This is a genomic window from Moorella naiadis (nom. illeg.), from assembly GCF_051020825.1.
GTDB classification, from domain to species: domain Bacteria; phylum Bacillota; class DSM-521; order Neomoorellales; family Neomoorellaceae; genus Neomoorella; species Neomoorella naiadis.
The window spans coordinates 1-57671 of the sequence record NZ_JAXGFQ010000013.1; the positions used below are offsets into that span (position 1 = coordinate 1).

At 57.4% G+C, this 57671-nt stretch carries 50 protein-coding genes, 1 pseudogene and 2 riboswitches (1 of these 53 running past the window's edge); of the genes and pseudogenes, 18 read left to right on the forward strand and 33 right to left on the reverse strand.

All coding sequences use genetic code 11. The features are described 5' to 3' along the window. On the forward strand, positions 1 to 444 hold a 444-nt coding region (locus SDD30_RS09700), incomplete at its 5' end, for a zinc ribbon domain-containing protein (RefSeq protein ID WP_434074719.1). A 482-nt stretch (positions 445 to 926) separates the two neighbouring features. On the opposite strand, the gene SDD30_RS09705 is transcribed toward SDD30_RS09700, so the two are convergent. After that, a complete protein-coding gene (locus SDD30_RS09705; protein WP_434074720.1) occupies positions 927 to 2132 on the reverse strand; it encodes a helix-turn-helix transcriptional regulator in 1206 nt (401 codons plus the stop codon). Positions 2133 to 2286: 154 nt separating this feature from the next. On the opposite strand from SDD30_RS09705, the gene SDD30_RS09710 reads away from it, so the two are divergent. Further along, on the forward strand, positions 2287 to 3183 hold the full coding sequence (locus tag SDD30_RS09710; protein WP_434074721.1) for a LexA family protein: 897 nt from the start codon (positions 2287 to 2289) through the stop codon (positions 3181 to 3183). Further along, positions 3170 to 3865 carry an ImmA/IrrE family metallo-endopeptidase gene (locus SDD30_RS09715; protein ID WP_434074722.1) on the forward strand — a complete coding sequence of 232 codons (696 nt, stop codon included), beginning with the start codon at positions 3170 to 3172 and terminating at the stop codon, positions 3863 to 3865. The genes SDD30_RS09710 and SDD30_RS09715 overlap by 14 nt, the downstream gene beginning before the upstream one ends. Positions 3866 to 3899: 34 nt before the next feature. On the opposite strand, the pseudogene SDD30_RS09720 reads toward SDD30_RS09715, so the two are convergent. The 18 genes and pseudogenes from SDD30_RS09720 to SDD30_RS09805 form a co-directional block, all read right to left on the reverse strand. Next, positions 3900 to 4562 (reverse strand): annotated as a pseudogene (locus SDD30_RS09720) (nucleotidyltransferase family protein); the annotation flags it as partial. A gap of 266 nt (positions 4563 to 4828) precedes the next feature. Continuing rightward, on the reverse strand, positions 4829 to 6667 hold the full coding sequence (locus SDD30_RS09725; protein ID WP_434074723.1) for an aldehyde ferredoxin oxidoreductase family protein: 1839 nt from the start codon (positions 6665 to 6667) through the stop codon (positions 4829 to 4831). Between the two features lies 1 nt (position 6668). Beyond that, positions 6669 to 7076 (reverse strand): 4Fe-4S dicluster domain-containing protein, encoded by a 408-nt coding sequence (locus SDD30_RS09730; RefSeq protein WP_434074724.1) that lies wholly within the window; start codon positions 7074 to 7076, stop codon positions 6669 to 6671. 23 nt (positions 7077 to 7099) lie between these two features. Then, positions 7100 to 8263: a choline dehydrogenase gene (gene gbsB / locus SDD30_RS09735; RefSeq protein WP_434074725.1), complete on the reverse strand. Its 1164-nt coding sequence runs from the start codon at positions 8261 to 8263 to the stop codon at positions 7100 to 7102. A 24-nt stretch (positions 8264 to 8287) separates the two neighbouring features. Further along, positions 8288 to 9226, reverse strand: coding sequence for a metallophosphoesterase family protein (locus SDD30_RS09740; RefSeq protein ID WP_434074726.1), 939 nt, complete (start codon positions 9224 to 9226; stop codon positions 8288 to 8290). 25 nt (positions 9227 to 9251) lie between these two features. After that, complete coding sequence (locus tag SDD30_RS09745) at positions 9252 to 10874, reverse strand: amino acid permease (protein WP_434074727.1); 1623 nt, start codon at positions 10872 to 10874, stop codon at positions 9252 to 9254. A gap of 39 nt (positions 10875 to 10913) precedes the next feature. Then, positions 10914 to 11672, reverse strand: a complete 759-nt coding sequence (locus SDD30_RS09750) for a hypothetical protein (protein WP_434074728.1) — start codon at positions 11670 to 11672, stop codon at positions 10914 to 10916. Positions 11673 to 11679: 7 nt separating this feature from the next. After that, complete coding sequence (locus SDD30_RS09755; RefSeq protein WP_434074729.1) at positions 11680 to 12357, reverse strand: corrinoid protein; 678 nt, start codon at positions 12355 to 12357, stop codon at positions 11680 to 11682. A 13-nt stretch (positions 12358 to 12370) separates the two neighbouring features. Then, positions 12371 to 13687: a PocR ligand-binding domain-containing protein gene (locus tag SDD30_RS09760; protein WP_434074730.1), complete on the reverse strand. Its 1317-nt coding sequence runs from the start codon at positions 13685 to 13687 to the stop codon at positions 12371 to 12373. Positions 13688 to 14012: 325 nt separating this feature from the next. Next, entirely contained in the window at positions 14013 to 15989 is a 1977-nt protein-coding gene (locus SDD30_RS09765) for a hydantoinase/oxoprolinase family protein (protein WP_434074731.1), read from the reverse strand. Positions 15990 to 16020: 31 nt separating this feature from the next. Continuing rightward, positions 16021 to 17433, reverse strand: a complete 1413-nt coding sequence (locus SDD30_RS09770) for a trimethylamine methyltransferase family protein (RefSeq protein WP_434074732.1) — start codon at positions 17431 to 17433, stop codon at positions 16021 to 16023. A 49-nt stretch (positions 17434 to 17482) separates the two neighbouring features. Then, complete coding sequence (locus SDD30_RS09775; RefSeq protein ID WP_434074733.1) at positions 17483 to 18280, reverse strand: methyltetrahydrofolate cobalamin methyltransferase; 798 nt, start codon at positions 18278 to 18280, stop codon at positions 17483 to 17485. 26 nt (positions 18281 to 18306) lie between these two features. Further along, positions 18307 to 19770, reverse strand: coding sequence for a trimethylamine methyltransferase family protein (locus SDD30_RS09780; RefSeq protein WP_434074734.1), 1464 nt, complete (start codon positions 19768 to 19770; stop codon positions 18307 to 18309). Positions 19771 to 19806: 36 nt separating this feature from the next. Further along, positions 19807 to 20439: a cobalamin B12-binding domain-containing protein gene (locus SDD30_RS09785; protein ID WP_434074735.1), complete on the reverse strand. Its 633-nt coding sequence runs from the start codon at positions 20437 to 20439 to the stop codon at positions 19807 to 19809. 33 nt (positions 20440 to 20472) lie between these two features. Continuing rightward, entirely contained in the window at positions 20473 to 21963 is a 1491-nt protein-coding gene (locus SDD30_RS09790; protein ID WP_434074736.1) for a trimethylamine methyltransferase family protein, read from the reverse strand. Between the two features lie 304 nt (positions 21964 to 22267). Beyond that, the gene (locus tag SDD30_RS09795) at positions 22268 to 22411 is read right to left on the reverse strand and encodes a hypothetical protein (RefSeq protein WP_434074737.1); all 144 of its coding nucleotides are present in this window, start codon (positions 22409 to 22411) and stop codon (positions 22268 to 22270) included. 60 nt (positions 22412 to 22471) lie between these two features. After that, the gene (locus SDD30_RS09800) at positions 22472 to 22651 is read right to left on the reverse strand and encodes a hypothetical protein (RefSeq protein ID WP_434074738.1); all 180 of its coding nucleotides are present in this window, start codon (positions 22649 to 22651) and stop codon (positions 22472 to 22474) included. Next, on the reverse strand, positions 22617 to 24689 hold the full coding sequence (locus SDD30_RS09805) for a hypothetical protein (protein WP_434074739.1): 2073 nt from the start codon (positions 24687 to 24689) through the stop codon (positions 22617 to 22619). Before SDD30_RS09805 ends, SDD30_RS09800 begins: the two co-directional genes overlap by 35 nt. Before the next feature lie 434 nt (positions 24690 to 25123). Here SDD30_RS09805 and SDD30_RS09810 point away from each other — a divergent pair, with 434 nt between their 5' ends. The 12 genes from SDD30_RS09810 to hypE all read left to right on the forward strand — a co-directional run bounded on the left by SDD30_RS09810 (position 25124) and on the right by hypE (position 36444). After that, entirely contained in the window at positions 25124 to 25765 is a 642-nt protein-coding gene (locus tag SDD30_RS09810; RefSeq protein WP_434074740.1) for a response regulator, read from the forward strand. Positions 25766 to 26170: 405 nt separating this feature from the next. After that, positions 26171 to 27223, forward strand: coding sequence for a 4Fe-4S dicluster domain-containing protein (locus tag SDD30_RS09815; protein ID WP_434074741.1), 1053 nt, complete (start codon positions 26171 to 26173; stop codon positions 27221 to 27223). Positions 27224 to 27225: 2 nt separating this feature from the next. Beyond that, the gene (locus SDD30_RS09820) at positions 27226 to 28071 is read left to right on the forward strand and encodes an FAD/NAD(P)-binding protein (RefSeq protein ID WP_434074742.1); all 846 of its coding nucleotides are present in this window, start codon (positions 27226 to 27228) and stop codon (positions 28069 to 28071) included. After that, the gene (locus SDD30_RS09825) at positions 28068 to 28829 is read left to right on the forward strand and encodes an NADH-quinone oxidoreductase subunit B family protein (protein ID WP_434074743.1); all 762 of its coding nucleotides are present in this window, start codon (positions 28068 to 28070) and stop codon (positions 28827 to 28829) included. Before SDD30_RS09820 ends, SDD30_RS09825 begins: the two co-directional genes overlap by 4 nt. After that, positions 28826 to 30109: a Ni/Fe hydrogenase subunit alpha gene (locus SDD30_RS09830; RefSeq protein ID WP_434074744.1), complete on the forward strand. Its 1284-nt coding sequence runs from the start codon at positions 28826 to 28828 to the stop codon at positions 30107 to 30109. The genes SDD30_RS09825 and SDD30_RS09830 overlap by 4 nt, the downstream gene beginning before the upstream one ends. Positions 30110 to 30112: 3 nt before the next feature. Next, positions 30113 to 30583: a hydrogenase maturation protease gene (locus tag SDD30_RS09835; RefSeq protein WP_434074745.1), complete on the forward strand. Its 471-nt coding sequence runs from the start codon at positions 30113 to 30115 to the stop codon at positions 30581 to 30583. Continuing rightward, positions 30576 to 30917 (forward strand): hydrogenase maturation nickel metallochaperone HypA, encoded by a 342-nt coding sequence (gene hypA, locus SDD30_RS09840; protein ID WP_434074746.1) that lies wholly within the window; start codon positions 30576 to 30578, stop codon positions 30915 to 30917. The genes SDD30_RS09835 and hypA overlap by 8 nt, the downstream gene beginning before the upstream one ends. A gap of 68 nt (positions 30918 to 30985) precedes the next feature. Next, positions 30986 to 31678, forward strand: coding sequence for a hydrogenase nickel incorporation protein HypB (gene hypB / locus SDD30_RS09845; RefSeq protein ID WP_434074747.1), 693 nt, complete (start codon positions 30986 to 30988; stop codon positions 31676 to 31678). Then, the gene (gene hypF, locus SDD30_RS09850; protein ID WP_434074748.1) at positions 31615 to 33945 is read left to right on the forward strand and encodes a carbamoyltransferase HypF; all 2331 of its coding nucleotides are present in this window, start codon (positions 31615 to 31617) and stop codon (positions 33943 to 33945) included. Before hypB ends, hypF begins: the two co-directional genes overlap by 64 nt. A 53-nt stretch (positions 33946 to 33998) precedes the next feature. Further along, positions 33999 to 34265, forward strand: coding sequence for a HypC/HybG/HupF family hydrogenase formation chaperone (locus SDD30_RS09855; RefSeq protein ID WP_434074749.1), 267 nt, complete (start codon positions 33999 to 34001; stop codon positions 34263 to 34265). Next, entirely contained in the window at positions 34237 to 35361 is a 1125-nt protein-coding gene (gene hypD, locus SDD30_RS09860; RefSeq protein WP_434074750.1) for a hydrogenase formation protein HypD, read from the forward strand. Before SDD30_RS09855 ends, hypD begins: the two co-directional genes overlap by 29 nt. Before the next feature lie 60 nt (positions 35362 to 35421). Continuing rightward, entirely contained in the window at positions 35422 to 36444 is a 1023-nt protein-coding gene (hypE, locus tag SDD30_RS09865; RefSeq protein ID WP_434074751.1) for a hydrogenase expression/formation protein HypE, read from the forward strand. 110 nt (positions 36445 to 36554) lie between these two features. Here the strand turns inward: hypE and SDD30_RS09870 are convergent, their stop codons facing one another. Next, on the reverse strand, positions 36555 to 38747 hold the full coding sequence (locus SDD30_RS09870; protein WP_434074752.1) for a YcdB/YcdC domain-containing protein: 2193 nt from the start codon (positions 38745 to 38747) through the stop codon (positions 36555 to 36557). 745 nt (positions 38748 to 39492) lie between these two features. Between SDD30_RS09870 and SDD30_RS09875 the strand changes: the two genes are divergently transcribed. Then, on the forward strand, positions 39493 to 40137 hold the full coding sequence (locus SDD30_RS09875) for a MarC family protein (RefSeq protein WP_434074753.1): 645 nt from the start codon (positions 39493 to 39495) through the stop codon (positions 40135 to 40137). A 159-nt stretch (positions 40138 to 40296) separates the two neighbouring features. On the opposite strand, the gene SDD30_RS09880 is transcribed toward SDD30_RS09875, so the two are convergent. Then, the gene (locus SDD30_RS09880; protein ID WP_434074754.1) at positions 40297 to 41646 is read right to left on the reverse strand and encodes a glycosyltransferase family 4 protein; all 1350 of its coding nucleotides are present in this window, start codon (positions 41644 to 41646) and stop codon (positions 40297 to 40299) included. Between the two features lie 266 nt (positions 41647 to 41912). Here SDD30_RS09880 and galT point away from each other — a divergent pair, with 266 nt between their 5' ends. Further along, positions 41913 to 42947, forward strand: coding sequence for a galactose-1-phosphate uridylyltransferase (gene galT, locus SDD30_RS09885; RefSeq protein ID WP_434074755.1), 1035 nt, complete (start codon positions 41913 to 41915; stop codon positions 42945 to 42947). 267 nt (positions 42948 to 43214) lie between these two features. Then, the gene (gene glgA / locus SDD30_RS09890) at positions 43215 to 44678 is read left to right on the forward strand and encodes a glycogen synthase GlgA (protein ID WP_434074756.1); all 1464 of its coding nucleotides are present in this window, start codon (positions 43215 to 43217) and stop codon (positions 44676 to 44678) included. 179 nt (positions 44679 to 44857) lie between these two features. Here glgA and SDD30_RS09895 read toward each other — a convergent pair whose 3' ends face one another. From SDD30_RS09895 to ygfK, 12 genes are all read right to left on the reverse strand, one after another. Then, positions 44858 to 45247, reverse strand: a complete 390-nt coding sequence (locus tag SDD30_RS09895; RefSeq protein WP_434074757.1) for a carbohydrate-binding protein — start codon at positions 45245 to 45247, stop codon at positions 44858 to 44860. A gap of 196 nt (positions 45248 to 45443) precedes the next feature. Further along, positions 45444 to 46586: a homocitrate synthase gene (gene nifV / locus SDD30_RS09900; protein ID WP_434074758.1), complete on the reverse strand. Its 1143-nt coding sequence runs from the start codon at positions 46584 to 46586 to the stop codon at positions 45444 to 45446. A gap of 109 nt (positions 46587 to 46695) precedes the next feature. Further along, on the reverse strand, positions 46696 to 47517 hold the full coding sequence (locus tag SDD30_RS09905) for a lipoate--protein ligase family protein (protein WP_434074759.1): 822 nt from the start codon (positions 47515 to 47517) through the stop codon (positions 46696 to 46698). Positions 47518 to 47656: 139 nt separating this feature from the next. After that, positions 47657 to 49114: an aminomethyl-transferring glycine dehydrogenase subunit GcvPB gene (gene gcvPB / locus SDD30_RS09910; RefSeq protein ID WP_434074760.1), complete on the reverse strand. Its 1458-nt coding sequence runs from the start codon at positions 49112 to 49114 to the stop codon at positions 47657 to 47659. Further along, positions 49111 to 50454, reverse strand: coding sequence for an aminomethyl-transferring glycine dehydrogenase subunit GcvPA (gene gcvPA / locus SDD30_RS09915; protein ID WP_434074761.1), 1344 nt, complete (start codon positions 50452 to 50454; stop codon positions 49111 to 49113). The genes gcvPB and gcvPA overlap by 4 nt, the downstream gene beginning before the upstream one ends. A gap of 4 nt (positions 50455 to 50458) precedes the next feature. Continuing rightward, positions 50459 to 50851, reverse strand: coding sequence for a glycine cleavage system protein GcvH (gene gcvH, locus SDD30_RS09920; protein ID WP_434074762.1), 393 nt, complete (start codon positions 50849 to 50851; stop codon positions 50459 to 50461). Positions 50852 to 51073: 222 nt separating this feature from the next. Next, positions 51074 to 52186 (reverse strand): glycine cleavage system aminomethyltransferase GcvT, encoded by a 1113-nt coding sequence (gcvT, locus tag SDD30_RS09925; protein ID WP_434074763.1) that lies wholly within the window; start codon positions 52184 to 52186, stop codon positions 51074 to 51076. 68 nt (positions 52187 to 52254) lie between these two features. Then, positions 52255 to 52400, reverse strand: a riboswitch (glycine riboswitch). Positions 52401 to 52403: 3 nt separating this feature from the next. Continuing rightward, positions 52404 to 52508, reverse strand: a riboswitch (glycine riboswitch). 154 nt (positions 52509 to 52662) lie between these two features. After that, on the reverse strand, positions 52663 to 53817 hold the full coding sequence (locus tag SDD30_RS09930; protein ID WP_434074764.1) for an iron-containing alcohol dehydrogenase: 1155 nt from the start codon (positions 53815 to 53817) through the stop codon (positions 52663 to 52665). Between the two features lie 310 nt (positions 53818 to 54127). Beyond that, positions 54128 to 55036: an L-serine ammonia-lyase, iron-sulfur-dependent, subunit alpha gene (gene sdaAA / locus SDD30_RS09935; RefSeq protein WP_434074765.1), complete on the reverse strand. Its 909-nt coding sequence runs from the start codon at positions 55034 to 55036 to the stop codon at positions 54128 to 54130. Then, the gene (gene sdaAB / locus SDD30_RS09940) at positions 55023 to 55679 is read right to left on the reverse strand and encodes an L-serine ammonia-lyase, iron-sulfur-dependent subunit beta (RefSeq protein WP_434074766.1); all 657 of its coding nucleotides are present in this window, start codon (positions 55677 to 55679) and stop codon (positions 55023 to 55025) included. The genes sdaAA and sdaAB overlap by 14 nt, the downstream gene beginning before the upstream one ends. Positions 55680 to 55719: 40 nt before the next feature. Continuing rightward, positions 55720 to 56664, reverse strand: coding sequence for a carbamate kinase (gene arcC / locus SDD30_RS09945; RefSeq protein ID WP_434074767.1), 945 nt, complete (start codon positions 56662 to 56664; stop codon positions 55720 to 55722). Between the two features lie 199 nt (positions 56665 to 56863). Next, a protein-coding gene (ygfK, locus tag SDD30_RS09950; protein ID WP_434074768.1) for a putative selenate reductase subunit YgfK crosses the window boundary here: on the reverse strand, positions 56864 to 57671 show its 3' end. It continues 2234 nt past the right edge of the window; the window shows 808 of its 3042 coding nt (coding positions 2235–3042); its start codon lies off the right edge, out of view; its stop codon occupies positions 56864 to 56866.

Consider the following 57671-nt stretch of genomic DNA (forward strand, 5'->3'; position numbering starts at 1 on the left):
AATAAAGTGACTGTTCTCTACCTGGAAGACCTGACGGGGATACGCGCCGACATGGACTTTGGCCCCGGAAACCTCCTGGTACACAACTTCTGGGCCTTCCGCATGCTGCGGAAGGCGATAGAAGCTGCCTGCTTTAAGGCCGGGGTCCAGGTTGTCCCGGTTGAACCCAGGGGCACGTCCTCTTATTGCGCCGTCTGCGGGGCCAGGCTGGACAGGTTTATGCGCAACAAAGCTTATTGCCTGCGTTGCGGGCTCGTCTGGCACGCCGACGCCAATGCGGCGTTAAACATACTCCTTAAGGGCTCCTCGAAGGGGCACGGGGTGAAGGCTGCACCCCAGAGGCCGCAAGTACTCCGGTGGAACCGCCACCGGTGGGAAAGCCGCCTCGAATTCGCTGTCAGTACGCCTTTCAAGGCGGCGAACAGCGTTCCTCAAGCGGCGTAAGCCGCTTCAGGAACCCCCTGGCTTTAGCCATGGGGAGGAAGTCAGGTCTGTAGATTTTTTGACCAGTATTAATTCTTGCATGTAACTACTCTCTCTAAAGCCAATTTCTTGGGTTAATTTTTAACCCTACACAGTAACGCGGGCTCGTTTTTTAAAGCCCACGTTACCTTATTTAAGCCTGCCTTACTCCATGTAAAATAAAAACGCAGGTCGTTTTCTAACAACCTACGTTTTCAGGCAATACTTAACCCCGGGAGTTAACTTGTTAAGATTTTTGTTACCCCCCTGGGGCTAATTCTTTGTTGTCGCTTCGATTATACCCCATATGACTAATTAAGTCAAGCAAAATGTTTTTAGGCCCACGGGTTTATCGCCCGCGCATAGAATGCCCCCAGAGCCCCACATTCGGCCCCTGAACGGCCTTTCTCCCCCAGGGTAATAAGTTTTATACCTGCCGGTTAAAATAGAGCCAGGTTAACATATTAAGCCGCGGTCCCTTTGTTTGAACGCAGCCGCCGGAAATCATAGAGTTTGTGGTTTGTCAATATCCAGCAGGGCTTCTTCAACACAAACGCCGCTACCGCCCAGGCTGTTTCCATGTCGTCGAATTTTATAATTTTAACTTGTGGCAAACACTCGTTCCACCTCATCACCTCAACTATCGCTTCCCCTCGGAGCCGCGCCATGTCGTCTTTCCGCAGGAGCCCGGCGCCCAGCGTCACCCATTTTTCTCCCTGCCTCTGGAAAGCGACCCCCGCGGGATCAACGCGAGTATCACCAAGTTTTATTCCTTCTATACTCATGCTCACCGGGCCTTCCACACCTTTTTTTCCTATTTTCCCACCGTCGCTTTTCCAGGCCGTCGCTACTACCGCGGCCTGGTTATTTCCCAGCGGTCTTATCACCACCGCCGTCTCCTTCTGTTCGTTGAGCTCGTATACTTCTACGCCGTCCTTATATCCGATCATTTTTGTTTTTACAGTTGCCAGCGCTGCTTTTATACGCTCGTTTACTTCCTTTTCGTGCAAATCCCATGCGTTTGGAATGTATGTATACTCATTTATCTTTTTGTATTCCCCTAACATATCATTTACCATATTATACCACGGCCCCTCTTTTACCGTTACCACCAGCACTTTTTGTCTCCCTGAGGCTATCATGGTTTTTAACATCTTCGCTCGTTCGTTTAAAATCGCCTTTTTAGCCGGCCACCCACCTAAACCTTGTGTCCCCATTTTAGCAAGCTCTTCGTGGGTAATTCTATCGCTCTTTACGAATACTTCGTACGTCACTCGCGCTATATCGGAGTCAAAATTGTTTTTTGCAGCCGGCAGGGTCTTGATTTCTTCTTGGCTTATAAAGTAACGCCGTATCCTCAATTTTTCCTGCCTGCTGCGCCATTTCTGGACGCTTATTATATTCGCGCCTGCTCCTGTCCTTTCAGCTATTTGTCCGGTCGTATACCCCCTGGAAGCTAAAAATGCTATCTGGCTCTGCTGGGTTTCTAATTTGGGAAGGATGTCGTCTATATCTTCGTCGAAAATCTTACCGGGAGCGTTAATTTTTGCCTTGATCCGTTTTAACTGCGTCTTGATATTGTCCGGCTTTTTCCCCAGCCTGGCGGCTATCCTTTTCGCTCCCAATCCCTGGTTGTGAAGCTCCCAGATTACCTGTTGCAGCGGGCTCATCCGGCTTCCCCCTCGTATTTTTTTTAAACTTGCAGGTATAAAATTTTTCTTGCTGGAGATATTATACCTGAAATGTTTATTATACGTCAAGAGGATATTTTAATCCGGCGGCGAATATATATGCATGGCAGTTTAATATTAAGGGGGAATGACTGTGCAGGAAAATAGATTAATAAACAATAAATTTATAGGAATTAAGGTCAGAAATGCCCGGAAAGAAGCCGGGTTGACCCGCAAGGAACTGGCGGGAATGGTCGGCATTACCGGGCAGACCCTTTACCGTTATGAAAAAGGCGAGATAAACTTCACCGTCGACCTCCTCTTAAAAATAGCCAGGGCCTTGGAAAAAAACTTTTTGTGGTTCATCGGGGAAAGCCAGGATGAAAACCGACCCGGCCATAAAAAAAACATTGACATGATTATCGAAGAGACCAAAACTCGTCAGGTACCGGTAATAAAAAAAATCTTGCCGGAAGAACGCTTGCTAAGTATCGCCAACATCAGCGACTATCTTAATGTGTCCACTAAACCGAAAACCGATTTTGCCTGGATAGTCCAGGGCGATGCGATGGCGCCTTTTTTAAACGAAGGCGACGCAGTTATTTGCGAAAGAACCAATTATGCTGAACCTAACAACATGGTTGTATTACGGCCGGAAACTGCTGATAATACAGATGTGGTTAGATATCTACTTAAAAACAATGACGGCCGCTATCTATTGCGGGCGGCCAACCCCGGATATAAAGATATCTTTATCGACGACCCGCAGTCTAAAATTATTGGTGTGGTAGTCCAGGTCATCAAGCAGCCCGAGCAGTACAAAGAGCTTCCTGCCGACAAGCGCGAGCTGCTGGAGCTTGGGTTTACTATTGAAGACATAAAAGAAGACCCTGCCATCCGCAAGACTTTAATGATCGTAGGCAGGGCTAAAAATAAACTGTCAAAACAGGCCAAAGAAGGCATGGCTGATATGTTGACGATATGGTTTAAAACCCTAGAAGCCCAGGAAACGCAAATAATTGAGGAGACAGGCAAAGATGGCGGCAAATAAATCGAAAGCCCGCCTGGCCGCGAGGAGAACGCTTTCAGAGGCGGGCGTAAGCTCTTTTCCGGTAAATCCATACTCAATCATCAAGAACTACCGGGACGACATGGTAAACAAGATTAATATAGTGTTTTTTGAAGGCATTCCTATAGACGGGTGGACCGGGATAACCGAAACAGGTCTCGCGGCAATTTTTATCAACAAAGAACGGAATTATGTCAAAAACCGCTGGACGGCCGCCCACGAACTGGCTCATATTGTCCTTGGGCACCCCCTTTACTCCTTGGAGGAGTTTGACATCCAGAGGGATCCGGACTACGAAAGGGAAGCCGACGTCTTTACGGAAGAGCTGCTGATTCCTTCTTTTATGGTCAAGGAATGCATTGTGCAGCGCAAGATAAAATCTCTTTTGCAGATGGCCCTCGATTTTCGGGTGTCGCGGGAAGCCATGAGCATACGCTTAAAAAACATCTTGATACCCAGCGCTTACAGGCAGTTGCACTTAAGCATTTTCCCGCATTATGACTTTACGGATATAATAGATATAAGAGAATCTGTCCCGGTCAAATGCCCCGAGTGCGGCAGCAGCCTTTACCCTACCGCTGATACATACAGCCTGGTATGCGCGTGCGGGTTGGAACTGCATTTCGTCGATGGGAATTTTATTGATGAGCTTTTCGGGCCTTAATTTTGCCCGCAATTTTTTGTGGTACATCTGTGTTTAACATGCCGATATCGCACCAGTAACCGGACAGGGTCACCCCAAAAAGGGGCCGCTTTTCCTTTAGTAGCCGGGGGAAAAGATCTTTGCTGAAATCAGAGGGCCGGTCGTCGGGTATTAAATCCAGGACTTCCGGCTCCAGGATGTAGATGCCCGTATTGACCCGATCGCTGAAGACTTCGCCCCAGCTCGGCTTCTCCAGGAAGGAGCGGATACTGCCGTCCGGATTGGTAATCACTACCCCGTACTCCAGGGGGTTGTCAACTGTCGCCAGCACCAGGGTGGCCAAGGCGCCGCTTTCCTTGTGCCGAACAATAGCCGGCCGCAGGTCAAAATCCGTCAGGGCGTCGCCGCTGACCACGATAAAGGTTTCATCCAAAATAGCCGCCGCGTTCTTGACGCTGCCGGCGGTACCCAGGGGCTTATCCTCCACAAAATAATGCAGGTGCAGGCCGAAATCACCGCCGTCACCGAAGTATTCTTCGATCAAGCGCGGTAAGTATTGCAGGGTTACCCCCACCTCGGTGATCCCCAGGTCCCGTAACAGATCGACACAGTACTCCATCACCGGCCGGTTGGCTACCGGCACCAGGGGTTTGGGCCGCTTGCAGGTCAGGGGCCGCAAGCGCGACCCCTCCCCGCCAGCCATGATGATCGCCTTCATATCCAGCCACCTGCCTAATCCAGATTGGCCATCTTTAAGCATTTTTCCCCCGCTCTTTAAAAAAAATTCCCGGCAGCCTTCTTTCCTGAAGGTCTGCCGGGATTCTCGCTTCTAACCTAAGACGGCCCGGGCCCATTCCCACCATTTATGGACGTTTTCCAGCAGTCGCCACAGGCCCAGGTTGCGGTTAATAAAGAAAGGTTATCGCTAGGGCCGCGTCCGACCGTTGCCGGTTGCCAGCTTTCCGGGTCATTAAAAAGGCACCGCTATGGTGCCTGTAAATTAAGCCTGGCCAGGGTGGCTGCCGTTGGTTGACCGGTAGCATCCCATCCCCGTAAAGCATAGTAATCATCCAGCATAGCCTCGCAGTCCGCCGGTCGCAAATGATGCCCCGCGGCCGGCCCGTTCGGTAAGGGTTCCTCTAAAAAACGCCGTGGCAGCCGGTCATCGGCCCGCCGGAAGCCTTCGCGGTAATTGAAGAGGCGCGTCAGGTTCCAGATGCGCTCCCCTACCAGGTACAAATCTGCCTCGGTGTAAGTACAGCCGGTGGCTGCTGACAACAGGTACGCATAAGTCGTCCCGCTGATGCCGTACTGGGCAAAGTCGCATTTAACCAGGGTATCCAGGCCGGCCAGGTAGTTCTGTAACCAGATTACCAGGGCCGCTTTGCCCTCCAGCCCCAGCCGCTCAACCTTCTGCCCCTGCCAACTTTCACCTCCTACTTCATAAAGGATGGGGAAAGCGCGCTGGTGGCACCCGCCCCGGTCGCCGGTCAGATAAGCCAGGGCCATCCCCGGCGCCCCGCGGGGACCCCAGGCCGGCGTCTCCAGGCCTTTGACATGAACTGCATATGCTTCGGCCGCCGGCCCCAGGGCCGCTGCTGCCCGGCGCACCCCTTCCGCCAGCAGGTTGCCCAGGGGCGTCTGGCGCCAGGCAATCTCCTCCAGCAAACGTATAGCTCCCTTAGCATCGCCAAAGGCAGGCAACTCCTCATTAAATTGACTGGCGTCTAGCTGGCCCCGTCCGGCAGCCTCCATAACAAAACCGATCACACCGCCGGCCGACATGCCATCCAACCCCAGGGCATCGCACCGGCGTGCCAGGTAAGCCACTGCTTCCGTATTGGCGATACCTAAGTTGGCTCCCAGCATAGCCGCTGTTTCATATTCAACTACATCCGTGATCGTACCCGTATATCCTCCCCGGCGAATCACACCTATTTTCCCGCAGGCAATGGGGCACGACAGGCAAGCGGCCTGGCGCAGCCACAGCCGGCGCCGCTGGGTGGCTGCATCAAGGGCAGTTGCGCCGCTAAAGGAGCCCTCCCGGTAGTTAAAGGCTGGCAGCAGGCCTTCCTCGTCGGCAAAGGGAATAGAGCCGGGTGTCCCGTCAACGGTAAAGGCCTCAATGGCCACACTCTTTTGGAGCTCTTCCCGCGCCCGGTTTACCGCTTCTTTAAAGGCAAGGGGATCATGGACGGTTACGCCTCTAGTGCCAATAATAGCAATAGCCTTGAGATTTTTGGCTCCCATGACCGCGCCGCAGCCGCCCCGGCCGGCGTGGCGGTTATATTCACAATTAATCAGGGCAAAGCGGACCAGCTTTTCCCCCGCCGGGCCGATGCAGGCCACTCTGGCCGTCTCGCCCGCCTCGGCTTTAATGGTGTGAGTAGTAGCAAAGGTATCCTTACCCCACAGGTGGCCTGCCGGCCTGATGCTAACCCTGTGATCCTCGATCAAAACATAGACGGGTTCGGCTGCTTTACCCTTGAAAATCAGGCCGTCGTAGCCGGCATATTTGATCTCCTGAGCGAAGGAGCCGCCGAAGTAGGAATCGACGAAGGTCCCCGTCAGGGGCGATTTGCTGACCACGCAACCGCGCATTGCCGGCGCCAGGGTGCCCGTCAAAGGGCCGGGGAGAAACATCAGGACGTTATTTTCTCCCAGAGGATCGGCCCGGCCGGGAACGAGATCGAAGAGTAATTTGGCACCAAAGCCTTTGCCCCCGATAAATTGCTCCCTTAATTCGGTCTCCACCGCCAGGGGTTCAGCCCGGCCCCGCGTCAGGTCAATAAGCAAGAACTGCCCCATATAGCCACCGGCCATGCTACCCCTCCTCTGCTACCACCATCAGCGCCCCGGCAGGACAGGCCGCCACGCACTCTGGCTGGCCCTGGCAAAGGTCGCATTTATAGGCCACCCCGTTCCGCACGGTAATTACTTGTAATGGGCAATACTGGCTACAAAGACCGCAACCTGTGCAGAGCTCTGTCTTAATGGTCACTATCCCGTTGTCTTCCCTATGAATAGCCCCTGCCGGGCACACCGAAAGGCAAAAGGCGTTCCGGCACTGGGCACAGGCAACGGGCCAGCTGATTAAGCCCTCCTGCCGTAACTCGATGCGTAATAGTGCCCAGCGTGGGTTAAATTGGTTGCCCGTCTGCCGGAACGAACAGGCAAGTTGACAGATCCCACAACCCGTACACAAGTCAAAGGCAGCCGCCAGCCGGGGCATCCTGCTCCCCCCCCTCACCTGCTTTATTGCGCCAGTAATTGCCGGTAGAGTTTGAGATAGCCTTCATAATCGATATCCCGGGGATTGCCGATTGTTTGGGGATCCTCGTAAGCCAGCCTGGCCAGCTCGGGGAGATCGGCTTCCGTCACCCCCGTACTCCCGAGGGGCGGGATCTCCAGGTCGGCAACAAGTTCGGTAACGGCTTTAACGGCCAGGCGGGCGGCGTCATTTACTTTGAGCCCGCTTATATTTTCACCCATGGCCTGGGCAATGCGGCCATACCTTTCCGGGCAACCCATCCAGTTATAGGCCATGACTACCGGTAACATCACCGCCGTCAGGTAGCCATGGTGGACGTCAATATAACCGCCAAAGGTCTGGGCCATGGCATGGACTGCCCCGGCGCTGTCCACGCCGTAGCTCATCCCGGCCAGGGTGGCCGCCATAGCAACTTTATAGCGTGCTTCTATATCCTGGCCATAAGCCACGGCTCGTCGCAAATACTGGCCGAGATATTCGATGGCCAGGAGAGCCACGGCATCGGTAATGGGCTGGGCATAAGCGCAGGTATAGCATTCAATGGCGTGGGAGAGGGCATCCAGCCCTGTCCAGGCCGTCAGGTGAGGCGGCAGGCCGGTCAGCAGTTCGGGATCAACCAGGGCGACATGGGGACCGATCAGAGGTGTGCCTCCCACATTAAACTTGATCTTGCGCCGGGGGTCGGTAATCACCGCCCACAGGGTTACTTCGCTACCCGTGCCAGCCGTTGTCGGGATGGCGATTAAGGGCGGGATACGCCTGGTAATCTCTTGATGGCCGTATTCATAGTCCAGGATACAACCCTCATGGACTACTTCGACGCCGATAGCTTTGGCCGTATCTATGGAGCTGCCGCCGCCGACGGCAATAAGCATATCTGCTCCTGCCGCCTGGTAAGCCCTTGTACCCTCACCCACCAGTTCCACCGGGGGATTGCCCTTTACCTGGTCAAAGAGAGCATACGCGATACTTTCCTTTTCCAGGACGGCTGTTACCCGTTCCAATAACCCCGCTTTGACTACTCCCTGGTCAGTAACTACCAGGGGCTTGCGCCCTCCCAGCCGCCTCACTTCCGCCCCCAGGTTGGCCAGGACTCCTGGCCCGTGCTTAACCGCCGTCAGCTGCTCCCAGCTCTGCATCTTAACCATCACGCTCACACCTTTCCTAAAGATCTAGCCGGAAGTTAAGACATATTTTTTGACACCTTTCCCATCCAGGTCAATCACCGCTCCCAACAGGGTCCCCTGCTCATAGGAACTGCCGGGATTAAGGCAGATGGTCCGGCCTAGCCGTTTGACTCCCTTCCCCTCATGAATATGCCCGAAAAGGCCCAAGGGGGGCTGGTACTTTTCCACTACCTGGCGTACCGCCTGGCTCCCCACCGGTACCAGGGAACGGCCGGCAAACTTGGGGCGTAGAGAACTGTCCAGCTCCGGCGCCTCATCCAGGCCGGACCCGTAGGGAGGTGCGTGGAAATTAAAGATACAGTGCTCCATATCGGTTACCTTGGCGATGATATTTTCTAATTTGGCCAGCAAGGTATCTTCGTCACATTCGCGGTAAGTTTCCCAGGGCGTGGGATTGGACCAGCCGGTACTGGCCATGAACCACCCGTGTATCACCTCCAGTATTTCTTCCTCCGCCAGCCGGACGTGCCGGGACTGGCGAAAAACTGCATCAAGCTCAAACATATCATCGTTGCCCGGACAGATAAAACACTTGATACCCCACTGGCCCAGCCGCTCATCGGCGTAGGCGGCCCACCGTTCCGCTACCTGCAGCACATTGTCCTTAAAACTCCGGTGTACTGCCTCGGGATTTTGATTTAATTCCTGGAACTCATCTTCCGTCAGGACGATGGGATAATAACCGCGGTCAGCAACCATTCTTGTGAACGGGGGCACTTCATCTTCTTTAAGATTTACCTGCTCCTCTAAGAACGAGGCCCGGTAGCTACCGGCAGCCGTGCGGACAAGGGGTACCAGGGCTTTGCCGGTCATATCACCGCCGAGAATAATGGTCGTTGCCTGATAGAATTTACCTGCATTAATAAATTTTTTCCAGCATATCTCCGAACCATGGACGTCAGTAGCAAAAAATATCCGGGCCATCTCTGCACCCCTTTCATCATGGCTTTCATTCTACCGGGATGTTCTTATAGACCATATCCAGGTCAATACCTTGCCGGCGGCGGAACCACTTGGAGCCAAAGTAGATTGCCACTGCCAGGGCGTATAATACCAGCATATAAACTGCCGACGCCGGGTTATTAACTCCATAAACACTATCGGTAATCCATTTATAGAGATTGAAGCAAAGGAAGATAAGAAAGATTACCCCGCTCACACTTATCCAGGGGATGCCGCCAAGCTTATATCTGGCCACCGGTGAAGACTGGAAAAGCTCTTTATCCTTGTAAGGCAAGAGAATAGCCGCCACTGTGGTTCCCAGGTAGGTAATGGCGATAACTACCGTGGCATCAAGGGTATAGGTGGAAAAACCCGGCAAATAGGAATTGAGTAAACTTACTATGGTCGCCGGGATGGCCATTAATAATAAAGCGTTGATGGGCGCCCTGGTCCGGGGTGATACCCGGGCTACCCATTCCGGCAGGACCCGGTCAAAGGCCGCCGCAAAGACCACCCGGGTGGATGAAAGAAAGACCGTCCCGCACCAGCCGAAGAACCAGGCGCTCAAGGCCACCAGGAGCAACAGCTGCAGCAGGGGATTGTTGGTTAGGAAAGCCACCAGCAGGCCGGGATAGGGATAAACGGGGAAGGGCGATTTGCCGGAGAAGAAATCATAATTAAGGTCATGGTAGAATTCCCAGCCAAAGGTTTTGGCAAAAAGGGCCAGGAGAATAATGGCCAGGGCCGCCGTGATGAGCAGGCCGGCAGCCATACTCCAGAAGTTACGCTTGAAGTCGCCCGCTCCCCGGACTTCGCCATATAATGTCGCCCCCCAGTTGGGCCACAGGTTCCAGAAGACTACCATGGGAATGAGGGACAGGCTGGCACTAAATGACATATTATGCCAGGCTACCGGCGTATAGCCTTCTTTACTGGCTAATTGCATGATTTCCTGGTAAAGGTTGTTCCCCGGGGCACCCAGGAAAGTGGCGGCATAGTGGTTAAAACTGGTAATAAATTGCGCCTGGCTGGAAACCAGTAATACCAGGATGGCTAGCAACAGGCCGGCAGCGCCGATAAAGAAACACACTTTCTGGATGCGGGCATACCACTTCATCCCGGCACCGACAAACAAAAAGGCCAGGCCAATAACAATTAAAGAGGAAAGAAACAAGCCGTTTTTATCCGAAAACCACAGGGCGGCCTGCACCAGACCGGGGCTCCCCGTCCAGCCGCCCAGAACCGCTAAAATGGGCGTCAAGACTTCATAGGCCAGAATAGTACCGTAGATGGGTACCCAGTGCCAGAGGATAAAGGCCCAGCCGGTAATCGCCAGGACAAAACCCGGGCCGCCGCCCAGGACCCGGCTCTGCCAGACGTAATCACCCCCAGCCCGGGGCATGATGGCCACCAGCATGCCATAGACCACGACTTCGGCCAGGATTAACAGGCTGCTGATAACAATGGCCGGGACCAGGTGGGCTGCCGGTAAAAAGGGTGCGGAGGAAAAAATATAAAGTCCCAGGGTAATCAGGTTAATGGAAAAAGTGGCGTATATGAAACCATCGAAAACCGACCAGGCCCGCACCAGCCCGCTGGCTTTACGGACAAACATAGTGGGTTCTGCCATTTAAAGTTCCCTCCCTATTTTTGGAATTATTGCTTTTAATCAGTGCCCTAATTCATCCACTTCTTTGTACCATTTCACCCGCGCGCCGATTTTATGGCGCAGTTTCCAAGCCGTTGATTTCGGCTGCCCGGCTATATAGGCGAGCAAGATTTGCATCTTCTCCCTGACATCAGCCACATCCGCGGCCGTTAGGGCCGTAAATTGTGCCAATAGCTGGTTAACTTTCTCCAGGTTCATGGTGACTGTCCGCCATAACCCCCAATCCCTGGCACATAGCTCGGCTATTAATTGCCCGTTGATCGTTTCGGTGTCCTGCGCCCCTACCTCATGTTCGCGTAAAAGCATAATGGTATCGATAATATCCTTTTGATTAATTTTGACAATCTGCATCTTTTCCAGGAGCATCTCCGCCAGGGGAATGGTTAATTCATCAACCTCCAGGCGCCGGGCCAGGGGGATATCATGACAGAATTCCAGCTTGTCGAGGAAGACATCGCTATGCCAGCCGCCCCGGGGATTATTAAAGACCAACCTCCCTGCACCGTATAAAATGGTAACCTGCATATCCTCCGCATAACCCAACCCGGCAAATAATTGCCTGATCGCCTCCCGGTCGCCGGAGCGGCCGGCAAAATCAATATCCGTAAATACCCTTCCTAACTGTTCCTGCAGGTAGTTATACCGGGGGCAGTGGTAGTTAAAGGCCAGGGCACCGAGTAAACGCAAAGCTAATTTTTGTTCCCTGGCAGCAGTTACGATCCGCCGGGCTTCCCGGATAAATTCCTCCTGCTTGCCCATCCCTGCTTCACCCCGTTTTTGCTTTTAGTGCCGCTACCTTCCCCCACCCGGGGTAGCCCACCAGACGTAGTGCTGCTTCCGCTGCTAGGCGGGCATCTGCTGCGTAACCATCGGCCTGGATCACTTTGGCATATTCGCCGGTAACCGGCCCGCCACCTACCATTACTTTCACCCGTTGGCGCAGGCCCATGGCCTGTAAAGCCTGCATGGTCGTAGCCATTACCGGCATGGTCGTGGTCAAAAGGGCCGACATGGCCAGGATCTGGGGCTGGTAGGTAACTACCGCCCGCACAAATTCTTCCGGCGGTACATCAATGCCCAGATCGATTACTTCCAGGCCCTTGCTGCGCAGTAACATGGCCACCAGGTTCTTGCCAATATCATGTAAATCCCCGGCCACCGTACCGATAACCACCCGTCCCGGTAAATTGGTCTCGCTTTGGGATAATAGCGGTTTTAACACCTGCATCCCCGCGTGCATCGCCCGGGAAGCCATCAGGACATCAGGGATATATAGAATATTTTGGCGAAATTCCTCGCCAACCAATCGCATGGCAACAATCAGGCCCTGTTCCAGGATGTCATAAGGAGCCCACCCATCCTCCAGGGCCGCTTCGGTCAGGACTTTGGCCTGGAGGGCCTGGCCGTTAATTACCGCTTTTCTCAATTGCTCCAGCACTTGCATACCCTTCAGCCCCTCAGATAGCCTTTTGCTTATATTCGCTGGGCGTGATGCCTTCCAGGCGGCGGAAGACTTTACTAAAATAGTTGGCATCCTCGAAGCCAATCTCTGCTGCCACCTGGCTGACGCTATATTGCGGATTGCGGAGAAACTTTTTCGCTTCTTCAATCCGCACCTTGGTTAAATACTCAATCACCGTACAACCAATCTCTTTTTTGAATAAACGTGATAAATACGACGGGCTGACATAAACCTGCCGAGCTATCTCTTCCAGGGTTAAGCGGGAGCGGTAATGCAGACGAATATAATCGGCGGCATTTTGGATTACCTGCAAGTTTTTGATGCCTTTGGCTTTAGTTATATGATCCAGGAAAATTCCTAATACCCGGGTGATCCATAAACAAAACTCTTCAATGGACTGGATATGATTAATTTCTTCCACATAGCGGGAATTAAGGGTCAGCAGTTCTTTGAGATCGGCCCCGCCGTCAATGGCCGCCCGCGAGAGGATGACCAGTAGTTCCAGGATGCGGGCCCTTACTTCGCCCAGGTTGCTGGGGTATCTTTCCAGGAGATCGGCTAAAACAGCATTTAAGACCTGGTAAGACCTCTGGCGGTCGCCCTGGCGCACCCTGGCTGTTAGTTCCTGCTCCCTGCGCAGGTAATAGATACAACTGGAACTGGCATCCAAACGTTCCATGGCTTGTTCCAGCAGTTTCCTGGCCTGCATTTCTTCATTTAACCGGGCCTGCTGGGCGGTAATTTCTTGTCGCTGGCGTAAAGTTGTCATTCCGGTTTGCATGATGTGATTGGCAGTAACAAACAGCATTTCCGCCGCCGCCTGAACTCGATCCGCTGAAATAACCGGTAAATCCCGGGCAGCTTCCATCAATTCCCGGGACTCAAGCCCCAGGGGCCGGGTCATCTCTTCAATTTCTTCCCAGAAAAAGTCTTCCGGTTCCCACATCAGCACTTGGCCACAAATAATCGTCGCTACGTGCTTCTCGCCGATCATGACCGGGGCTGCCCATTCCACCAGCCCGGCATGACAGCGAAAAATATAGGGTTCGCCGTACTTGGCCGCTTCTTTGCCGGCCCGGGCATAGCAGCGCCGGCATCGCTGTCGCCCCGCAGGAGTTCCCCGGACAAGCCGGCAAAAAAGGCTTTCACCGATAGAATCAATTGGGGTAACAGCCACTTCCCCTTCTTCGTTAACGATAATCACCCTGAGACCAGTTGCCTTGCTAAATGTTGCCAGGATATGTTCCAGCAAACGCTGGTCGACAATTGCTCCCATGGTGGCCGGAAGCAGGCTACCCCCTTGGGTTAACATTATCTTCCTCCTTTCCTCTCCCTTGTTTTCATCCCGTTATCTTCGTGCTACACCCAGGCAGCATATGGCCTTCCCCTGCTTTTTTATCCCTCCTTTTTAATGTTCGTTAAGGTCCAGCGCTGATTTGTAATCGTAAAATTTTAAATTCACCATTCTTCCAAGTTACCCTCTGTAAAATTATGCACTTTTCAAGAAAATCCATCCGTTAACTGAATTTCAGTAAAAATATGGCCAGTCTTTTGGGGTATTATATAGACTTTCGTTGCCACTTATTTTTTTCCTGCCGGATGTTCTAGAATGGCTGTGATTTAGTCTGTCCCGCCATTCATCCGTGGTTGGCATATCTTTCTCCGCGGGGCCGGCCCAGGGCAGTTACCTGGATGCGGGTCTCCAGGTAAACTTCTTCCCCTGTCCCGGCAGTACGGCTAACAGCCTCTTCCCGGCTCACCAGGACCTGCGGGTCCGCTGCTCCAGCCCGCAGGGCATTGGCCGCCGCTACCTGCCTGGCTTTTTCCATGATATACCTTTCAGCGTCATCCAGGTAAAGGAATGCCTGGCGCTCCCAGGGAGCATGGACCACAAAACCTCCTTCTGTTCCCGGTTTTATCAGCACCCGGACAGTTTCTACCACTTGCCCGGCAGCCGCTCCCACGGCATTGGCCACTTCGGCGTGCTCAGGGATGGCCAGCTCGGCCCGGAACCTCCTGGCCACCGCCGGCAGGTAAGCAGCCACCGGGGCACCGATGGCAACCACCGGGTAGGCGAGATGGATATCCACCCCAAATCCACCCTTAGGGGCGCCGGCCAGGAAACGCTGGAAAAATATTGAGGCGCCGGGATCGTCCTTCAGGTCCAGTTCCATTCCTTCGCGATTTACCAGGCTCTGCAGGATGGCGCGGCTTATCCCGGCTTCCACCTTTTCCATTGCCAGGGCGAGAAACTCTTCTGGCTCCACCTGCATGCGGCGGGCCAGGATAACGGCGCCTTCCCTGGCGGCAGCGACATTCCAGGGTGTAAATCGCCCCAGGGCATGGAGGGCATCCGTCGGCGTAAAAGAAATCCGCCCCACCACTTGTTCCTGTTCCAGCCTCCTGAGGGGCAACAAATTGGGGTCCCGGCCCACCCGGGCCGCCAGAGTCAAAATATTGTGCGGCCCGTCGGCCAGGGCTCGTAGCACCTGGCGCTCATCATCCTGCCATTCACCGCTGACCCGGGAATCCCTGACCAGCATCCAACAATCTGCTGGCTGGCCGTTTACAATTTCCCTGGCAGGGTCAACCAGGCGTAACTCTGCCACCAGGCTGGGGAATTGCCTGGCCATACCAGCCAGGGGCCACACCCGGCGCGGGCCCACCAGGAGTTTGCGGTCCGGGGATACGCGGATATAGCTATCACCCCCGAGGCCGAAAGTACTGATGTCAGCCGCTTCCACCCGGGTACGCCAGCCTCCAACAGTTGCTCCTTCAGTGTTCAGGCGCGGGCGACCCTCCTCCACGATGGCGATGTCGGTAGTAGTACCGCCCATATCCAGGATCAGGGCGCGTTTGCTGCCCGTTAGAAAAGTGGCTCCTACAATGCTGGCTGCCGGGCCGGAAAGAATCGTTTCAATAGGTTTTTCCCTGGCCAGGGCTTCGGCCATTAGGGAACCATCACCTTTGACCACCATAAGGGGCGCCCGGATATCTTCGGCCGTGAGCACCTCTTTTACCGCCGCCAGCAGTTCGGCAATAACGGGGAGGAGGCGGGCATTAAGGCAGGCCGTCACCGTCCGCTCATAAAAACCCAGGGTGGTAGTTAGTTGATGGGCGCAGACCACCGGTACAGGCCAGTTTTCCTGCACTATCGCCCGGGCCGCCAGCTCGTGTTCCGGGTTGCGGACGCTCAGGTAACCTGAAATGGCCAGGGTATCCACCTTGCCCTGCATTTTCTTTACGGCCTGGCGCAGGCCTTCACGATCCAGGGCAGCTAACGGCCGCCCTTTAATATCGTGCCCTCCACCTACCACCACGACTTCCTGGGCCGGTAGGTCACCAGTCGCTTCGTGACCGATGAGGATTAACCCGACCCGGCAACCCCTTCCTTCGACAATGGCATTGGTGGCCAGGGTCGTTGACAGCGCTACCAGGCATACTTGACGAAGGCCACCTCCTGCCAGCCCCCGGAGGCACTCCCGGATCCCTAGAGCCAGATTTTTTCTGGTGGTAAAGGCCTTTGCTTTTTTCTTGACTTCACCAGTCGACAATTCCAATAAAACGCCGTCGGTATAAGTGCCGCCGGTATCAATGCCTAGGGCTAAAGGCATCACTGTCACTCCATTCCAGCCGCCAGCGCGCCTATGCTTCCACCATAGCTCTTAATTCACGGTCAAGGCCGGGATCGAGGGCTGGAATTTCATAACCCGCGAGCATCTCCTTCAACCTTACGCTTGCCCGGGCAAGGAGGTCCCTGGCCCCGTCGACCTGCCACTGGTCGTAGCTGCTCCTGCTAGCCAGGCTTGGTTGCCAGAACTCGGATTTGAAATGACGGTAGGTATGCTCGCTGGTCAGGAACTGCCCGCCCGGGCCAGTTGCCTCTATCAATTCCAGCGCCAATCCGTCGACATCAACCCGGGTACCGGCCAAATAGCGGCGCACCATGCCGCAGATCTCGTCATCGATAACAAACTTCTCCAGCGACATGGACAGATAAGATTCCAGGATCCCGGCTGCATGGAGGACAAAGTCCACGCCAGCCAGGCCGGCAGACTGCAAATTCATCATGCTTTCATAAGCCGCCTGGCTGTCGGGCAACTTGCTGTCGCTAAGACAACCGCCAGCCCGGCAGGGGAAGCCATATGCATGGGCTATCTGGGCGGTGGCCGCCACGAGCCAGGCTCCCTCCGGCGCGCCGATGCTTAAAGAGCCGTAGCGCATGTCAGTAATGGAAGAAGCGGAACCGTAAACTACCGGCGTCCCCTCCCGGACGGTTTCCGCCAGGACAATCCCTGCCAATACCTCTGCGTTTTGCACGGCCAGGGTACCAGCCAGGGTGGCGGGGGAAGTGGAACCAGCCATGGCCAGGGAGGCGATAATTAGGGGCTGGCCGGCCTCCGCGTGGGCCATTAAGGCTCCTGTCATACGTTCATCAAACATCAGCGGCGTAAGGGAATTGATAAGGGTAATCATTACCGGTTTTTCCCGGATAACATTCTCCCCGCCAAAAAGCCGCGCCGCCATGGCGATGGAATCACGCGCGTGGTCTGCTCCGGTAGCGCTACCCATGAAAGGCTTATCCGAGTTGGCCATACAACTGTACAGCATTACCTTATGTCGTTTGCCAGCCGGTACATCAACCGGCTCGACCAGCACGCCCCCGGAAATATTTATATTTTCGCTGGCACCGGCCAACCTGGCCAGGACAACAAAATCGTCCCAAGTAGCTCTGCGTTTTTTCCCGCTGCCGTCAGTGATAAAAGGCGCGCCATAGCCCGGCGCCAGGACCATTTGGCCGCTACCTACGGTTACGTTCCGTGCCGGGTTGCGGGCATAAATAGTAAACTGGCGCGGCGCCTTGGCTACAGCCTCCTCCACCAGCCGGGACGGAAAGAAGATGTATTCTCCTTCTACTCGTGCCCCGGCAGCTTGCAGTACCTCCCTGGCCGGGGCATAGGTTATACTTATCCCGGTGCTTTCCAGAATTCTCAAGCTTCCCGCCTTGATGGCTTCAATTTCATCCCGGGATAACACAGTTAGGACTGGCCGTGACAACGTTTTTCCCCTTTCACGAAAGCATGTTCAACATTTCTGTAAACCATGACTAGCCGTACAAGCCCTGCCGGTAGGCCGCCAGGTACTGGCCGCAGAAAGGATCCTGGCCCAGCAAAGCCTGGGAGGCATACACAAATCCCATCATAGTTTTATCAAGGGGATCCAGGATATAGGCATCCATTCCGGCGGTCATGGTTTGGATCATAAAAGCCTGGTTTAAAACCTTCCTGTGAGGCAGGCCGTAAGAAATATTGCTGAGGCCGCAGATGGTATGAACGCCCGGAAATTCGTTACGAATATAATAGATCGTCTCCAGGACTTCCAAACCGGCACGGTCACCAGTACTAATGGGCTTTACCAGGGGATCCAGGTAGATGTCGTCCTCGGGTACCCCGCTGGCTGTCAAGTCCGTCACCAGCCGCCGGACAATATCTTTACGATCAGCCGCCGTTTCCGGCATGCCGCGATCATCCATGCACAGGGCAATAACCTTGGCCTTGTATTTTAAGACCAGGGGTAGAAAGATTTGGAAACGTTCCTTCTCGGCGGTGATGGAATTGACCATGGGCTGGCCCTGCTGCGCCAGGGCCAGCCCCGCCTCCATGGCTTTGGGGTTGGGGGTGTCAATGCAGAGGGGTGCCGTTACTGCTGCCCGGATATTCTCTACCAGCCAGCTCATTATTGCCGCTTCATTATGAATCATTGTCCCACAATTAACATCGACATAATGCGCTCCGGCTTCAACCTGCTTACAGGCCATGTCTTGGATATACTCGGCATGGCGCTCCTCTACCGCTGCTTTAAGCGCCTTGCGGCTGGTATTGATCAATTCCCCTACAATCAGCATCTTCTGCCACCTCTTCATTGCCTAATTTAACGGTAACGGGCCCTGCTTTCCGCTCTTTCAATAATGGCGTGGATTTTCTGCTGCACGTCTTTGGGTAGGGGATCAGGTTCATAATCTTCGATTATGGCGCGCACTTTTTCGTTGGCCCGTTGTTGCAGCGTTTTGGCCCCGTCGGCCAGCCAGTTATCATAGCGCTGGCGGTTGATCAGCGTGGGATAGAAGCTCTCGCCCCGGAAGTATTGCATTGTATGGTCTTCCGCCAGGAAATGCCCGCCAGGCCCGACTTTATCAATCACGTCCAGGGCCAGGGTGGCGTCATTGACCTGGATACCCCTTACCAGGCGGCGGGCCATCCCGATGACGTCATCACAAATCACCAGGTAATCCAGGGAAGCCGTCGAGCCATACTCTATATAGCCCACGTCGTGGTTTAAGTGCGGCCCGCTTAAAGCGGTCATGGCAATGGAGAGGGCCGCTTCAATCCCTGCCTGCTCGTCTACAAGGCAGGAATCGGTGCAACCGCAGGTGCCGAACATGGGTATCTTCAAGTAATGGGCGAGGTCGGCCAGGGCGGCCATTAACAGGTTAAATTCCGGCGAGCCGTAGCTGAAGATTGTGCTGTACATATCCATGATGGTAAACACTCCGCCCATAATGAAGGGCGCTCCCTCACGGGTTGATTGGTTGATAACCAGCCCGCTTAAGGATTCAGCCAGGCCATTGGTCAGCACCCCGGCCATGGTAGCCGGCACTGTTCCCCCGGCCATGACGCAAGGAGTATAAACTACCGGCAAAGCCTTCTTCGCCGCCAGTACCAGCTTGGAAGCCGCTTCCCAGGCGTGTTGCAAGGGTGAAATCGGTTCGGCATACAGGGTCATAAAGGGATGGCGGCGCAGTTCTTCTTCACCACCGGCAATAATCTCGCACATCTCGATAATATCGCTGAAACCATAAATATCATGAGCAGTCGTAACAATCGGCTTGCCCGTATTGAGTACCTGGGCCTCGAACTGATAACGGTCGGAAATCAAGAGCGGCACGTCCTGGACAATACCCAGGGACATGACAAAATCCAGGTTGGGCAGGGCGTCGATGACTTTGCAGGCCCAGCCGACTGACTGTTTCGAGGAACGTTTGCGCTGCTGGTCGTAGGGGTCGATATAAAAAGGCGTATCCGAGCCGGTGCCGAAATAGGCATTATGCCCTTCTAAAAGCACATCCCGGGAACCCGTCCGGCTATTGCACAGTGTAACGCGCTGCGGCACCGAACGCAAGGCTCTTTCGACAACATAAGAGGGAAATCTCACCCTGGCACCATCAACCCAGCAGCCGGCCTTGCGCAGGAGTTCTCTGGCTTCCTCATCATGAACCAGCGTTCCTGTCCTTTCCAGCACCTCTTCCGCTGCCAGGACGATTTCCTCGCACTGGTCGGGGGAAAGCACCCTGAAAATGGTGCTGCCGTTGGCCACATAGTTGCTCCTTACCGGCATCCCCGCTCACCCCTTTCTTCCTTTTCCAGCCTGTTCCTATGCTAAAAGCTGCTTGCAGAGTTCGACAGCCGAAGCGGCGTCAGGAGCAAAACCATCGGCGCCAATCTCATTGGCAAAATCCTGAGATATAGGCGCCCCGCCGATGATTACTTTGACTTGGTCCCGCAAACCCTCTTCCTTTAAAACTTCAATCGTATCCTTCATCCCCAGCATGGTTGTAGTCAGCAAGGCTGACATGCCCATGATCTGGGGTTGGTGCTGTTGGATGGCCTGGACAAATTTCTCCGGTGCCAGGTCAACCCCCAGATTAACTACTGTAAACCCGGCGCTCTCCAGCATCATGGCCACCAGGTTCTTACCAATATCGTGCAGGTCGCCTTTGACTGTACCGATAACCACCTTACCGGCTGAAGGTACCTCTTTATCTACCAGCAAGGGTTTGACCAGTTCCATGCCACCGTTCATCGCCCGGGCGGACATCAACACCTCCGGGACAAACATTTGCCCGGCCTTGAAGCGGGTACCCACGACCGTCATACCGGCAATTAACCCCTCATTAATAATAACCAGCGGGTCAACCCCACTATCAATGGCCCCCCTGGTTAATTCTTTGACCCTGGCTTCCTGTCCGGCAATAACAGCTCCGGAAATTTCGGCAAAATTGACCATGGTTTTTTCCTCCTTATTGTCCGATATTGTTTTTTATTTTTTGAGTTTAGTCTTTAATACCGCCTCACGAGCCTCAGCCCGATCAATAATGGCCTGGATTTCCTTTAAAACTTTGTCAGGCAGTGGTTCGGGTTGATGTTCATTAATAATACGCTGGGTTTTTTCTTTAACCCTTTGCCCCATGGTCTTGGCCCCGTTCATCTTCCACTCATCGTAGCGCAGGCGGCTGATCAAGGTTGGCCACCAGAATTCCTCCCGGAAGTGAGCGAGGGTATGCTCTTCTCCCAGAAAATGGCCGCCAGGACCGACGCGGTCAATCACATCCACGGCCAGGGTCTCGTCATTAACTTCAATCCCCCGCAGGATGCGTTTGACCATGCCAATAATCTCATCGTCCATGACCATTAATTCTAAGGAACCAGTGGCCCCGTATTCCATGTAGTTACAGTCATGGATAAGGTTGGCGCCGCTCAGGCCGGCTGCCAGGATAGAAAAGGCCGCTTCAATGGCCAGTTGGGTGTCAATCACCTTGGCGTCGCCGCACCCGGCTGTGCTGAACATCGGCAGTCCCATGTAGCGCGCTACATTGGTCAAAGCCGCCGACAGGAGGCTCAGTTCAGCCGCGCCGTAAGAGAGAATGGAACTGGACATATCCATGATGGAAATCAAACCGCCCATAATAAAGGGGCTTCCTTCCCGCACCAGCTGGCCGGCTACCAGGCCTACCAGGAAATCGGCCACTGCTATTACCAGGGCGCCGGCCATGGTAGCCGGGGCTACCCCGCCGGCCAGGACACAGGGGGTGTAAATGCAGGGCAGGTTGTTCCGGGCAGTAAAGATCGCCTTGTCAATGGCTTCGGCCGAATGGCGCAACGGCGGGCTGGATTCGGCGTAGAGGATAAAAAAGGGCCTCTGCTGCAACTCTTTTGTTCCCCCGGCGACTACCGCTGCTATATCCACAATATCCTGGTACTGGTTTACCCCAAAACCCCAGTGGATGATAGGTTTCGTCGTATTTGTTACCAGGGCCTGAAAGGCATGGACATCAGCCAGGGTAGGCGTTACATCCATGGGCGTCCCATTATCCATGGCATAGGCGATATTGGGCAGGGCATCGGCCACGATGGCCGCCCTGGCAGTGTCCGCCTTGGTGGGCCGCCGCCGCTCGCCGGTAAAGGGATCAAGCGTAAAGGTATTGGTCGGCCCGGGACCATAATAAACATTTTGCCATTCCAGGAACATGGTACGTTTGCCATTGCGATCGGAAATAACGATCCGTGACGGCGCCGTGCGCACGGCCCACTCAACCAAGCGCGATGGGAACCGGACCCGGTTACCATCCACCCAACAGCCGCCCCGGCGGAAGATCGCCAGGGCCTCCTCACTATGAATCTCCGCGCCGGTACGCTCTAAAACTTCGATGGCCCCCAGGTAAATTGCCTCGCACTGGTCCCGGCTTAAAACGCTGAATTGCGGGGTAGCATTAACTTCATAATTAGCCCGAACATACTGGCTTTTTGCCACCTTACGTTCCCCCTTTCCCTCTCCAAGTTACTTAACCTGCGGGAATAAGTTCTAACGCCTGTTTTTTCTCCTCTACCTCTACCTCAACCTCCTTTACCCGCAGCAACAAAGATATCTTTTCATTAGATAATATAGATAATATGGATATTCTCTGTATTCCACCCATTTCCTCGGGAAAATAATGTACTTTTCAGGAATTTTTCGCTTATTCTTCTGCTTAAACCCTCAACCAAGGAAAAATCCGGGGTAATTACAGGCTCACCCCGGATCTTTTATCCCTTTTTATTCCCTGGCTTAGCCAGCTTTATCCCTTGCCCCTACCCCGGTGCTGGTTAACCAGGGCGGCGTGGCGTTGCGGCAGGTCATAACGGCCTCCCAGGATTACGGGCTGCTCCCGGGACGGGTCTCCAGCGGTAGAGGGTATAAAGCGCCACAAACGGGCTACCACTGAAGGCCGCTCCGGCCAGGAGGTACGCCGGTACTGGCTGTAAACCCCCTGGGAGGCATCTTAGCCCAGGGTTGCCCGGGCCCATTCCCACCATTTATGGGCGTTTTCCAGCAGCCGCCACAGGCCCAGGTTGCGGTAATAAAGAAAGGTTATCACCAGGGCCGCGCCAATATAAAAAAACGACCAGAAAGCAGAGAGCCGGTCGTCAAGCTCCCGGCCCCTGCCGGACCCGGTAGACATTAATCATCTCTCCCTTCTGCCAAGGTATTAATAAATCCGGCATTGAACGCGCCCAGGCATCATAGGCGCCGTACTGGGGATTGGTAACTACATAATCATCCCTTTGTTTTATAATGGCTTCCCGCCAGGACGCCGCCGAGTTGCCATCGATGAGCTCCGCCTGGTTCTTAAGACCACCATAGAGAGGGTAAATCCAGGCCATGGGTGTGTACCCGATGCGGCTGGGGGGTAGCCGGTCCACCCAGGCATAATCGCTAAAGTATAATTCCCCGAAGGTCCGCTGCGCGGGAGGGAGCCGCATGGCGGCGGGCAATTTGTCCAGGGTTTCCACCAGGGTTAAACCGGTGGCCACCACCAGATTCAAGATCAGGATCCCGGCCACCGCTGTTTGCAACCTGATTTCGAGGCGCTCATAAACCCAGGCCAGGGCCGCCAACCCGACCGGCACTATGTAAAGGACGTAGCGCGGCCACCAGGCGGCCGGTTGCACCATTAAAAAGAGCAGGGTCAGGCCGACCATCCAAAGGACAGGGGGCCGGCGGCGCCGCCAGGCGGCCACTGTAAAGGGTAGAAGGGCCGGCAGGGCCAGGGCCGCCCAGACCGGGCCCAGGCCGCGGGTGCGGGAGTAATAATTATAGGATTCATTGCCCAGCTCCAACCAGGAAGTCAGGATATTGAGGATGATGCTGCGGCCCCGGTAGGCCGCCGGGGTATTGGCGGTCATAAAGAGCTGGGAGATACTTCCCAGGCCAGGGAGGCTCCAGCCCAGCACCTTTAGCTGGACAGGGTAAATGGGGTTCCCGTAAAACCACCAGGTGCGCAAGTACCAGAAAGATCCGGTGACCAACAGGGCCAGAAGAATGACCGTTACCTGCAGTCCCAGGGCTTTTTTCTGGAATAACCCGCGCCGGTATTGCCAGTAGCCGGAACCCAGGATGGCCAGAACCTGGATGGCGGCAAAAGCGACCCCCGTAGACTTCATCCCCATCATCAGCCCCAGGGCCAGGCCCAGGACCAGGGCGTAACCAGAGTTGCGTTCCGCCTGCCACCGCAAGAACAGGTAAAGGGCGGCGGCGACCATAGCCCCGAAGGCGGCGTCGACATAGGCCACCCGCAGGTGGATCAGAACCATGGGAGTCAAAAGGAAGAGCATGGCCGCCAGCACCGAGGTTTGCCGGCGGGCGCCTCCTGCCTTGCTCAGGCCGAAGGTGGCCAGGGCGCCGATTAAAACATAGGGGAACTGGGTGGCATCAACCAGCAAGTCGTTGCCCGTCAGGACCATAATCCACAGGGCATTGAGTTCGGCGTTCAAGGGGTAAACATTAGCCCAGTTGAAGGCTACGCTTAAATCCCGGGCCAGCTCTTTGGAAGTCACCTGAGTGGGATCATAGTGCTGCCAGAGAAGGGCCTCCGGCAGCCGGGTAATGGCCCCCTGTTTGTACCAGGCGGCCATGGGGGTCAGGTGGTACCAGATCTCATCCCAGGCAAAGGGAGGAAGATAAATCCACCCCACGACCAGGGCCGCCAGGCTGAAGGCCAGGATAACGCCGGTTAACCTGAGGAGCAGGCCGGTAAAAGTATCTTCCGGCTGTACCGGATGGCACCCCGCACCTCCCCCCTGGCCGGGATCGGTTGCCCGGCTTACCGCTGTTTTTCCGTTCCCTGCTGCGTTTTTAGCTTCTCCAGCTGCCCTGGGAGTCCCCACCCCTTTAGTTTCTATACCACCCTTGATATATAAAGTATCATCGCTTCCCTTGGCTTCTTCACCAGGACGGAACAGAGTTCTTCCGTTTTTATTTTTCCCCAGCCTCCATACCAGCAACCCCAGGCCGGCCCAGCCCAGGGTCAGGAGGAAAACTGGCGCCAGGTTAAGCCGCCGCAATACTACCCCGGCCAGCAGAAGAATCAACACCTGCCCGGCCATGGCCAGCACACCGATGGCCAGCCAGCCATCGACCTTCGTCTTTAGTTCCATCCGGGTCGCCATCAGCCAGGCCCCGGTTATAAGGGCCAGGGTGGCCAGGGAAAACCACAACATCCCGTTTCTCTCCTCGATTTACCCTTGATTGCCATCTTTTGCCTCGCTCGGCTCATGCAACCTCGTCCAATCACCCTACTGGGTAGTTTTTGTATATTCTTTCCTGATACTACATTAGTTTCGACGTGATCCCGGCTACCCCTTTTTTGCACCCGCTCTTTACCACCAACAAAAAACGTCTTCCTCTACCGGATGGTTAACCCGACTGCCGGGTTACAGGCCCCTTGACAGCTTCGCTAAATAACGCGTGAGTCATAGGGTACCTTCTGTAATTGCGGCCCAATCAAGTCTTCGCTATTACCTGCGTCAGGTACGCGAAAGTAATATTTTATATTTGACATGTTGAACAGGGAACAACTATGGCGTATAATATTGTAAGAAAGTTATTAATTTAGCATCTCCAAATACGTTTTTTTGAACGGTAGGAGATGGCTATGAAGACCTGCTATCGCCTCCTCCTAGTTGATGATCATACCCTTATCCGTAAGGGTCTGCGCCTGCTCATGGCCAGTTGGGAAGGCTTTGAAGTGGTGGGCGAAGCCAGCAACGGCCAGGAAGCCATCGAGCTGGCCCTGGAATTAAGGCCGAATATTGTTCTCATGGATATCTATATGCCCCGGATGAACGGCCTGGAAGCCACGCGGCGCCTGAAAGCCCTGTTACCGGAGGTTAAAGTGGTAATCTTGACGGTGGCCGACGATGATGAGGCCTTCCGGGCCGCCCTGGAGGTGGGCGCCGAGGGTTACCTGCTGAAAACCGTCGAACCCCAGCACCTCTATTACCTTCTCCAGGAGGTCGCCCGTGGCGAGGTGCCCCTGGCTGCCGCCCTGACGAAAAAAATCCTGCCCCAGCTGAAAGCAACGGAAAAAAGCGACCCTTTAAGCCCACGGGAAAAAGAGGTCCTGACTCTGGTGGCCCAGGGCTTAAGCAACCGGGAAATCGCCGGCCGGCTTTTCCTCAGCGAAAATACTGTGAAAAATCACCTGCGCAGCATTCTGGAAAAACTGCAAACGAAAAACCGCCAGCAAGCCGTCCACTACGCCCTGCAGCAGGGCCTGGTAAAGCTCAAGGAGTAGGGGTTAAACGTAGCTGCAAACGGTACGGATTGTTCTAGTCAAGGCAATGGTCGGGTAGCTTAGGGAATAGTCCGAAAGAACTACAGTATTTAGTTCTTTTGAGGCTGGTCAGGGATAGCGATGAGGTTTATCTTAAAAACAAGGTAACTACTCAGCCAGCCTGCTTAATATAAGTTAAAAACTGCGCGGGACTGACTGCCTAAAGTGCTTACAGTGGTGAGAAAGGAAGGTGGTCTAAGTAGTTACAAAATAAGTTATTGGTGGATAAGTGCTAGATGATACTTTCACACTATGAACTGTAACGCCAAGTAACAGGAGAAAGCAAGGATAAGGTTAATTCTATTTTTTTAAAACCAGTCTTGTGATGGTGTCTGCAAGCACATAATCTTCTGGAGGTGGAGATTGATGTCTGTTGCCTATGCCCGTCAGTCTGAGTGGGCTGCACCCCAGCTCTACCATTTATCTGCCGCCAGGTTAAACCACTTTATCCAGGCGTTAAAGGAAGATTATACCGTCATCGGTCCGGTGGCCAAGGGCAAAGAGTTCGTTTTCGCACCTATAAAAGATGCGGCCGAACTGGTGCTCGCTTATCCAACCACTCTGCTGCCGCCCAAAAAAACACTGCATCTCCCCTTTGAAGACCTCTTTGCCTTTCACGAAGACCAGCAAATCGACGAAACCGCTATGGAACAGCGACCGCAGATTATCTTCGGCATTCATCCCTGTGATGTCCACGCCATTTTAATCTTGGATAAAGCCTATACCGCTGAGTACCCCGATCCTTATTATATAGCCAAACGCCGCAATACCCTTTTGGTAGCCCTCAACTGCACCGCACCGGGAGAAAACTGTTTCTGCCAATCTCTGGGTACCGGGCCGGAGCTCAAGGAAGGCTACGACCTCCTTTTGACCGATCTGGGCCAGGGTTACCTTATTGAGATCGGCAGCCCCCGCGGCCAGGAACTAGTCCAGGCCATGGATCTGACCCCTGCCCCTCGGGTGGCTATGGTAGAAAAACAAAAGGTGCTGGAGAATGCCCGGCGCAAGTTCCAAAAAAAGCTCAATACCCAGGGCCTGCATGACCTCCTAGAAGAAAATTTCCGTCATCCCATCTGGGAAGAACTGATGCACGACTGCCTGGCCTGTGGTTCCTGTACCATGGTCTGCCCCACCTGTTTCTGTTACAACGTGGTGGATAAAATCGACCTCAATCTCAAGAGCGGTAAGCGCCAGCGGGAATGGGATTCCTGCATGCTGCTGGAATACGCCCAGGTGGCTTTAGGCCATAATTTCCGCAAAGACCGGGATGCCCGGGTGAAACAACGGATTTACCATAAATTGGCCTACTATGAACCCCAGTTCGGCACCCTGGGCTGTGTTGGCTGCGGCCGCTGCATCCGGACCTGCATCAAAAAGATCGACATTACCGACGTCATCAGTCGCCTGAGGGGGGAGTAAGGGTGAATCCTTTTAAGCCCGAACGCGCCGCCATTAAAGAAATTGCTAGGGAAACAGCGGATACCACCACCTATACCTTTAGTTTCGTTGATAACAGTGTGCGCCAGGGGTTCCGCTTCCGGCCGGGGCAGTTTAACATGCTCACGATCTTTGGTATTGGTGAAGCGCCGATTTCTATCAGCTCCAACCCGGCCAACGGGGAGACCTTCCAGCATACCGTCCGCCACGTGGGCAACGTCACCAATTTCTTAAGCAACATGCAGCCCGGCGATACGGTGGGCATCCGGGGACCCTACGGTACGGGCTGGCCCCTGGATGTCTTGCCGATCAAGAACCTGCTGATCGTTGCCGGTGGCATCGGCCTGGCCCCCCTGCGGCCGGTTATTCAGGAAATTAGCAATCGCCGCCAGGAATTCGACCAGGTAGAAGTCCTTTACGGCGCCCGCACCCCGGCCGAACTCCTTTATCCCGTTGAGTATGACACCTGGTGCCAGGCGGGTATCTCCTTGCGCCTGACGGTCGATGCCGTACCCAGCGGCGTCAGCTGGGACGGACAGGTGGGGATGGTCACCGACTTGTTCAGGTATATGTCCTCCCGGCCGCCAGGGACCACCGTCTTTACCTGTGGCCCGGAGATTATGATGGGTTATGTAGTGAAGGGATTACTGACCCGGGGGTTTAAACCGGAGCAGATCTACGTTTCCCTGGAACGACGTATGAACTGCGGCGTTAAAAAGTGCGGCAAATGCCAGATTGGCCCCAAGTTCGTCTGCCGCGACGGCCCCGTTTTTGCTTATGCCGAACTCTTAACCTTGCCGGAGGACGTTCTGGGAGGTGTGGCCAGATGAGTAAGCCCCGGGTAGCCGTTTATAAAATGAGTTCCTGCGCCGGTTGCCAGCTGGAGATCCTTAATCTGGAGCCCATGCTCCTGGATCTCCTGGGGGCCATTGACTTGAGTTATTTCGTCATGGCCCGCCGGGAAAACGAACCCGGCCCCTACGACATTGGCCTGGTGGAAGGGGCCATCACCTGCGGTGAGGAAATCGAACGGTTGAAAAAGGCCCGCCAGGAGTGCGGCCTGCTGGTGGCCCTAGGTTCCTGCGCCTGTTACGGCGGCCTGCCTTCTATTAAAAACTGGCAGCCCCAGCGGGTGGTGGAAAGCCGGGTTTACAACAACCTGGCAGCCATCCATTCCACCACAGCCTACGGCATCGATTACTACGTACCGGTGGATGCCTACCTCAAAGGCTGCCCGGTAAGCCGGGACGAATTGCTGGATTTTATCAAGAGCACCTTGCTGGGCGTGCGCCCGTATTTACGGCCTCACAGCGTCTGCGTAGAATGCAAGCTCCACGAGAATGTCTGCCTGTTTGTCACGGAGGGCCAGGTTTGCCTGGGGCCAGTTACCACGGCTGGTTGCGGCGCCCTTTGCCCTTCCCGCGGCAAACCCTGTGACGGCTGCCGTGGCCCGGCTAACGACGCCAATACTGTTTCCCTGGCGCAGACTATGGTTGCTAACGGCCTACACCACAACGACATCAGGCGCTATTTCCGCAAATTCGCCGGTATGACGCCGGAATTCAGCAAAGGGGCGGAGGCTTTATGACCGAACGGATCATCCGGGTTGACTATATCGCCCGGGTTGAAGGCGAAGGGGCTTTAAAGATTAAAGTCAAAGATGACAATATCAACGAACTGCAACTGCGCATCTTCGAACCCCCTCGCTTTTTCCAGGGTTTCCTGGTGGGCCGGCGCTACGACGAAGTGCCGGGCATTGTTTCGCGCATCTGCGGCATTTGCCCCGCTTCCCACCAGTTGACGGCCATTCAAGCCCTGGAAGACGCCCTGGGCGTTACAGTCAGCCAGCAGACGAAAGACCTGCGCCTGCTCCTCGCCTTGAGCCAATGGCTCCAGAGCCATACCCTGCACATCTATTTCCTGGCCCTGCCCGATTTTCTGGGCTATGAGAGCGCTATTGCCCTGGCCCAAGACCACCTGCCGGCTGTCCAAAGGGCCTTAGAACTCAAGCGCCTGGGCAATGATCTGACCATGCTCGTCGGCGGCCGGGAGGTCCATCCCGTGACGCCAACCATCGGCGGCTTTACTTCCGTTCCCAGCCGGCAGGAACTACAGGCCATCGGCGAGCGCCTGGCCGTGGCGCGGGCCGAGGCCCTGACCACCATCGACCTGATAGCCTCCCTCTCCATACCCACCCTGGAGCGGGATTGCGAGCACGTCGCTTTAAGCGACGCTAATAGTTACGCTGTCAACAGCGGCCGCCTGGTTTCCACTAAAGGTCTGAACATCCCGGCCTGGCAGTACCGCAGCCATATTAAGGAGCACCACCTGGAGCATTCCAACGCCCTCCATTCTTACATTGAAGGCCGGGGCAGTTTCCTGGTAGGACCCCTAGCCCGGGTCAACCTCAACCTGGAAAAGCTAACCCCTGTCGCCCGCAAGTTAGCCAAAGAGGCCGGGGTTTTCCCCACCGCCAACCCCTTTTACAGCGCCCTGGCCCGTGCCATCGAACTCCTGCACAGCATCGATGCCTGCCTGGCTTTAATTGACCGTCTCGACCCCCGGCCGGAAGACGTGCCCTATACCGTCCAGTCCGGACAGGGCTTTGCCATCACCGAAGCGCCCCGTGGTGTTCTCTACCACAGTTACCGCCTTAATGACCAGGGCCTGATTGCAGAGGCGGATATCGTCACCCCGACGGCCCATAATGCAGCCAGTATGGAAGAAGACCTCCGGGTCTTCGCCCCCGGCGTCCTCAACCTGCCCCTGGAAGAAGCCACCCTGAAGTGCGAAATGGTCATTCGTAATTACGACCCCTGCATCTCCTGCTCGGTTCACTTTCTACGCCTGGAAATCGAAAGGGAATAAGCCATGGCCAAAGTAGTTATCGGTTGCGGGAACCCCCTGGCCGGTGATGACGGCGTGGGGCTCAAGATAGTAGAGGCACTGGAACGCCAGAGGCTGCCACCGGGCGTTCTAGCCATTCCGGCTGGTCTTCCCGGTCTGAACCTCCTGGATTACCTGCGCGGGTCCAGCCAGGCTATCATCGTCGATGCCGTCCATGCTGGCCAGGATCCCGGCACTGTAATCTGCTGCCAGGAAAAGGACCTGGCCCGCCTGACATGGCGGAGCCTCTCTTTACACAACCTGGGCATCGGGGAAGCCCTGGCCCTGGGCCGGTTGTTAGAGCCGTATGCCTTCCCGCCGCAATTAATTCTGGTGGGTATCCAGGCCGGCTCCCTGGTACTGGGGCAGACCGGTTTAAGCCCGCCAGTGGCTGCCGCCCTACCCCTGGCCGTCGCAACCATCTACCACCTCCTGGGCGGTGGTAATCATGCATGAGCTGGCCCTGGCCCGGGAAGCGGTGCGCCTCGTGGCTGAGGACGCTGCCCGACGGGGTTGCGCCCGGGTCACAGCAGTAAAACTCCGGTGCGGAGAAATGACGGCCGTTTTGCCGGCAGCCCTGCAACTGGCCTTTACCTGCGCTACCCAGGGTACACTGGTGGCAGGAGCCCATCTGGATATATCCGTCGCGCCGGCACGGGCGCAGTGCTCCCGCTGCGGCGAGGAATTCCGGCCGGAAGCGTGGCTCCTCCTTTGCCCCCGCTGCCATACCCCCGGTGCCCGGCTCTTAGCCGGTCGGGAAATGGAAATAATTTCCTATGAAGGTGCTTAAGGAAGCAGGATGTGAGAGGATTATGGAGCGAAGAAAAATAATGCCAGTAAACGGAGGAAGGGCAATACATGGCAGAGTTCAAAGTTATCCTGGCTCAAGATTTGCGCCAGGCCAACCGCGACCAGGCTGAGGCCAACCGATCCTTGTTTCAAGCCAGCGGCGTTACGGTAGTTAACCTCATCAGCAGCCCCGGGGCCGGCAAAACCAGCATCCTGGAAGCCACCCTGGCCCGCCTGACCGGGGATTTGCAGATAGGGGTCATCGAAGGCGATATCGCCACTACTCGCGACGCTGCCCGCATTAACCGCTGGGGCGGCCCGGTAGTACAAATCAATACTGCCGGGGCCTGCCACCTGGATGCGGCCCTGGTTGCCGCTGCCCTACCGGAGTTGCCCCTGGAGGATCTGGACCTCCTCTTTATTGAAAACGTCGGTAACCTGGTCTGCCCGGCCGAGTTTGATCTGGGCGAAGACGTCAAGGCGGGCATCCTCAGTGTTGCCGAAGGCAGCGACAAACCCCTCAAGTATCCCCTGGTCTTCCAGGAAGCCGGGGTATTGCTTTTAAATAAAATCGATCTCCTGCCCTATAGCGACTTTGACCTGGCCGCCTGCCGCCAGGACCTGAACGGTTTAAATCCCAACCTCCTGGTATTGCCCCTCTCAGCACGTACCGGCGAGGGCCTGGAGGAATGGTGTTTATGGCTCCAGCAACAGGTAGCCTTGAAAAAAGCCCGAACCAGCCCCTGCGGCGTTACCGCCTGACCGTCCAGGGCATCGTCCAGGGCGTCGGCTTTCGCCCCTTCGTTTACCGCCTGGCCCAGGCGCAGGGCATTCGGGGCGAGGTCTATAACGCCAGCAACGGGGTCTGCATCGATGCCGAAGGGGAAGCCGACCAGGTGGCAGGCTTTTTCCGGGAGATCCTGGCGCGGCCACCCTGCCTGGCGCGGATTTCCTCCTGGCAGCAGGAGGAATTACCACCCTGTGGCCGGCAGGATTTTACCATTAAAACCAGCCTGGCCGGCGCAGAACAAAAGGTGGTGGCTTCTCCTGACGTCGCCCTGTGCCCGGATTGCCGACGGGAAGTCCTGGACCCGGCCGATCGCCATTACCGTTACCCTTTTACCAATTGTACCTGTTGCGGCCCCCGTTTCACCATTATTTATACCCTGCCCTATGACCGTGCCCGGACGGCTATGGCCCCCTTCGAACTTTGCCCGGACTGCGCGGCTGAATATGCCACGCCTGCCGACCGGCGTTTTCACGCGCAACCAGTCGCCTGCCCTATCTGCGGGCCGCAGGTGATGCTGCTCAATAAAGAGGGACGACCGGTAGCCGGCGATTGGTTGGAACGGGCTGCCTTCTTCTTGCGCCAGGGCCACATCCTGGCCATCAAAGGGGTGGGGGGGTTTCATCTGGCCGTTGATGCCAGCAATAACAGGGCCGTAGCTAATTTGCGCCGCCGCAAGGCCCGCCCGGCCAAACCCTTTGCCGTCATGGCCCGCGACCTGGCTACGGTGGCAAAATATTGTCTTTTGCGCGGGGAGGAAGCCCAGCTCCTCACGGCGCCGGCCGCGCCTATCGTTCTCCTCCGCCAACGTGCCGCTACCGATCTCGCCCCGGAGGTAGCACCGGGTTTGCCTACCCTGGGGGTCATGCTGCCTTATACCCCCCTGCATCTGCTCCTCCTCCGGGAAGGCCCACCCCTGCTCGTCATGACCAGTGCCAATCGCAGCGACCTGCCCCTGATCAAGGATGACGGCGCGGCGCTACAGGAGCTGGCTGGGGTGGCCGATTATTTCCTCAGCCACAACCGCGCGATCGTCAACCGCTGCGACGATTCCGTAGTCGCCTGGCGGCAGGGTGATACTCATTTTTACCGGCGCTCGCGGGGGTACGTCCCCGCGGCCTTGCCCCTTGACCTGCCGGACGGACCGGATGTCCTGGCCGCCGGCGGCGACCTGAAAAACACCTTCTGCCTGCTCAAAGGCCAAGAGGCCTTCTTAAGCCAGCATATCGGCGACCTGGCCACCGTCGAAACCCAGGCCGCCTGGCGGGAAGCCAGGGAACGCTTGCAGCTTTTAACCGGCTGCCTGCCGCAAATTATTGCCTGCGACTTGCACCCCGCCTATTATTCCACCCGCCTGGCCTGGGAATTAGGGGCTCAAGTAATCGGCGTTCAGCACCATCATGCCCACCTGGCCGGTTGCCTGGCAGAAAACGGCGCCAACGGTCCCGTTCTGGGGATAATCGGTGACGGCACCGGTTACGGCCCGGACGGCGCCATCTGGGGTGGGGAGATTTTGCTGGGATCTTATAGCGATTACCAGCGCCTCTGTCACCTGCGTTACGTCCCCCTGCCCGGCGGCGACCAGGGGGCACGCCATCCCTGGTACATGGCAATTAGCTACCTGTACCAATACCTGGGCCCAACAGCCGGTGCCAGGGCGGCGCGGGAAATCTTCACCTCGGGAGGCCAGCAGGCCACGGCTCTGGATATTGTCCTGCAAATGCTTCGCCGGGGCTTCAACCTTACGCCCACCTCCAGCCTGGGCCGTCTCTTTGATGCCGTGGCCGCCTTGTGCGGTCTCTGCCTGGAAAACACCTATGACGGCCAGGCCGCCATCTTGCTGGAGGAAGCCGCCCTGGCCGCGGGCGGCCATCGGCTCGGCCAGGTGCCCTATCCCTTTACCCTGACGGCAACCACAATGGACCCGGGACCGATGCTTCCGGCCCTCTGCCGGGACTTGCAGAACCGGGTAGCGGTACCAGTGATCGCCGCCCGTTTTCACCAAACCCTCGTGGCCATGATCGTTGCGGCTGTCCAGCAGGCTGCAGCAGCTACCGGTATACGCGCCGTGGCCCTGAGTGGTGGGGTATGGCATAACACCCTGTTGCTGGCCGGGGTCAGCCGGGAGCTGAGGCAAAAGGGCTTTACCGTCTACCGCCACCGCCTGGTTCCGCCCAACGACGGCGGCCTGGCCCTCGGCCAGGCGGTTATTGCCAGGGCTACTTCCCAAGGGTACTGCTAGCGCCAGGATCATCTTCCCCACATCCCCCATCGCATACCGGAGGCGACGGCTAAATGTGTTTAGGGGTACCGGCCCGGATAATATTTATAGATGGCGATGGCCGGCAGGCCACGGTGGATTACCAGGGGGTTCAGGTCACGGTCAACCTGGCCCTGGTGGAGGGTTGTCAACTTGGCAATTACGTCCTGGTCCACGCCGGTCACGCCATCAGCGTCATTGACACAGAGGAAGCAGAAGCACGCTTGAGCCTGTGGCGAGAGCTAATCGAAGTCCGGGAGGAACAGCTTGCAGATGGAAGCATGGCATCCCGATCATCATAAGGACCCGGCGAAGAATCTGGCCGGCCGGCTCCTGGCCCGGCTGAAAATCCTGGCCGCCGCCATAGCCGGCCAATGTGGCCGTCGGCTGGTAATCATGGAGGTTTGCGGCACCCACACCGTCGCCCTGGCCCGCACGGGGTTGCGTAACCTCCTGGCCGGCTATATTGACTTGCGCAGCGGTCCCGGTTGCCCCGTCTGCGTCACTGCCCCCGAAGAGATCGATTACATGCTCCTCCTGGCCCGGCAGGAGGGAGTTATTATTGCCACTTTTGGCGACATGGTACGCGTTCCGGGCAGCAATGATTCCCTGGAAAAGGCCAGGATGGAGGGTTGCCAGGTACGGGTTTGCTACAGTCCCCGGGAAGCCGTGGAACTCGCCCGGGCCAACCCCGGGAAGGAGGTGGTTTTTCTAGGCATTGGCTTTGAAACCACCGCCCCGGCCGTGGGGTTGGCCGTAAAGGAGGCGGCCGCCCTGGGGCTAAAAAATTTCAGCCTGCACAGCGTTCACAAACTCGTACCGCCTGCCCTGGCGGCTCTGGCTGCCGACCCGGACTTAAAGCTGGACGGGCTGCTCCTGCCCGGACACGTTAGCGCCATCCTCGGCCGGCGGGCTTTTAATTTCCTGGCCGCAGAATATAAACTACCGGCAGTTGTCGCCGGCTTTGAGGTTCTGGATATTCTGGGGGCTCTACTGGAACTCCTACTCCAGATCCAGCAAGGAAAAACGCAGGTTGGTAACGCCTACCCGCGGGTGGTCAGCGAAGGAGGTAACCTGAAAGCGCAAGGAATTTTAAGGGAAGTTTTCGCCCTGGCGCCGGCCAACTGGCGTGGGCTGGGATTGATCCCGCAAAGCGGGCTGAAATTAAATACTGCCTATCAGACCTTTGATGCCACCCGCCGTTGGCCTCTGGAGTTAAAACCCGCTCCAGGACCGACCGGGTGCCGCTGCGACAGGGTTTTAAAAGGCTTAAGCTTGCCGACTCAGTGCCACCTTTTCGGTCGTAGTTGTACGCCGTTACAGCCAGTTGGACCCTGTATGGTTTCCTCGGAGGGCTCCTGCGCCGCTTATTACCGCTATTCCCGGGGAGCAGGTTGATTATCGTCGTTTCTACTCCACTAAAGAAAAGTTATTTAGGTACCAAGGATGGGATTGCTGATGACCACCAAGAGTAACGTTACAGGGACTATTTCCTTAGCTCACGGCGACGGTGGCGAGTTAACCCACCGCTTAATCAGCGAGCTGCTTTTGAGATACTTCCAGGACGAGGCCTTGCAACCTTTAAACGATGCCGCCCTGCTCCCCGCCCCGCCGGGCCGACTGGCCCTGACCACGGATTCCTTTGTAGTCAAACCTCTCTTTTTCCCCGGCGGCAATATCGGCACCCTGGCTGTCAACGGTACGGTAAACGACCTGGCCGTCTGTGGCGCCCGCCCCCTTTACCTCACGGTGGGATTGATTCTCGAGGAGGGATTGCCCCTGCCCGTCCTGGAAGAAGTCATCGCCGCCCTGGCGGCCGCCGCCCGTGCCGCCGGGGTAGCCATCGTCGCCGGCGATACCAAGGTGGTAGAACGCGGTCACGGCGACCAGATCTATATTAATACCACGGGCCTGGGGCTGGTAGTTGACGCTATCGACCTGGGTTACCACCAAATCCGGCCCGGCGACGCCATTATCTGTAGCGGGGCGGTGGGGGACCACGGCCTGGCCGTACTGGCGGCCCGGGAGGATTTCGGCCTGGCAGGGCTAAAAAGCGATTGCGCCGCTCTCCACACCTTAATTCTACCCCTGCTGGAGCAATTCCCCGGCGCTATTAAATGGTTACGCGATCCCACCCGGGGTGGTCTGGCAACGACAGTGAAAGAACTGGCGGCCGGGGCCCATGTGGACGTTATTCTCAACGAAGAAGCCATCCCCGTCCACGACAGCGCGCGCGGCGGGGCGGCAATCCTGGGCCTGGATTACCTCTACCTGGCCAATGAGGGCAAATTCTGCGCCGTCGTAGATAGTTCCACCGTTGCAGAGATTATAGCCTTTCTCCACCGGCACCCCCTGGGCCGCGAAGCCGCCCTGATCGGCGAAATTAAAACAGGCAGCGGCCGTGCCTTCCTGCGCACTTCTTTAGGAGCCACCCGCGAGCTTTATCTACTCAGCGGCCTGCAGTTGCCGCGCATCTGTTGATTTCACAGGCGGGAAGGAACCGGCAGCGCCAGTTTCATATTAAAGCCCCCGCATCAACGGGGGCTTTAATAGCATAGCTACCGGTGCCGCAATGACGCTGGCGGCCATCTTTACGGTTTGACACCCAATGTGCGCACCAGGGCGGCGGCGGCTTCGGCCCGGGTCACCAGGTGGCCGGGCTCAAAGGTGGTCCCATTGCCCTTCAGGATCCCCAGGCCCCAGGCCAGGGCGACATAGCCCAGGGAGCCGGGCGCCAGAGAGGCGGCGTCGGCATAGGTCACCTGGTAAATCCCCTCGATCCTGGCAACATAATCCAGGTTGAGTAGACGGAGCATCAACCGGGCCAGGTTCTCCCGGCTGATATTGGCGTCGGGTGCCAGGTCTTCCTTTAGCCAGCCCTGCTCCCGGGCCCGCTTGAGGATCTCCTGGTCCGAGAGATCGCTGTTGCCCTGGACACCGTTTTTCGCCATGAGCATGGCCCGCAGGAGGGAAACGGCGGTAATGTTTTCATCAGGATGGAAGGTAACGCCGTACTCGCCGAAAAGACCGGCCTGGCCCAAAAGGTTAATTTCCTTCTCCGCGAAGTTGCCGGCGATATCGTTAAAGCGGTTGGGCCGCGGCGCTTGGTTCAAGGGTTTCCCCTGCCAATCCAAGGGTTGGCCGTTCCGGGCGTCGACCATGACGGCCGCCGGGGTGCCCGGCGCCGCCAGGGGCTGGTAGACCAGGCGGACTTCCCCTGGGCCGTTGGGGCTGAAGATCCGGGTATAGGTCAGGGTCAGGGGCCGGTACTTCAGAAAGGCCTCGGTGGCCTTACCCGCCGGCAAAAGGTTATGCGGAACGGGAAAATCAAATTTTCCCCAGTTGAGGTTATAATGGGTGATGCGTTTGGCCACCGTATCTACGGTTACACTGATGCCGCTGGCCGGGAAGGGGATGCCGTTGACCATCCGGCGGTAATTGAAGTACTGGATGGGCGGGTTTTGCCCTGCTTTTAAAGGAATGGGTCCGGGGCCATACCTGGAGTTGACATCCAGTTTGACCTCCCGGAAGCGTTCCGGCTGGACCTGGCGCAGGAAATCCTCGGCCATTTGTTGCGCTCCCAGGCGATCCAGTTGTCCCGGTTTCTCCCCGGAGGACGGATAGGCCAGGTCGAAACCTACCAGCTCCCCGGTGGTGGCGTCGACCCGGGCGGTCACATAATTAATCTGGCCGGGGTCGGGTTTGCTGGTATTCCAGAAAAGGGTCCAGATGCGGGTTGCCGGATCCTGCCAGTCGGTAACCAGGTTAGCGCTACTGAGGGTCAGGTTGGCCGGGATCGGCAGCCATTTCTTGACGGTAGCGATGGCGGCGTCCTGGCTGATGAGCTTAGCCGTTTTCTCGATTTCTTTGATTTCCTCAGGGCTCAGGGGTTTGGCGGCACTCTGGGAGGCGGCCCCGTCACGCATCCTGGCGAATTCGCCCATACCCCCGGCGCCGCCTTTGAACCACCGGCCGTCCTCCATTACCAGGGGTTCGCCCGTGAGGGCGTCAATCAAGCCGTTGGAGGGATGGTTGAGGATATAGACTAGTTGCGGTCTCTCCTTCTGAGCCGAGGCCGGTAATGGCCCGGGTCGCAGCGGCAAATAATACTGGAGCTCCAACATACCGGCCTGAGCAAAAGCCTGGCGCGCCTTCTCCGAGGTGATGGCTCCGGTGGCGGCAGGGAAAGCGGCCGTACTCCAGTTGAGGTTGTAATTGACCACCCGGCCGTCATCGCCCCGGACACCGATGTTGACGCCGTTCTCCGGGAAGGGGATGCCGTTGACCAGCCGCTGCCAGCTAAAGCCGTAGGTAACGGGCCCGTAGTTGTTGAGGGGAATGACTTGGCCGTTATTAGGCACCGCCTGCAGGTCGAAGATATGGTTAGCGGCCAATCTTTGGAGAAGTTTTTCCGCCACCTGCCGAGCTTCGTCCTGGGAAATGGCCGGCACCTGCAAGCCGGGTCCAGGCCGGTCAACAGGCTGCCAGAGGTTCATGTTGACGATCTCGCCCGTGGTGGCATCCACCTGGGCGTTAAAACTACCCCCTTTACCATCGGTGGCGTTCCAGTTCAGGGACCAGGTTGAACGACTATCATAGCTGTTATAACTGGAAATAAAGTTGCTAAAATCTCCGGGGATGGCGAAGTTGTCTTTCACCGTGCGGATAGCTTGCTCTAATGAAACCGCCGGTTTATCCTCAGCCCAGACGCCGCTGGGAAAGAGGGTTGCCAGGAGCAGAACTACCAACCCCCACACACCTAAACGTTGCCCCAATCGCCGCATGGAGCTCATCCTCCTTTTTATACTTTTGTAAACTCTTTACCCACCCCTCTCCAGGGCTCTTCCTAAAAAATTGTCCCCCGGATAGCGATAATGTCGCCATGAGCCCAGCCTCACCTGTCCAAGGTGGTTATTGCCACCGCGTACTACCGGCGAGGCCTATTCTTCCTGTGCCAGGCGGCTCTAAACACCTTGGACGTTAGTTACACAACGCCTGTGGGGGGATAACTCCCGTCAGGTCGTAACCCTCCTTTCCAGCTGTTTCCTCATTCCTTACCTAATATATTGACGCTGGGGGCGCTTTAAAAGTTCCCGCCCTAGAAAAATTTTCTTGGCCCTTTTACCTGCGGAAAAACAGCCTGGTACTGTCGCTTTTACAAGCAATAAGGTCGGCTTATAGCGAAGATTTGAAGTGCCTACCCCTGGAACCATAGGGCCGTGCTGGGTATAATATGGATACAACCCTAATACCTTAAACTTGGGGCTTAAATCATAAATATTCGTTCACTTGATCGTCAATCTATATGGCCAAGGCCGGTGGATCGCTAGCATCCGGCAAAATAGTTGCGAGTAACTTACCAGGTGGCCGTTTCTGTCCAGATGCCAGCCATGATCGCCGGCATCGTAATTGCCGAGCCGTTGAAAAGATCCTTTAAATCCATTTAAAAATAAAAAGATGCGTAGACCAACGGGTAACCGCCAGTAACATGGTTGCCGATCCCCTAAACTTCATTGGGAGGGATTATCTGTGTCCGTCTTTTTCCTCCACGCCGTGGTATCCATGCTGGCCATTATGAATCCCATTGGCAACCTGCCCATTTTTATCTCCCTGGTCGAAGGGGAGACGCCGGCTTACCAGATCGCCACCGCCCGGCGCTCTACCTTGACCGCTTTTGGCTTTCTGACCCTCTTTGCCCTGCTGGGTAATAATATCCTGCTTTTCTTCGGCATTACCCTGGCCGCCTTCCGGGTGGCCGGCAGCATTATCCTCTTTGGCATCGGCCTGAAAATCCTCCAGGGCCGGAATATCCACAGCAGCCACAACCTGTCGTCGGCTATTTCGGCTATTAATGAAGACATCCTGGCGAAGGACGACGTGGCTATCACCCCCCTGGCCACCCCTATCCTGGCCGGCCCCGGTTCCATAACCACCGTCATGCTCCTGGTGGGCGCCGAGTGGCAAATCCAAACTCTTCTCCTGACCATCGCCGCCGTAGCCATTGTGGCCCTGGGCACCTACCTGATCTTCCGTTATTCCACCCTGGTTACCCGCTATCTGGGACCCCTGGAGATGAACATCATCAGCCGCGTTATGGGCCTGCTCCTGGCGGTGATCGCCGTCCAGATGGGCGCCTCCGGCTTGCTGGAGCTCTTCCCGGGCCTGGGTAGGTAAACCTGCTTCGACTTCATTTGGAAACTATTAAAATCGGGGTAGCTGCAAAGCTACCCCATACTTGTGTCTTAAAGCCTCCTGCTGTTTCCATATAACAGTAATGACTCAACTTGAAAGAGGCTACAGGCGCAGGTGGTTCGAGCTCCCACCCGCAACCATTTACCCCTCGCCCCGGCCGCGGTGCTGGTTGATCAGATCGGCCCGGTACCGGGCCAGGTCATAACGCCCTCCCAGGGGCAGGAATTGTTTTTGTTCCCGCCCCTGCTCCCCCGTCGGGGTGGGCGTAAAGCGCCACAGGCGGGCGATGACCGAGGGCCGCTCCGGCCAGGGGGTGCGCCGGTACTGGTTATAAACCTCCCGGTAAACGTCCACCGTACGCCGGGCGATATTCTCCCAGTCATAGACCTCAGCCACCAGGCGGCGGCCGTTGGCCCGCAATCTTTCCGCCAGGGCGTCGTCCCCCAGGACCGCCAGGATATTGTCCGCCAGGGAACCGGTGTTGCCCGGATAGGCGCGCATGCCGTCAACACCGTGGGTGATTATCTCCATCAGGCCGCCGGTTTCACTGGCCACTACCGGCGTCCCGGCGGCCATAGCCTCCAGGGCGACGATGCCGAAGGGCTCGTACAGGCTGGGGAAGACGGCCACCCGGGCCGCCCGGTAGAGCTGGTTGCGGGTGCGATCGTCAATATAGCCGGCAAAATAGACTTTATGGGCAATGCCCAATTCCCGGGCCCGGTTCTGAAGCTGGCCCTCCATGGGGCCCTGACCGGCAACAACCAGCTTGGCCTCCGGGCAGGCGGCCAGGATGCGGGGCATGGCCTCCAGGAGGACCTGGACGCCCTTTTCGATAACCAGACGGCCGACAAAGAAGAGAAGCTTTTCGTTGGGCGCGGCATAACGCCGCCGGACCTCCGGGTCAACTATACCGGCCCGGAACTTTTTACTATAAACGCCGTTGGGGATAATGGTGATCTTGTCCGCCGGCAGCTGGAATAACCCCTGGACCTCCTGGCGCATATGTTGGCTGCAGACGATGACCCGCCAGGCCTCATAGGTTAACCACCACTCAACGCTGTTAATGTAACGTTGCAGGTCATTATGGAGACCATGGTTGCGGCCGGCTTCCGTGGCGTGGATGGTAGCGATGAGGGGTAAATGATGGGCATGCTTTAGAGCCCGGCCGGTAAAGGCCACCAGCCAGTCGTGGGCATGAATCACCTGAAAAGGGCCATAGCGACGCATGATGCTCATGGCCTCTTCCAGGAAGCGGGCATTGAGCTGTAGCACCCACACCAGGAAATCCGGGGTATGGATAGGGTAGGCCTCCACCCGGTGGACAATCAGGCCGTTCTCCCGGCTCTCGGCGACCTCACCGGGCCGGCCGATGGTCAGGACGTGGACGTCATGATGGGCCTCCGCCAGGGAGATAGACAGGTCCTCCACGTGGCGGGCCAGCCCGCCGACACTCTGGGGCGGGTATTCCCAGGAAAGCATTAAGATCCGCATATCCTACCCTCCGCAAATTGGGTTCTGGCACGAGGGATCACTACTGACACCCCTTCTCAGTTCGCGGAAAAGGTGTCAACCCTCCCAGCACTCCCTGTTATTCTAGCACTGGTGGCTGAATTTAATACCTTTAGCCTTGACTAAACCAGCTCCTGGCCAGCGCATAATTACCGCCCTGGAGATGAAACCTAGTAACAACCGGACGTGTCTAACCTTTACCACCTGCAGGACGTTAGCGGCCTGATATCTTACATGGAGGTTCCATTATGCCCGAATTACGCCAGGACCCGGTCAGCGAATGTTGGGTGGTCATAGCCACCGAACGCGCTCGCCGGCCTTCGGATTTTAAGGCGCCCGGGGAAGAAAAAAAGGGTGCTGCCAACTGCCCCTTCTGCCCTGGTCACGAAAAGGAGACACCGCCGGAAGTGCTGGCCTTCCGAGCTGAAGGCACCGCACCTGATACCCCCGGTTGGCAGGTGCGGGTGGTGCCCAATAAATTCGCCGCCCTCACTTCCGGCGACGAAGTAAGCAGCGAAAACAAGGGGTTATACCATACCATGAGCGGTACCGGTGCCCACGAGGTCATTATTGAGGGCCCGGATCATAACACCTTTTTCGCCAGCCTGGCACCTGAGCACGCAATCCAGGTCCTCAAGGCCTGGCGCCAGCGTTACCTGCAATTGAGCCGGGACAAAAACCTGCAGTATATCCAGCTGTTTAAAAACCATGGTCGTACGGCCGGGGCCTCCCTGGAACACCCCCATAGCCAGATCATCGCCACCCCCCTGGTGCCGGCCGCCGTGAACCGGGAAATAGCGAGGCTAAAGGATTACTGGCAGGAAAAAGAGAGCTGCCTCCTCTGCGACCTGATGGAATCCGAGCTGAAGACGGGCACCAGGGTTATCGCTTTCAATAAGGAATTCCTGGCTTTCTGCCCTTTTGCCTCCCGCTTTCCTATGGAGATGTTGATCCTGCCGCGCCGGCATCAGGCCGGCTTCGCCAGCTGCGAGGATGAGCAACTGGAGCAGCTGGCGGCTATCCTCCAGGATATCCTGGGCCGGCTGAAAAAGGTAGCCGGTGACCCGCCCTTTAACCTGGTTCTGCATACGGCTCCCCTGCACCAAGAGGATATCGTCTACCACTGGCATTTGGAACTCCTACCCCGGCTGACCATTGTCGCCGGGTTTGAGTGGGGCACGAGCATGTACATCAACCCCACCCCGCCGGAAATCGCCGCCCAGTCCTTGAACGAAATCAAGCTAGACGCCCATTCCGCCGCGGCGACACCAGCAGAAGGATGAAAATTGTAATATTGGGTGAGGGTGAGGGGTGGGGCAGGTTCCCGGAGGGCGCATTTGCAGCCTTAGTTCAAAGAGCGGAGCAGGCCGAGGAAACAGCGCGGCCACCTGTCCGAGGCCCGAAGGGCCGAGTTTGGCCGCGCCCGAGGCCTGCGGAGCTCGTTCAAGTATAAGGGCGCAACCAGCGCCTGGAGGGGACCTGCCCCACCCCCAGCACAGTAGCATACTGCTTCGCAAGAACGCTATTTTCAGGATAGAGGAGGAAACTCCATGAGTGAGCCCCTAAAGATCCTGCTGGTATCTTCTGAGGTAACGCCCCTGGCTAAAACCGGCGGCCTGGCTGATGTGGCCGGCAGCCTGCCCAAGGCCCTGGCCGCCAGGGGCCATGAAGTCCGGGTAGCCATGCCCCGCTACCGCCAAGTTAAGGATGTTGACTACCTTACCGACCTGCCGGTAGAAATGGACGGCAGCTTGGAGACGGCCATTATCCGCCAGGCGAAACTCCCCGGTGAAGCCGGGGTGCCGGTATACCTAATCGACAACTACAAGTTTTTCTACCGCGACGGCCTGTACGGTTACGGCGACGATGGCACGCGCTTTAACTTTTTCTGTAAGGCCATCTTGTCCATGCTGCCCTGGCTGGACTTCCAACCGGACATTATCCATTGCAACGACTGGCAGACCGGACCCCTACCCCTATTCCTCAAGGTCAAGCACGAGGACAATCCCTTTTACCGGGAGACGGCTACCATCTATACCATTCATAACTTACAGTACCAGGGAGTTTTTCCCCGCAACATTCTCAAAACCATGGCCCTCGGCGAGGAATTCTTCGTCCCGGAGCGCCTGGAGTTTTACGGCCAGGTCAGTTTCATGAAGGCCGGCATCCTATACGCCGACCTGGTCAACACCGTCAGCAAAAAATACGCCCTGGAAATCCAGACCCCGGAGTACGGCGAGCGCCTGGACGGTTTGCTCCGCAAAAGGGCCGCCGACCTGCGAGGCATCCTGAATGGCATTGACTATGAGGAGTTTGACCCGGACACCGACCGGCACCTGGCCGTTAACTACAACTCTAACCATATGGAGAAAAGGAAGGAGAACAAGACGGCCCTGCAGCGGGAGATGGAACTGCCCGTCAAAGACGTTCCCGTCCTGGGGCTAATCTCCCGCCTGGTGAGCCAGAAGGGCCTGGACCTCCTGGCCGCCATCCTGGATCCCCTGATGCAGCAGGACCTGCAGTTTGTCCTCCTGGGTAGCGGCGAGGACTACTATCAACAGCTTTTCTCCCGCTATAAGGTCAAGTACCGGGATAAAATGGCCGTCAAAATCGGTTTCGACCCGGTCCTGGCCCAGCACATTTATGCCGGCTGTGATATCTTCCTGATGCCTTCCCGTTTCGAGCCCTGCGGCCTGGGCCAGATGATCAGCCTGCGCTACGGCGCCGTGCCGGTGGTCCGGGCTACCGGCGGCCTGGAGGATACCATTAAGGACTTCCACCAGTACCCGGGTGTAGGTAATGGCTTTTCCTTCCGCGAGTACCAGCCTCAGGCCCTCCTGGATACTATCAACCGCGCCCTCAACGTCTACCGCCACGAACCTGATGAATGGCGTAAACTGATGCGGCGGGGCATGGCCGCCGACTTCTCTTGGAACGCTTCGGCCGGCCACTACGAGGAGATGTACCGGGAGGCCCTGGACAAACGCCGGGCCGCCCTGTTCAAAGTCGGGTAACAGGAAGCTGTCCGAGGTACAGGCTGCCGCAGGTTTCCTATATCTCCCGCTGGCGATATTTTTTCAGATGCCGGTAATAACGGCCCCAACGGTACCAAAACAAAACCCCTCGCGTTTTCTGCCGCAAGGGGTTTTTATTTAACCTGAGGACCGACAAACGCACAATTACTGGTTCAGAGCTATCTACGGCCAGGCAGTCCGCCATTATGGATCTCAAAACTCCAGTTGAGGCCGTTGTTATTGTCCCAGTTATTGGCACTGTCCTTAAAACAGATGTTCAGGCGGCTGGTATCCTCAACCCGGATATTCTTTACCCACCCGTAACCTGTACGCTCCATGCGGTAATCATAAACATCCCGCCAGTTGTCGGCATCGCCGTAACCGGTATGCATCCACACCTGGTCAGCGCCGCAATTATCCAGTAAGCCGTGATAGAGAACAGTTACCTCATCGCCGGCGGTGATGGGCACAGGGTCGACCACGACCCCGCCGGGATACTCGGCTGCCCGCATTTGTTGCAATCTCGTCCGTTCGTCGTTTGCAAAACGGCTGCGGTTTTTATCGCTCATGATGATGACCTCCCAAGGAAAGTTTCTTAACTTAGCTTTCCCTGCTGAGAGGTACAGCTATACGGTTGCCGGACGCCAATCTCCTTTTGACCGGAACATGTTTGCCTGGTTTATGTAGTAGGCGCCGGTGCCACCAGGCGGCACCGGCAGTAGCTGGCAGCTCTCCAGAAAGTAAACACCGGAGATAGGCTCCCGGTTATAAGGCCGCCTTTTGCTTCTCTTCCTGGAGATCCTCATAGATATGAGCCAGTTCTTTATCAAAAAGGGGCCGTTTGAGTTCCACCGCCAGGGCCCGGACCCGGCCTAAGATGGCTGCGGCTTCCTCTTCCTGCAAATGGACACCGTATTCGGCAAACTTGGCCTTGATAGCCGCCGTACCTGAGTGCTTGCCGATGACAATCTGCCGTTCCAGGCCGACCTCCTCCGGTTTCATGACTTCATAGGTGCGCGGGTCCTTCAGGGCACCGTCAGCGTGGATGCCTGATTCGTGGGCGAACATGTTACTCCCGACAATGGCCTTCCATACCGGCAACTCCCGGTGGGCGGCCATGGAGACGTACTCGGCCAGCTCGCGGAACTGCTCGGTTTTAAAGTTCAAATCGATATCGGCCAGGTATTTCAGGGCCATGACTACTTCTTCCAGGGCGGCGTTACCGGCCCGTTCGCCCAGGCCCACCACCGTCACCCCGGCGTATCTGGCCCCGGCGCGGATGCCGGCCAGGGTATTGGCCGTAGCCATACCGAAATCGTTATGCATGTGCATCTCTACATCCAGGCCTACTTCGCTAATCAGCCACTTTATTTTTTCATAAGTTGTGAAGGGATCCATAATCCCCACCGTGTCGCAGAAGCGCAGGCGGTCGGCGCCGGCCTCCCGGGCGGCACGGGCAAACTGGAGCAAATAGTCCGGGTCAGTGCGGCTGGCGTCTTCGGCATTGACGGAGACGTAGAGGCCGTGCCTCTTGGCGAATGCACAGGCCCGGGACATGGAATCGATGACCTTTTCCCGGCTACTGCGCAGCTTGTGTTCGATATGGATGTCGGAGGTAGAAATGGAGATAGCCACGGCATCGCAGCCACAGTCGAGGGAATGCTGGACATCGTCGATGACGGCCCGGTTCCAGCCCATAATACTCGCCCGCAAGCCGGCGTCGACAATATCTTTGATTGCCTTTTTTTCGTCGCCACCCATGACCGGGACCCCGGCTTCAATTTGATCGACACCAATGGCGTCCAGCATCTTGGCAATGCGCAGTTTTTCACTGTTGGCAAAGACCACTCCGGCCGTCTGCTCGCCGTCCCGGAGGGTGGTATCGACGATTTTAATCTTCCCGTCCATCTTTTCACCCCTTTGTGAAGTTTTTACGCCAACGTATTCTTGTTGGTTTCACCATCAAAATGCCGATTCCTGCCTGGCACCGGATAGAATCCTGTATACTTAGCCGCCTTCAGCGCCGGTGTAGCCACTCCTCGCCGGCATATTTAGCCTTTAGCTCCTCTAGACGTCCCTTTTCTCCTTCGGTAAGGCCGGATGGGACGAACTCGATACCATAGAGATTGCTAAAAGCCCGGATAATATGCTCCTTGATGGCCCTGGCATCGACCTGGGTGTCTAAAACCTCCGCCAGGCCGCAGGCCTGGCGATAAAACTTCGCCTGGAGGCGCCGCCGGGCGGCCTCGGCAGGCATCTTCAGAACGGCAAAGAGATCCTCGCCGTTAAGATTGATAACTATGGAGCCATGTTGAAGAACGACGCCGCCTTTACGGGTCTGGGCGCTGCCGACCAGCTTGCGGCCGCCGCAGGTAATTTCATACCAGGAAGGGGCGTCGAAGCAGGCGGCAGTAGAGTGCTCCTCATGGGCCCCTTTACGGCCCGAGGCGATCTCTACCGGGGCTCCCATCTCCCGGAGACCGCCGGCCAGGGCTGCCGCCAGGCGCAAGTAGGAGGGGCGAATCCCCCCCACCATCAGGGGGTGGTCTTCCCGGGCCACCACGCTGTAGGTGACCTCATCGTCGTGGAGGACGGCCCGCCCCCCCGTCAGGCGCCGCACCAGCCCCAGGCCCCGCTCCCTGAGGGCCTGGACATCGATTTCCTTAGCTAATTGTTGGAAATATCCCAAGGAGATAGTGGGCGGCGACCAGGCATAGAAGCGCAAAGTGGGCGGCGTCTGCCCCTTCTGGTGCTCCAGGAGGATGGCCTCATCGATGGCCATATTGGTGTAGGGATCAGCGGTGCCAGTATCGAGCAAGCGCCAAGTTTCGACAGGCATAAGTCTATCCCCCTCCCCTGAACCGAACAGATACATGTACTTCTAATTATAACATATTAAGCCCGGAGCGGGATTCGCTTAAAAAAACCGGCAGGCGTCAACCTGCCGGTCGTCATGGCAATAGTTTTCCTATCTTCTCTTACTTGCCCTGCCAGCGTAACACCGGGTTCCGGGCGGCACCCACCTCGTCCAGGCGGCGCACCGGGGTGTTGTGGGGGGCCTGATGCAGGACCTCGGGGTTCGCTAAGGCCTCTTTACTAATAGCAATCAAAGCATCGCAAAAGGCGTCCAGGGTCTCCTTGGGCTCCGTTTCCGTGGGCTCGATCATCATGGCCTCATGGACAATGAGGGGGAAGTAGATGGTCGGGGCGTGGAAACCGTAGTCCAGAAGGCGTTTGGCTATATCCAGGGTATGGACGCCGGTGTCGCTTGCCTCCGAGGGCGGGGCGATGACGAACTCGTGCTTGCACACCCGGTCAAAAGGCACTTTGAAGTAGGGTCTGAGGCGCGCCAGCATGTAGTTGGCGTTCAGGACGGCCTGCTCGCTGACCCTTTTCAGACCCGGGGCTCCCAGAGAGCGGATATAGGTGTAGGCCTTGACCAGGACGCCGAAGTTGCCATAGAAGGAACGGACCTGGCCGATGCTCTGGGGCCGGTCGTAATCCAGGTAATACTGGCCGTCCTCCCGGCGGGCCACCACCGGTACCGGCAGGAAGGGCTTCAGGTTCTCCTGCACCCCCACCGGACCGCTGCCGGGACCGCCGCCGCCGTGGGGGGTGGCGAAGGTCTTATGCAGGTTCAGGTGGACCACGTCAAAGCCCATATCCCCCGGCCGGGTGATACCCATAATGGCGTTCAAGTTGGCGCCGTCATAATAGAGGAGGCCGCCGGCTGCGTGGACAATGGCCGCCATCTCTTCAATATTGCTCTCAAAAAGGCCCAGGGTGTTGGGGTTGGTCAGCATCAGGGCGGCGGTCCGGGGACCGACGGCGGCCCGCAGGGCTGCCAAATCCACCAGGCCCCGCTCATCGGAGGGTACCTGGACCACCTCCAGGCCGGCCATGGCGGCGCTGGCCGGGTTGGTACCGTGGGCGGAATCCGGGACCAGCACCTGCCGCCGCTCCCGATCGCCGCGGCTGCGGTGGTAGGCGGCGATGATATCCAGGCCGGTATATTCCCCGTGGGCCCCGGCCGCCGGTTGCAGGGTGACGGCGGCCATGCCGGTAATCTCCGCCAGGTACGCCTGCAGGTTATACATGAGTTCCAGCGCCCCCTGGGCGGCCTCGGCGGGGACGTAAGGATGCAGGTTAGTAAAGCCGGGCAGGTCGGCGGCTGCCTCGTTGACCTTGGGGTTATATTTCATGGTACAGGAACCCAGGGGATAGAAACCGGTGTCCACGCCGTAGTTCAGGCTCGATAAATGGGTAAAATGGCGCACAACCTCCACTTCGCTCAATTCCGGCAAGGCGGCAGGGGCCCGGCGGCGGGTTGCTTCGGAAAGATAAGCCTCCACTTTCCCCGGTACGTCACACTCTGGTAGAGTATATCCCTGCCGTCCCGGGGCGCCGAGTTCAAAGAGTAAGGGTTCCGTCTTCATGCTAGTATCCCCCCCATGGCCGCCACCAGGGCGTCGATCTCAGCCCTGGTCCGGACTTCAGTGACGGTAAAGAGCAGGGCGCCTGTTAGCTCAGGATAAAAGCGCCCTAGGTCAAACCCGGCGGCCAACCCCTTCTCCGCCAGGCGCCGCGCTACCGCGGCTGGCGCCAGATTTGTTTGCAGGACAAATTCATGGAAGAAAGGCCCCTTAAAGAGCGGCGTCACCCCAGGCAGGGTGGCCAGCTGCTCCTGGGCGTAATGGGCCTTCAGCAGGCACTGGCGGGCTACCTCCTGCAGGCCTTCCTTGCCCAGGGTGGCCAGGTAGATGGTGGCCGCCAGGGCGCAAAGGGCCTCGTTGGAGCAGATGTTGGAGGTGGCCTTCTCCCGGCGGATATGCTGTTCCCGGGCCTGGAGGGTCAGGACATAGGCGCGTTTGCCGTCCACGTCCGTGGTCCGGCCGACGATGCGGCCCGGTAGGCGCCGGAGCAATTTCTCTCGGGCGGCGATAAAACCCAGGTAGGGACCGCCGAAGTTCAGGGGATTGCCCAGGCCCTGGCCTTCGCCTACGGCTAGGTCGGCGCCGTACTCGCCCGGGGCCGCCAGCAGCCCCAGGGAAATGGGGTCAACGACGGCAATACTCAAGGCTCCGGCTTTGCGGGTCTGATCGGTGGCTGAAGCCATAGTTTCAATTTGACCAAAGAAATTGGGGTTCTGCAGGATTACCCCGGCGACTTCCCCAGACGCCTGGTTCAATAGTTCTTCCATGGCCGCCAGGTCCGTCCGGCCATCCTGCAGGGGTACCTCCACCAGTTCCACGCCCTGACCCCGGGCATAGGTGGCCAGGACCGTCCGGTACTGGGGGTTTACAGCCCGGGAGACCAAAATTTTAGGCCGCCGGGTGGCGTTGCAAGCTACCAGGGCCGCCTCGGCCGTGGCCGTGGCCCCGTCGTAATGGGAGGCCGTGGCTACATCTAAGCCGGTCAACTCGCAGATTAAGGACTGAAACTCAAAGATGGCCTGGAGGGTCCCCTGGCTAATCTCCGGTTGATAGGGCGTGTAGGCCGTGTAAAACTCGGAACGGGCCAGGAGGTGATCGACCACGCTGGGAATAAAGTGTTCGTAGGCCCCGGCCCCCAGGAAGGAAACCAGCCTTTTGTTCTTCCCGGCCAGTTCCTCCAGGTGGCGCCAGACCTCAGCCTCCGCCATGGGCCGGGGGAGATCGAGCTCCCGGCCCAGGCGCACGCTGTTAGGTATATCACTAAAAAGCTCTTCCATCCGGTTGGCACCGCAGGCCGCCAGCATCTGCTGCTGCTCCGCTGCCGTGGTGGGAATGTAGGTCATCCCCTTACTCCCCCTTCTCCTCCTTCACCAGTTGCTGGTAAGCACCAGCATCCATCAGGCTCTCTACTTCACCCGGGTCAACTAATTCTAGTTCAATCATCCAGCCCTTGCCGTAAGGGTCGGTGTTGATATCCTGGGGGGCATCCAGGAGGGCTTCGTTGACGGCGACAACCTTGCCCCCTACCGGAGCGTAGACGTCGGAGGCCGATTTGACGGACTCGACGACGCCAAAGCTGTCACCGGCGGACAGTTCGTCACCGACCTGGGGTAATTCTACGAAGACGATGTCCCCCAAGGATTCCTGGGCGTAATCGGTGATACCGATGCGGGCCCGGTTGCCATCGATTTCCACCCATTCGTGGTCTTTGCTGTAGTGTAAGTTGGCGGGGAAATCCATGCTGGCAATTCCTCCTTTGAATGAGATGTGGGAAGTGAGAGGTGGGAGGTGGGATACCTGTCGAAACTGGTTGCACCAGTTTCAGATTAAAGCTGTTGGGCCCATCTCTCGCTGCCCTCATTTGTAGATGCGACTCGCCACTTTGGGTAAGTCCCTGCATTTACACCTCTGCATTGATGGTGTATTGCAACATCATGGTGACACCAGAGACGATTCTGCTTGCTATTGCGGGCGGCGGTAGAAGGGGAGTTTCACCACCAGGGCGCGGTTGGCGCGGCCGCGAATGCCCACTTCTAGTTCGCCGCCGACGGTAGCAGTTCCTGCCTCTACCAGGGCCAGGGCGATATTTTGTCCCAGGGTCGGTGCCGGGGAGCCCGAAGTCACCTGGCCAATCTCCCGGCCCCCCGCCAGGACAGGGTATCCCGGCCGGGGAATCCCCCGGTCGAGCATGGTGAGCCCCATCAGTTGCCGCTTGACCCCGGCTTCCTGCTGGGCCGCCAGGGCCTCCCGGCCGTTGAACTCGCCCTTATCCAGGCGCACGAAACGGCCCAGGCCCGCTTCCAGGGGGCTGATGGTCGGGCTTAACTCGTGGCCGTAGAGGGGTAGGGCCGCCTCCAACCGCAAGGTATCCCGGGCCCCCAGGCCGGCCGGTACCAGGCCAGCCTCTTGACCTGCGGCCAGGAGCTGGCGCCACATAGCCGGGGCCGCAGCCGCCTCAAAGTAAAGCTCAAAGCCGTCTTCACCGGTATAGCCGGTGCGGGAGATCAGGCAGTGCACTCCCAGGACCTCCCCCTCGGTCCAGCGATAATAACCCAAGGGAGCCAGATCCACCTTCGTTAACGGCTGGAGGATCGCCAGGGCCCGGGGTCCCTGCAGGGCCAGCTGGGCCGTGGCTGGCGAGATGTTTTTCACCTCCACCTGGAAACCGGCGGTATGCTCCTGGATCCAGGCGAAGTCCTTGTCGATGTTGCCGGCGTTGACCACCAGGAGGTACTCCCCTTCCCCCCGGGGATAGATCAACAGGTCATCGACAACACCTCCGTCCAGATAGCACATGGGGCTGTATACCACCCGGTCGCCGGTGGCCCGGCTGGCGTCATTGGTAACCAGTTTCTGGACCAGCTTCAGGGCGTCGGGACCCTTAATGGTAATCTCCCCCATATGGGAGACGTCGAAGAGCCCGGCAGCTGTGCGCACCCGCTGGTGCTCTTCGATAATACCGCTGTACTGGACGGGCATGAGCCAGCCGCCGAACTCCACCATTTTCGCCCCGGCGGCCACATGTTCCGCATAAAGGGGCGTCTGCTTTAAATCTGACGCCTTTAAATCTGCCACTTAACCCCACCTCGCTGTCATTAGTATGTCCACAAAAAAAGCCATCCCCGTTAAAAAACGGTGATGGCCTCTGTCCTGGTACCTGAGAGATTAGGCAGTTGCCTACCTTCCCCTTTGGTGTTCCTTAAAGCCTGGTTGTTCCCAGTCCAGACGGTTGCCTGGCAGCCCGGGCTGAATCTATGCTCAAACCCGGCTTTAAAGAAACTCTCCAGAGTTGGGTCCGGGAGTAGTACTTTTGCCTGAGAGGTTCCTTTCCCCGTCACCTGCCGGGGAAAATTGCTCCTTCGGCGCCCTGCAAAAGGGTCTCTTCCACTCCCCTCATCCGCCCGGTATGTGGTTGTTAATATGATATTCGCTTCCGGGGGAGAAATTCCTGCTACGTCATAAAACTTTTCAGGTATTTTTTATGGGTGAACATATCAGGCAAAATTGTAGCTTGATTAAATGCCGAGCCCTACCTTTGTCATTGATCGCCGTTACTCTTTATAGACGAAGACCTCTGCAAACAGCCTCTGGCAATCAGCCGCACTGACCACCCGCGGGTTGGCCCGGCAGATAAACATGGCCACTGCCTCCCGGGCGAACTTTTCGATGTCGGCCGGATCCCGCAGATCGTCCTTCAGGGTAGGCCGGATCTGCAGGTCGGCCTGGAGTTCCTGGACAGCCCGGACGGCTTCCAGGGCCGCCGCCCGGGACGTCAGGTTCTGGACCGGCACCCCCAACAGGCCGGCGATGAAGGCATACTTCTCGGGTACAGCCACCAGATTGTAACGCATGCCCAGGGGCAGGACCACGGCATTGGCCAGGCCGTGGGGGACGTTGTAATAACTGCTCAATGGCCCGGCCATGGCGTGGACCACTCCTAGGCCGGCCTGGTCCATGGCCACCCCGGCCAGGGTACTGGCCAGGGCCATGCCCTCCCGGGCCTCTAAGTCGTCACCGCAGGCAAAGGCCCGGCGCAGGTATTTAGCAATCAGGCGCACGGCCTCGGCCGCCAGAGCATTGGTAAAGGGGTTGGCTCCCCTGGCTACTAAAGCTTCCACGGCGTGGGTCAGGGCGTCCATCCCGGTGGTGGCGGTAATGGCCGGCGGCAGGCTGGCCATCAGCTCCGGGTCCAGCAGGGCCGCCCTGGGCAGGAGTTCGTCCCCCACTATACCCTGTTTGGTGTCGCGGTCGATAATCACCGCCGTCGCCGTCCCCTCGCTGCCGGTCCCGGCGGTGGTAGGCAGGACGATTAACTTCAGGCCCGGCCGGGTAAAGGGTTTGCGCTCCCACTGGTAATCCGCCAGGGTACCCGGGTTGGTCAGGAGGACGCTGACCATCTTGGCCACGTCCATGGGGCTGCCGCCGCCGACGGCCACCACCGCCGTGGCCCCGCACGTCCGGGCCGCGCGGCAGGCCGCCTCGACGTCCGCCGCGTGGGGGTTGACGGACACCTGGCTGAAGACCTCCAAACCGGCCACCCGGCCCTGCAATACCTCTTCCACCATAGCCACTACTCCGGCTTTTACCAGCCCGGCATCGGTGATTATAATTACCCGGTCTTCAGCCTGCACCAGGCGGGTGAGTTCCTTCCTGGCACCCGGCCCGAAGCTGAATTCGGTGCTCAAGAAAAAGCGCTGTACCGGCATTCTTTATTCCTCCCTGGGCGTAGTTGCCCTTGATTTACGCTTCCCGATGCGATGAAACCTTACTATTTCCATCGATAACATCATTTCGACACTCCGGTTCATTTTCCTCCCCCAGTTGCTAAATAAGGTTTACTTTTAGACTAAAAGTGTTAGTAAAGCTTAATCCGGCGGGGCGTTGGCTGCCAATATACGAGGCTATCTTGCCTGGACTCTCGCCAGCACTGATTTTCGGGACTAGAAACCCCGGTACCCGCGGGATAGACCCGTGGGCATCGGGGCTTACTTTTTGCAGGCTTTATTTAAGAAGGCTTTACTGGGAAGAAGCCTGATCCACGGTCTTGATCCCGATCTGGGCCGCCAGTTTCCGGGCCGTGGGGCAGGCGGCTATCCCGCCGGTACCGGTTTCCCGCAAAGCCGACGGCAGGGCGCGACCGACCTGAACCATGGCGGCAATTATCTCATCCAGGGGTATATAACACCGGACCCCGGCCAGGGCGATATCGGCCGCTACCAGGGCCTGGGCCGCGCCGGCAGCGTTGCGCTTGACGCAGGGGATCTCCACCAGGCCGCCCACCGGGTCACAAACCAGGCCCATCAGGCTCTGGAGGGCTATCCCGGCGGCATTGGCGGCCCGTTCCGCTTCCCCGCCAACCATTTCCACGGCTGCTGCCGCCGCCATGGCAGCAGCTACGCCCACTTCGGCCTGGCAGCCCAGGGCGGCCCCGGAAAGGGAGGCCTGCCGGGCGGCCACCATGCCAATACCGGCGGCGGCAAAGAGACCGTCGATGAGCCGGTCTTCCTCCAGACCCTTTTCCGCCTCCAAGGCCAGGAGAACCCCGGGCAGGATACCGCAGGAACCGGCCGTCGGTGCGGCCACCACCCGGCCCATGGAGGCGTTGATCTCGGCTACGGCCATGGCAATGGCAATAGCCCGGGCGGTGGTACTGCCGCAGAGACTCTGGCCGTTCAGGCGTCTTTCCTCTAGGAGCTTGCCGCCGCCCCCCACCAGGCCGCTGGGGGAACGGATCTCCTCACTGAGGCCCTTCCGGGCCGCCGCCCGCATGACCGCCAGCCGGTCAGCCATCACCTGGCGAATCTCCTGCCGGGTCTTGCCCTCCAGGTCTTCCTGGTAACGGCTGACCGCCCCGGCCAGGGTTAAACCTTCATCTCCGGCTATTTGCATGAGTTCAGCCATGCTCTGGAAGTTATACCGGGTCAATCTGGATCACCCGCTCCATCATTGGTAGAGCCCGCATGGCCGGCACCAACCCCGGAGGGATAGGCTGGTCGGTCTCCACGACCATCAGGGCCTGTTCACCGGCTTCCTTACGGGAAACCCGCATACCGGCAATATTTACCCCCACGCCGGCCAGTAAAGCAGTCACTGCTGCTATTATTCCCGGCCGGTCGGGGTAAGCCGCCACCAGGGTCGGCAGGTCGCCATTGAGTTCTACTTCAAAATCGTCAATTTTCCTGACCAGCACCTGGGCGCCGCCCAGGGAAGAGGCCACTACCCGGACCCGCCGCTCCGGGCCCTGGAGATTCAACTGTACCGAATTGGGGTGCACATCGCCCAGGTCCTTCTCGCCGAAGCTAACCTCCAGGCCGGCCGCCGGCGCCAGTTCCAGGGCCTCCCGCACCCGTTCATCGGCAACGTCAAAGCCCAGCAGGCCGGCCACCAGGGCGCGGTCGGTGCCGTGGCCACGGAAGGTGCGGGCGAAGGAGCCGTGGAGGAGGATCTCCGCCCGGACGGGCTGCTCACCCAGGATGGCCCGGGCCAGGCGGCCAATGCGCACCGCCCCGGCGGTATGGGAACTGGAGGGCCCGATCATTACCGGGCCGATGATTTGAAAGGCATCCACACCTGTCGCCCCTCCATATTTTTGCTCAACACTCCCGCCTTTACCCGGCGACGATCTCCGTGCCGGAACGGCCGGCAACCGCTTCGGCGGCCCGGGCCAGGGAGCCGATGATCGCCTTCTCGCCCCCTGCTGCTACAAAGGCGATGGCCGCTTCCACCTTGGGACCCATGCTCCCCGGGGGAAATTGCCCCTCAGCCAGGTAGCGCTGGGCCTCGTCAACCGTTAACCTGGCTACTTCCCGCTGGGTGGGTAAGCCGTAATCCAGGCAGACCCGTTCGACATCGGTGAGCAGGAAGAGAACCTCCGCCTCGACCTGGCTGGCCAGGATGGTGGCGGCCCGGTCCTTGTCAATAACGGCCTCGACGCCTTCCAGGCTGCCGTCATCCCGGCGCACCACCGGGATGCCGCCGCCCCCGGCGGCCACCACAATAATACCCGCCCGGGTCAGGGCTTTAATGGCTTCTCGCTCAATGATCTCCAGGGGTTTGGGCGAAGGAACCACCCGCCGCCAGCCGCGGTGGCTGTCCTCGACCATGCGGTAGCCTCGTTCCCGCATCAGCTTTTCGGCTTCCTCCCGGCTGTAAAAGGGACCCACCGGCTTGGTAGGGTTCTGGAAAGCCGGGTCAGAGTCTGCCACCACCACCTGGGTAACTATAGCCGCCACCGGTACCTCTAAACCGTGGCAGGCCAGTTCATACCCCAGGGCCTGCTGGATGGCGTAACCAATGGAACCCTGGGTGTTGGACACCAAAACGTCTAGGGGCATGGCCGGTACAACATCCTTGGCCATTTCGTTTTTAAGCAGCAGATTGCCCACCTGGGGACCATTGCCATGGGTCAAAACCAGGCGATACCCCTCGCGGACGAGATCGACCAGCTGCCGGCAGGTGGCGGTGACATTGGCCTTCTGCTCGGCAAAGGTACCCTTCTCGCCGGGGCGGGTAATGGCGTTACCGCCAAAGGCCATAACTACGGTCCGGGGCATAATTATCCCTCCATGTAACCACGCTTTATTTTATGCTTATTTATTCAATATGAATTTAATTTTTCCTGCCGGCAACCAGAGATTTTTAAATAAAATTAAAAACAGGGGTGACATTAAACCCCTGTTAAATTAAGCTCCCGGGGCCGCCATATAAGCGGCCCCGGATGGGTCTCTTTGGGGTCCTCCTTATTATCGTGGCTTAGAAGAGGTGCCGGTAGTCCCGGTACGTTGCCAGGAGCAGGTCGGCAACGCTTTTATCTAAGCTGGTATCAGTCTGACCGTTGGCCGCGAATTTAACCTCCAGTACCTGGCCGTCAAGCCTGACTTTGAAGACTGGTTCCTCCCCACCCTCCAGGAGGAGGAAGCCGTTATTCTGGCTGTTGTTGAAATCCTCCTCGCTCCAGAAGAGGGTCAATTTGTCTTTATACGGGGCGCCGTCGTAGGGGCAGAAGGTGGCGCAGTTGCCGCATTCGTTACACATACCGTCAACGTGGATGATCTGGTTACGATTATGGAAAACGGCGTTACCCGCCTGGACGGCGACGTTGGCCCGGTTGGGGCAGACCTCCGTGCAGATGTTGCAGATAAAACCGCACTCCAGGCAGCGCCCCGGTTCCTGGCCCGGGTCGTTAAAGGGGCCCTGGAGGAGGCCCTTCTTCTGGTTAACCTCCCTAAGCCTCTGATCATCATCGAAGGCCACCCTGGCCGTGGCGGGCGGCGTCAGGCCCTCCCGGGCGAGGATCGCCGCAGCCGCTTTACGGCCATCGGCAATGGCTTCTACTATAGTGGCCGGGCCGCGCAGGGCGTCGCCGCCGATAAAGACATTAGCTACCCTGGTCTCATTGGTATCCGGGTCGACAACAACCCGGCCCCGGGCGTCCCTGGTAATACCGTTGCGCTCCAGGAAGGCCGCGTCCACCACCTGGCCAGTGGCGGCCAGAACGGCGTCGACGGCCAAATCTTCGAACTCGCCCTCCCGGGCGACTACTCCTGGTCGCCCCGAGGCG

Bases quoted from the DNA above. Each gene is read 5' to 3' on its own strand.
- hypA (WP_434074746.1), top strand. From the start codon at position 30,576: ATGCATGAGCTGGCCCTGGCCCGGGAAGCGGTGCGCCTCGTGGCTGAG.
- glgA (WP_434074756.1), top strand. From the start codon at position 43,215: ATGAGTGAGCCCCTAAAGATCCTGCTGGTATCTTCTGAGGTAACGCCC.
- SDD30_RS09750 (WP_434074728.1), bottom strand. From the start codon at position 11,672: ATGGGCAAGCAGGAGGAATTTATCCGGGAAGCCCGGCGGATCGTAACT.
- hypF (WP_434074748.1), top strand. From the start codon at position 31,615: ATGGCTCCAGCAACAGGTAGCCTTGAAAAAAGCCCGAACCAGCCCCTG.
- SDD30_RS09895 (WP_434074757.1), bottom strand. From the start codon at position 45,247: ATGAGCGATAAAAACCGCAGCCGTTTTGCAAACGACGAACGGACGAGA.
- SDD30_RS09785 (WP_434074735.1), bottom strand. From the start codon at position 20,439: ATGGTCAATTTTGCCGAAATTTCCGGAGCTGTTATTGCCGGACAGGAA.
- SDD30_RS09780 (WP_434074734.1), bottom strand. From the start codon at position 19,770: ATGCCGGTAAGGAGCAACTATGTGGCCAACGGCAGCACCATTTTCAGG.
- gcvPA (WP_434074761.1), bottom strand. From the start codon at position 50,454: ATGACCTACATTCCCACCACGGCAGCGGAGCAGCAGCAGATGCTGGCG.
- SDD30_RS09755 (WP_434074729.1), bottom strand. From the start codon at position 12,357: ATGCAAGTGCTGGAGCAATTGAGAAAAGCGGTAATTAACGGCCAGGCC.
- SDD30_RS09760 (WP_434074730.1), bottom strand. From the start codon at position 13,687: ATGTTAACCCAAGGGGGTAGCCTGCTTCCGGCCACCATGGGAGCAATT.
- SDD30_RS09725 (WP_434074723.1), bottom strand. From the start codon at position 6,667: ATGGCCGGTGGCTATATGGGGCAGTTCTTGCTTATTGACCTGACGCGG.
- galT (WP_434074755.1), top strand. From the start codon at position 41,913: ATGCCCGAATTACGCCAGGACCCGGTCAGCGAATGTTGGGTGGTCATA.
- SDD30_RS09775 (WP_434074733.1), bottom strand. From the start codon at position 18,280: ATGCTGATTGTAGGGGAATTGATCAATACCAGCCGCAAGGCGCTTAAA.
- SDD30_RS09835 (WP_434074745.1), top strand. From the start codon at position 30,113: ATGGCCAAAGTAGTTATCGGTTGCGGGAACCCCCTGGCCGGTGATGAC.
- SDD30_RS09765 (WP_434074731.1), bottom strand. From the start codon at position 15,989: ATGCCTTTAGCCCTAGGCATTGATACCGGCGGCACTTATACCGACGGC.
- arcC (WP_434074767.1), bottom strand. From the start codon at position 56,664: ATGCCCCGGACCGTAGTTATGGCCTTTGGCGGTAACGCCATTACCCGC.
- SDD30_RS09930 (WP_434074764.1), bottom strand. From the start codon at position 53,817: ATGCCGGTACAGCGCTTTTTCTTGAGCACCGAATTCAGCTTCGGGCCG.
- SDD30_RS09805 (WP_434074739.1), bottom strand. From the start codon at position 24,689: ATGTTGTGGTTTTCCCTGGCCACCCTGGCCCTTATAACCGGGGCCTGG.
- SDD30_RS09855 (WP_434074749.1), top strand. From the start codon at position 33,999: ATGTGTTTAGGGGTACCGGCCCGGATAATATTTATAGATGGCGATGGC.
- SDD30_RS09810 (WP_434074740.1), top strand. From the start codon at position 25,124: ATGAAGACCTGCTATCGCCTCCTCCTAGTTGATGATCATACCCTTATC.
- SDD30_RS09825 (WP_434074743.1), top strand. From the start codon at position 28,068: ATGAGTAAGCCCCGGGTAGCCGTTTATAAAATGAGTTCCTGCGCCGGT.
- SDD30_RS09740 (WP_434074726.1), bottom strand. From the start codon at position 9,226: ATGGCCCGGATATTTTTTGCTACTGACGTCCATGGTTCGGAGATATGC.
- SDD30_RS09800 (WP_434074738.1), bottom strand. From the start codon at position 22,651: ATGTCTACCGGGTCCGGCAGGGGCCGGGAGCTTGACGACCGGCTCTCT.
- SDD30_RS09815 (WP_434074741.1), top strand. From the start codon at position 26,171: ATGTCTGTTGCCTATGCCCGTCAGTCTGAGTGGGCTGCACCCCAGCTC.
- SDD30_RS09880 (WP_434074754.1), bottom strand. From the start codon at position 41,646: ATGCGGATCTTAATGCTTTCCTGGGAATACCCGCCCCAGAGTGTCGGC.
- SDD30_RS09745 (WP_434074727.1), bottom strand. From the start codon at position 10,874: ATGGCAGAACCCACTATGTTTGTCCGTAAAGCCAGCGGGCTGGTGCGG.
- gbsB (WP_434074725.1), bottom strand. From the start codon at position 8,263: ATGGTTAAGATGCAGAGCTGGGAGCAGCTGACGGCGGTTAAGCACGGG.
- hypD (WP_434074750.1), top strand. From the start codon at position 34,237: ATGGAAGCATGGCATCCCGATCATCATAAGGACCCGGCGAAGAATCTG.
- hypB (WP_434074747.1), top strand. From the start codon at position 30,986: ATGGCAGAGTTCAAAGTTATCCTGGCTCAAGATTTGCGCCAGGCCAAC.
- gcvPB (WP_434074760.1), bottom strand. From the start codon at position 49,114: ATGAAGACGGAACCCTTACTCTTTGAACTCGGCGCCCCGGGACGGCAG.
- SDD30_RS09730 (WP_434074724.1), bottom strand. From the start codon at position 7,076: ATGCCCCGGCTGGCGGCTGCCTTTGACTTGTGTACGGGTTGTGGGATC.
- hypE (WP_434074751.1), top strand. From the start codon at position 35,422: ATGACCACCAAGAGTAACGTTACAGGGACTATTTCCTTAGCTCACGGC.
- nifV (WP_434074758.1), bottom strand. From the start codon at position 46,586: ATGGACGGGAAGATTAAAATCGTCGATACCACCCTCCGGGACGGCGAG.
- SDD30_RS09705 (WP_434074720.1), bottom strand. From the start codon at position 2,132: ATGAGCCCGCTGCAACAGGTAATCTGGGAGCTTCACAACCAGGGATTG.
- SDD30_RS09870 (WP_434074752.1), bottom strand. From the start codon at position 38,747: ATGCGGCGATTGGGGCAACGTTTAGGTGTGTGGGGGTTGGTAGTTCTG.
- SDD30_RS09715 (WP_434074722.1), top strand. From the start codon at position 3,170: ATGGCGGCAAATAAATCGAAAGCCCGCCTGGCCGCGAGGAGAACGCTT.
- gcvH (WP_434074762.1), bottom strand. From the start codon at position 50,851: ATGGATTTCCCCGCCAACTTACACTACAGCAAAGACCACGAATGGGTG.
- SDD30_RS09830 (WP_434074744.1), top strand. From the start codon at position 28,826: ATGACCGAACGGATCATCCGGGTTGACTATATCGCCCGGGTTGAAGGC.
- SDD30_RS09905 (WP_434074759.1), bottom strand. From the start codon at position 47,517: ATGCCTGTCGAAACTTGGCGCTTGCTCGATACTGGCACCGCTGATCCC.